General features: G+C 66.5%; 54 protein-coding genes and 1 pseudogene (1 of these 55 only partly in view). 12 read left to right on the top strand and 43 right to left on the bottom strand.

Going from position 1 to position 56,217, the window contains the following annotated elements; genetic code table 11:
• A protein-coding gene (locus RT282_RS16465; protein WP_313316027.1) for a CaiB/BaiF CoA-transferase family protein crosses the window boundary here: on the bottom strand, window positions 1-546 show its 5' end (the start). Its footprint begins 663 nt before the window's first position; the window shows 546 of its 1,209 coding nt (coding positions 1-546); the start codon lies at window positions 544-546; its stop codon lies beyond the left edge, outside the window.
• A gap of 105 nt (window positions 547-651) precedes the next feature.
• Here RT282_RS16465 and RT282_RS16460 point away from each other — a divergent pair, with 105 nt between their 5' ends.
• Window positions 652-2,235 (top strand): midcut-by-XrtH protein, encoded by a 1,584-nt coding sequence (locus RT282_RS16460; protein WP_313316025.1) that lies wholly within the window; start codon window positions 652-654, stop codon window positions 2,233-2,235.
• On the opposite strand, the gene RT282_RS16455 is transcribed toward RT282_RS16460, so the two are convergent.
• Window positions 2,225-2,380, bottom strand: a complete 156-nt coding sequence (locus RT282_RS16455) for a hypothetical protein (RefSeq protein ID WP_313316023.1) — start codon at window positions 2,378-2,380, stop codon at window positions 2,225-2,227. The genes RT282_RS16460 and RT282_RS16455 overlap by 11 nt on opposite strands.
• A 339-nt stretch (window positions 2,381-2,719) precedes the next feature.
• A complete protein-coding gene (locus tag RT282_RS16450; protein WP_313316021.1) occupies window positions 2,720-4,696 on the bottom strand; it encodes an IPTL-CTERM sorting domain-containing protein in 1,977 nt (658 codons plus the stop codon).
• Window positions 4,697-4,877: 181 nt separating this feature from the next.
• Here RT282_RS16450 and RT282_RS16445 point away from each other — a divergent pair, with 181 nt between their 5' ends.
• From RT282_RS16445 to RT282_RS16430, 4 genes are all read left to right on the top strand, one after another.
• Complete coding sequence (locus RT282_RS16445; protein WP_313316019.1) at window positions 4,878-5,564, top strand: response regulator transcription factor; 687 nt, start codon at window positions 4,878-4,880, stop codon at window positions 5,562-5,564.
• A gap of 35 nt (window positions 5,565-5,599) precedes the next feature.
• The gene (locus tag RT282_RS16440; protein WP_313316017.1) at window positions 5,600-7,525 is read left to right on the top strand and encodes an ATP-binding protein; all 1,926 of its coding nucleotides are present in this window, start codon (window positions 5,600-5,602) and stop codon (window positions 7,523-7,525) included.
• A 154-nt stretch (window positions 7,526-7,679) separates the two neighbouring features.
• Window positions 7,680-7,988 (top strand): winged helix-turn-helix transcriptional regulator, encoded by a 309-nt coding sequence (locus tag RT282_RS16435; protein WP_312304139.1) that lies wholly within the window; start codon window positions 7,680-7,682, stop codon window positions 7,986-7,988.
• 92 nt (window positions 7,989-8,080) lie between these two features.
• Window positions 8,081-8,440 (top strand): FKBP-type peptidyl-prolyl cis-trans isomerase, encoded by a 360-nt coding sequence (locus tag RT282_RS16430; protein WP_312304137.1) that lies wholly within the window; start codon window positions 8,081-8,083, stop codon window positions 8,438-8,440.
• A 91-nt stretch (window positions 8,441-8,531) separates the two neighbouring features.
• Here the strand turns inward: RT282_RS16430 and RT282_RS16425 are convergent, their stop codons facing one another.
• Window positions 8,532-8,729, bottom strand: coding sequence for a hypothetical protein (locus RT282_RS16425; protein WP_313316014.1), 198 nt, complete (start codon window positions 8,727-8,729; stop codon window positions 8,532-8,534).
• Between RT282_RS16425 and RT282_RS16420 the strand changes: the two genes are divergently transcribed.
• Window positions 8,728-9,690: an IS110 family transposase gene (locus RT282_RS16420; protein WP_409519504.1), complete on the top strand. Its 963-nt coding sequence runs from the start codon at window positions 8,728-8,730 to the stop codon at window positions 9,688-9,690. The genes RT282_RS16425 and RT282_RS16420 overlap by 2 nt on opposite strands.
• Before the next feature lie 16 nt (window positions 9,691-9,706).
• Here the strand turns inward: RT282_RS16420 and RT282_RS16415 are convergent, their stop codons facing one another.
• The 4 genes from RT282_RS16415 to ppsA all read right to left on the bottom strand — a co-directional run bounded on the left by RT282_RS16415 (window position 9,707) and on the right by ppsA (window position 15,116).
• A complete protein-coding gene (locus RT282_RS16415; RefSeq protein WP_313316013.1) occupies window positions 9,707-10,198 on the bottom strand; it encodes a hypothetical protein in 492 nt (163 codons plus the stop codon).
• Window positions 10,199-10,290: 92 nt separating this feature from the next.
• Window positions 10,291-12,378: a VC_2705 family sodium/solute symporter gene (locus RT282_RS16410; RefSeq protein ID WP_313316012.1), complete on the bottom strand. Its 2,088-nt coding sequence runs from the start codon at window positions 12,376-12,378 to the stop codon at window positions 10,291-10,293.
• A complete protein-coding gene (locus tag RT282_RS16405) occupies window positions 12,371-12,715 on the bottom strand; it encodes a sodium/substrate symporter small subunit (RefSeq protein ID WP_312304133.1) in 345 nt (114 codons plus the stop codon). The genes RT282_RS16410 and RT282_RS16405 overlap by 8 nt, the downstream gene beginning before the upstream one ends.
• A gap of 10 nt (window positions 12,716-12,725) precedes the next feature.
• Complete coding sequence (ppsA, locus tag RT282_RS16400; protein WP_313316010.1) at window positions 12,726-15,116, bottom strand: phosphoenolpyruvate synthase; 2,391 nt, start codon at window positions 15,114-15,116, stop codon at window positions 12,726-12,728.
• A gap of 227 nt (window positions 15,117-15,343) precedes the next feature.
• On the opposite strand from ppsA, the gene RT282_RS16395 reads away from it, so the two are divergent.
• The 3 genes from RT282_RS16395 to galU all read left to right on the top strand — a co-directional run bounded on the left by RT282_RS16395 (window position 15,344) and on the right by galU (window position 20,153).
• On the top strand, window positions 15,344-16,174 hold the full coding sequence (locus RT282_RS16395; RefSeq protein ID WP_313316008.1) for a pyruvate, water dikinase regulatory protein: 831 nt from the start codon (window positions 15,344-15,346) through the stop codon (window positions 16,172-16,174).
• A 130-nt stretch (window positions 16,175-16,304) separates the two neighbouring features.
• Window positions 16,305-19,187, top strand: coding sequence for a valine--tRNA ligase (locus tag RT282_RS16390; protein WP_409519503.1), 2,883 nt, complete (start codon window positions 16,305-16,307; stop codon window positions 19,185-19,187).
• Window positions 19,188-19,265: 78 nt separating this feature from the next.
• A complete protein-coding gene (gene galU / locus RT282_RS16385) occupies window positions 19,266-20,153 on the top strand; it encodes a UTP--glucose-1-phosphate uridylyltransferase GalU (RefSeq protein ID WP_313316004.1) in 888 nt (295 codons plus the stop codon).
• A 72-nt stretch (window positions 20,154-20,225) separates the two neighbouring features.
• Here galU and RT282_RS16380 read toward each other — a convergent pair whose 3' ends face one another.
• From RT282_RS16380 to RT282_RS16260, 25 genes are all read right to left on the bottom strand, one after another.
• Entirely contained in the window at window positions 20,226-20,624 is a 399-nt protein-coding gene (locus RT282_RS16380; protein WP_313316002.1) for a drug:proton antiporter, read from the bottom strand.
• 78 nt (window positions 20,625-20,702) lie between these two features.
• Complete coding sequence (locus RT282_RS16375) at window positions 20,703-21,482, bottom strand: YafY family protein (protein WP_313316000.1); 780 nt, start codon at window positions 21,480-21,482, stop codon at window positions 20,703-20,705.
• Between the two features lie 33 nt (window positions 21,483-21,515).
• Entirely contained in the window at window positions 21,516-21,743 is a 228-nt protein-coding gene (locus tag RT282_RS16370) for a sulfurtransferase TusA family protein (protein ID WP_313315997.1), read from the bottom strand.
• A gap of 9 nt (window positions 21,744-21,752) precedes the next feature.
• Window positions 21,753-22,325, bottom strand: a complete 573-nt coding sequence (locus RT282_RS16365) for an NUDIX domain-containing protein (RefSeq protein WP_313315995.1) — start codon at window positions 22,323-22,325, stop codon at window positions 21,753-21,755.
• Between the two features lie 71 nt (window positions 22,326-22,396).
• Complete coding sequence (cysM, locus tag RT282_RS16360) at window positions 22,397-23,302, bottom strand: cysteine synthase CysM (RefSeq protein ID WP_313315993.1); 906 nt, start codon at window positions 23,300-23,302, stop codon at window positions 22,397-22,399.
• Window positions 23,303-23,913: 611 nt separating this feature from the next.
• Window positions 23,914-24,156: a DUF2274 domain-containing protein gene (locus tag RT282_RS16355; RefSeq protein WP_011806053.1), complete on the bottom strand. Its 243-nt coding sequence runs from the start codon at window positions 24,154-24,156 to the stop codon at window positions 23,914-23,916.
• Window positions 24,153-25,415: a TrbI/VirB10 family protein gene (locus RT282_RS16350; RefSeq protein ID WP_011806054.1), complete on the bottom strand. Its 1,263-nt coding sequence runs from the start codon at window positions 25,413-25,415 to the stop codon at window positions 24,153-24,155. The genes RT282_RS16355 and RT282_RS16350 overlap by 4 nt, the downstream gene beginning before the upstream one ends.
• A gap of 1 nt (window position 25,416) precedes the next feature.
• On the bottom strand, window positions 25,417-26,397 hold the full coding sequence (gene trbG / locus RT282_RS16345; RefSeq protein ID WP_011806055.1) for a P-type conjugative transfer protein TrbG: 981 nt from the start codon (window positions 26,395-26,397) through the stop codon (window positions 25,417-25,419).
• Window positions 26,394-27,098, bottom strand: coding sequence for a conjugal transfer protein TrbF (gene trbF / locus RT282_RS16340; RefSeq protein WP_313315989.1), 705 nt, complete (start codon window positions 27,096-27,098; stop codon window positions 26,394-26,396). The genes trbG and trbF overlap by 4 nt, the downstream gene beginning before the upstream one ends.
• A gap of 18 nt (window positions 27,099-27,116) precedes the next feature.
• Window positions 27,117-28,451, bottom strand: a complete 1,335-nt coding sequence (gene trbL, locus RT282_RS16335; protein ID WP_313315987.1) for a P-type conjugative transfer protein TrbL — start codon at window positions 28,449-28,451, stop codon at window positions 27,117-27,119.
• Entirely contained in the window at window positions 28,448-28,771 is a 324-nt protein-coding gene (locus RT282_RS16330; protein WP_313315986.1) for a hypothetical protein, read from the bottom strand. The genes trbL and RT282_RS16330 overlap by 4 nt, the downstream gene beginning before the upstream one ends.
• An 11-nt stretch (window positions 28,772-28,782) precedes the next feature.
• The gene (gene trbJ / locus RT282_RS16325; RefSeq protein WP_313315984.1) at window positions 28,783-29,508 is read right to left on the bottom strand and encodes a P-type conjugative transfer protein TrbJ; all 726 of its coding nucleotides are present in this window, start codon (window positions 29,506-29,508) and stop codon (window positions 28,783-28,785) included.
• Window positions 29,505-31,958, bottom strand: a complete 2,454-nt coding sequence (trbE, locus tag RT282_RS16320) for a conjugal transfer protein TrbE (RefSeq protein WP_313315982.1) — start codon at window positions 31,956-31,958, stop codon at window positions 29,505-29,507. The genes trbJ and trbE overlap by 4 nt, the downstream gene beginning before the upstream one ends.
• Window positions 31,959-31,967: 9 nt before the next feature.
• Complete coding sequence (locus RT282_RS16315; protein ID WP_313315980.1) at window positions 31,968-32,240, bottom strand: VirB3 family type IV secretion system protein; 273 nt, start codon at window positions 32,238-32,240, stop codon at window positions 31,968-31,970.
• On the bottom strand, window positions 32,237-32,614 hold the full coding sequence (locus RT282_RS16310) for a TrbC/VirB2 family protein (protein WP_313315978.1): 378 nt from the start codon (window positions 32,612-32,614) through the stop codon (window positions 32,237-32,239). The genes RT282_RS16315 and RT282_RS16310 overlap by 4 nt, the downstream gene beginning before the upstream one ends.
• Window positions 32,611-33,648, bottom strand: a complete 1,038-nt coding sequence (trbB, locus tag RT282_RS16305) for a P-type conjugative transfer ATPase TrbB (protein WP_313315977.1) — start codon at window positions 33,646-33,648, stop codon at window positions 32,611-32,613. The genes RT282_RS16310 and trbB overlap by 4 nt, the downstream gene beginning before the upstream one ends.
• Complete coding sequence (locus tag RT282_RS16300) at window positions 33,645-34,091, bottom strand: CopG family transcriptional regulator (RefSeq protein ID WP_313315975.1); 447 nt, start codon at window positions 34,089-34,091, stop codon at window positions 33,645-33,647. The genes trbB and RT282_RS16300 overlap by 4 nt, the downstream gene beginning before the upstream one ends.
• Window positions 34,088-36,082 carry a conjugal transfer protein TraG gene (locus tag RT282_RS16295; RefSeq protein WP_313315974.1) on the bottom strand — a complete coding sequence of 665 codons (1,995 nt, stop codon included), beginning with the start codon at window positions 36,080-36,082 and terminating at the stop codon, window positions 34,088-34,090. Before RT282_RS16295 ends, RT282_RS16300 begins: the two co-directional genes overlap by 4 nt.
• Window positions 36,083-36,300: 218 nt before the next feature.
• Window positions 36,301-36,573, bottom strand: coding sequence for an EexN family lipoprotein (locus tag RT282_RS16290; RefSeq protein ID WP_313315972.1), 273 nt, complete (start codon window positions 36,571-36,573; stop codon window positions 36,301-36,303).
• A 35-nt stretch (window positions 36,574-36,608) separates the two neighbouring features.
• Window positions 36,609-37,502 (bottom strand): LysR substrate-binding domain-containing protein, encoded by an 894-nt coding sequence (locus RT282_RS16285; RefSeq protein ID WP_313315971.1) that lies wholly within the window; start codon window positions 37,500-37,502, stop codon window positions 36,609-36,611.
• Between the two features lie 69 nt (window positions 37,503-37,571).
• Entirely contained in the window at window positions 37,572-40,760 is a 3,189-nt protein-coding gene (locus tag RT282_RS16280; protein ID WP_313315969.1) for a CusA/CzcA family heavy metal efflux RND transporter, read from the bottom strand.
• Window positions 40,761-40,776: 16 nt separating this feature from the next.
• A complete protein-coding gene (locus tag RT282_RS16275) occupies window positions 40,777-42,369 on the bottom strand; it encodes an efflux RND transporter periplasmic adaptor subunit (protein WP_313315967.1) in 1,593 nt (530 codons plus the stop codon).
• A 2-nt stretch (window positions 42,370-42,371) separates the two neighbouring features.
• Window positions 42,372-43,697 (bottom strand): TolC family protein, encoded by a 1,326-nt coding sequence (locus RT282_RS16270; RefSeq protein ID WP_409519505.1) that lies wholly within the window; start codon window positions 43,695-43,697, stop codon window positions 42,372-42,374.
• A gap of 165 nt (window positions 43,698-43,862) precedes the next feature.
• Window positions 43,863-44,216, bottom strand: coding sequence for a hypothetical protein (locus RT282_RS16265; RefSeq protein ID WP_313315963.1), 354 nt, complete (start codon window positions 44,214-44,216; stop codon window positions 43,863-43,865).
• A 204-nt stretch (window positions 44,217-44,420) separates the two neighbouring features.
• Window positions 44,421-44,558, bottom strand: a complete 138-nt coding sequence (locus RT282_RS16260; RefSeq protein WP_313315961.1) for a hypothetical protein — start codon at window positions 44,556-44,558, stop codon at window positions 44,421-44,423.
• Between the two features lie 342 nt (window positions 44,559-44,900).
• Between RT282_RS16260 and RT282_RS16250 the strand changes: the two genes are divergently transcribed.
• Complete coding sequence (locus RT282_RS16250; protein ID WP_313315959.1) at window positions 44,901-45,587, top strand: heavy metal response regulator transcription factor; 687 nt, start codon at window positions 44,901-44,903, stop codon at window positions 45,585-45,587.
• Window positions 45,584-46,906, top strand: coding sequence for a heavy metal sensor histidine kinase (locus tag RT282_RS16245; protein ID WP_313315957.1), 1,323 nt, complete (start codon window positions 45,584-45,586; stop codon window positions 46,904-46,906). The genes RT282_RS16250 and RT282_RS16245 overlap by 4 nt, the downstream gene beginning before the upstream one ends.
• 36 nt (window positions 46,907-46,942) lie before the next feature.
• On the opposite strand, the gene RT282_RS16240 is transcribed toward RT282_RS16245, so the two are convergent.
• From RT282_RS16240 to RT282_RS16230, 3 genes are read right to left on the bottom strand one after another with little or no spacing between them, the layout of a single operon-like run.
• Window positions 46,943-47,629: a transporter gene (locus RT282_RS16240; protein ID WP_313316053.1), complete on the bottom strand. Its 687-nt coding sequence runs from the start codon at window positions 47,627-47,629 to the stop codon at window positions 46,943-46,945.
• A gap of 9 nt (window positions 47,630-47,638) precedes the next feature.
• Window positions 47,639-47,923, bottom strand: coding sequence for a double zinc ribbon domain-containing protein (locus RT282_RS16235; RefSeq protein WP_313316048.1), 285 nt, complete (start codon window positions 47,921-47,923; stop codon window positions 47,639-47,641).
• Window positions 47,924-47,943: 20 nt separating this feature from the next.
• Window positions 47,944-50,391, bottom strand: coding sequence for a heavy metal translocating P-type ATPase (locus RT282_RS16230; protein WP_313315955.1), 2,448 nt, complete (start codon window positions 50,389-50,391; stop codon window positions 47,944-47,946).
• Window positions 50,392-50,494: 103 nt separating this feature from the next.
• Here RT282_RS16230 and cadR point away from each other — a divergent pair, with 103 nt between their 5' ends.
• Entirely contained in the window at window positions 50,495-50,950 is a 456-nt protein-coding gene (cadR, locus tag RT282_RS16225; protein WP_013517151.1) for a Cd(II)/Pb(II)-responsive transcriptional regulator, read from the top strand.
• Here the strand turns inward: cadR and RT282_RS16220 are convergent, their stop codons facing one another.
• From RT282_RS16220 to RT282_RS16190, 7 genes and pseudogenes are all read right to left on the bottom strand, one after another.
• Window positions 50,951-52,933, bottom strand: a complete 1,983-nt coding sequence (locus RT282_RS16220; RefSeq protein ID WP_038215338.1) for a relaxase/mobilization nuclease domain-containing protein — start codon at window positions 52,931-52,933, stop codon at window positions 50,951-50,953.
• 236 nt (window positions 52,934-53,169) lie between these two features.
• Entirely contained in the window at window positions 53,170-53,349 is a 180-nt protein-coding gene (locus RT282_RS16215) for a hypothetical protein (protein WP_313315951.1), read from the bottom strand.
• A complete protein-coding gene (locus RT282_RS16210; RefSeq protein ID WP_313315949.1) occupies window positions 53,346-53,945 on the bottom strand; it encodes a S26 family signal peptidase in 600 nt (199 codons plus the stop codon). Before RT282_RS16210 ends, RT282_RS16215 begins: the two co-directional genes overlap by 4 nt.
• Window positions 53,942-54,499, bottom strand: coding sequence for a DUF2840 domain-containing protein (locus RT282_RS16205; protein WP_313315947.1), 558 nt, complete (start codon window positions 54,497-54,499; stop codon window positions 53,942-53,944). Before RT282_RS16205 ends, RT282_RS16210 begins: the two co-directional genes overlap by 4 nt.
• Complete coding sequence (locus RT282_RS16200; RefSeq protein WP_313315945.1) at window positions 54,496-54,759, bottom strand: chromosome partitioning protein ParB; 264 nt, start codon at window positions 54,757-54,759, stop codon at window positions 54,496-54,498. Before RT282_RS16200 ends, RT282_RS16205 begins: the two co-directional genes overlap by 4 nt.
• The gene (gene parA / locus RT282_RS16195) at window positions 54,756-55,394 is read right to left on the bottom strand and encodes a ParA family partition ATPase (protein WP_313315943.1); all 639 of its coding nucleotides are present in this window, start codon (window positions 55,392-55,394) and stop codon (window positions 54,756-54,758) included. Before parA ends, RT282_RS16200 begins: the two co-directional genes overlap by 4 nt.
• 253 nt (window positions 55,395-55,647) lie before the next feature.
• Window positions 55,648-56,163: pseudogene (locus tag RT282_RS16190) on the bottom strand (replication initiator protein A); the annotation flags it as partial.
• Window positions 56,164-56,217: the final 54 nt, after the last annotated feature.

The raw sequence follows: 56,217 nt of genomic DNA, 5'->3' as shown, positions 1-56,217 counted from the left end.
CATGGCGCCGATGGCGCCGAACATGCCACCCATGATGTCGTTCACGCTGCTGCCCGCGCGCAGCGGGTCGCCCGGGCGGCCGGTCATGTAGGCCAGCCCGCCCATCATCTGCACCACCTCGTCCAGCGCCGTGCGGTGCTCGTATGGCCCGGGCAGAAAGCCAGTGTGATTCACATAGATGAGGCGCTCGTTCAGGCGCGACAGGGCCGCGTAGTCCAGCCCGTACTTGGCCATCACGCCGGGCTTGAAGTTCTGCGCAACCACGTCCGCCGACGACGCCAGGCGGATCGCCACCTCCAGGCCCTCGGGGCGGCGCAGGTCGATGGCGATGCTCTTCTTGTTGCGGTTGAACATGGGGAAGAAGCCGGCACCCGCGCCCAGCAGGTAGCGTGTGCGGTCGCCATCCACGGGCTCGACCTTGATGACCTCGGCGCCCAGGTCGGCCAGCACCATGCCGCAGCTGGGGCCCATGACCATGTGGGTGAATTCGACCACGCGGATGCCGGCCAGCGGCAGGGGGGCTGAAGAAGATGCGTTGGAATCCATGGGTGCGAGGGTACGGCAAGCCAGCCAGGCCTCCCGCGGCTGGTTTCCATCGGTAACACCGGCCGATATAGTGGCGCCTCCCCCTCGCCGCCCAAGGACCCACGCATGAAACGCCCGCCTGCCCGATACGCCTGCGCCGCCGCGCTGCTCGCCACGGCCTGCGCACCAGCGGCGGCGCAAACCATCACCACCACCGGCATCGCCGGCGTGCCCATGGGCGGCGCATTCGCGCTCGGTGCACTGGCCCTGCTGCTCACCGTTCTGGCAGCGCGCTCCCTGCCGCGCGGCGCGCGCATGGCGCTGCTGCTGGCGGCCGTGGCGCTGGCGGGTAGCCAATGGGGCGGCCAGCCGCTGCTCGCGCAGGTGCTGGCGCGGTTCACGCAGCCGGGCGGAGAGACGCTGCCCATCCCCGTCACGCCCGTTGCCAACGGTTTCGAGCCCGCCCACTTCGAGAACGCCAGCGGACGCGACCTGCACGTCGCCGCCATCGCCCCACCCGGCTTTGCTGCCTGCTTTCCTGGCGGAGTGGCGCCCGTGCTGCCTCCCCCTGTCAGCGGCGGCCCGGCCGATTGCGCGGCCGGGCAGCCCCTGGCGGCGGGCGCCACCTGCCAGGTCAACGTCGATGCCATTTGCAAGGCACTGGCCGCGCAGGCGGTGGCCAACATCAGCATGGTGACGCCGTCCACGCTGATCTTCTCCGTGAACGACAGCGCCAGCGTCGTCGTGACCAACGCCGCTGGATCGCCCGTGGCCGCGCAGAACGTGGCAGCTCAAATTCCCGGTGGCAGCAACCTCGTCGTGGCCACCACCACCTGCGGCGCGACGCTGGCGCCAGGCGCGTCGTGCACCTTCACCTTCACCGCCGCGACGCCCGAAGGCCCCACGGCGGTGATGATCAGCGGGGACAACTCGAACACCGTCGCCGTGAGCCTCACGGTAGCGCCCGCGCCCACCATCGCCATCACCGGGCCAGTGCAGCCAAGCCGCGTCATCGCGGTGGGCGACAGCACGCCGCTGGCGCTGGAGGTCACCAACAATGGCGCAGTCACCGCTACCGGCATCACGGTGTCCGACAAGAGTGCAGCCCCCGACGTGGTGGTGGACGCCAGCGGCTGCGCCAGCGTGGCACCGGGCACGAGCTGCACGCTGCTGCTTACCTCCAGCACACCCTACGCGCCCGCCACCGTCACCATCGCCGGCAGCAACACAGCGAACAGCCCGGGCACGCTGGTGGCGTTCTCGCACCTGGGCGGGCTGGTGTTCGAGGCCGGCGGCGGCGGGGGCAAGGTGGTCGGCACCACGGATCCGTCGCCGGGCTCCTGGATCGGCGCGTTCGCCGACATCCCGGGCGCGGACAGCGCCAGCGACGGAGCGGCCAATACCAGCGCCATCGTGGCCAATGCGTCGTGCACCGGGAACCCCGCCAGGTGCGCCGCCCAGCAATGCCGGGCCACCGGCGCCGACTGGTACCTTCCGGCCTCCGACGAGCTGGTGGCGGCCGTGGCCGCGCTGTGCTCCAACAGCGCCACGCCTTGCGATTTCGGCAATTTCCAGAATTCGTACTACTGGACTTCGCAGCAGCTCGGTATCGCTGACGCCAGGACAATTCAGGCCCCCTCGGGGGGACTGGGAGATGCCGCGAAAATCGAGTCCCGGCGATACCGATGCGTCAGGGCTTTCACGAACTGATCCAGCCCGAGCGCGCGCAGGCCAAGCTGCGCTGCGCCGGATGGCGCGCCCACACCACCCACAGCGTGGATTCCCCCGACGCCTCGGGCACGGCGCCAAAGAACCTGGTGGCCCGGAGGCACGCCTGCCCCAGGAGCGCGATCATGGCAATGCTCGTGCTGTCGCAGTTGAAGATGGGGGAAGCCAGCGCGCGCGCCGCAGGTGGCGCGTGCGGTCGCCGTCTATGGCGCGATCTTGATGACCTCGGCGGCCGGGTCGACCAGCACCATATCGCGCCTCGGACGCATGACCCTCTGCGTGAATTCAACCCCGCGCATGCCAGCCAGCGGCAGGGTGGGGGCAGAGGCAGATGCCGGGGGTCCATGGAGCGTGAGAGTCCGCCAAGCGAATCCCCCGAAGCCCGCGCCGACGGATCGCCAGCCCGCTCCTTTTTTCATAGCTGCCCACGCTTACCTGGCAAGCGTTACGGGCCAAAAAAGTACCTTTATTCAACCCTGCGACGCAGGGCGAACGCCCCCAGCAGAGCGGACAGCAGCAGCAGGCCCCAGGTCGAGAGCGTGGGAATGGCCTGCACGCCGCCGGGGCCCGGACCAGGGCCGGCCTGGGCCCGGCAGTCCACCTGCACACTGGTCACGTCGGCATTGGCAGTGCCGCTGCCGTTCGTCACGGTGCAGGTCTGGCCCGTGGGTTGCGCCAGCACGCCGACGGCGTAGGCGCCGCCCTGGGCTACAGGCGTGGCGAAGGTGAAGCTGCCGTTGGCGGACACCGACAGGTTGTCGCCGCCGTTGTTCTGCAGCACCAGACCGGCGTCTGTCAGGCCGCTGACGCTGCCGCCAATGGTGTAGGTGGCGATGGGGGGAGGCACGTCCAAAGGTGCCACGGTGGCGGTGATGGCGCCGCCACCGCCCGCCGCACTAGTGAACTGGTAGCGCAGCGTGTCGCCGCCGATGCTGCCCTGCTGCTGCCAGCCAGGGCCGTTCTGCACCCAGGCTTGCTTGCCGGTCAGCGCGCCTACGGGGTAGGTGATGTCGAGCTGCACCGTCTGACCTTCGCAGCCACTGAGGTTCAGTTGTAGCGCGCCCAACGGCGCGGTGCTGCCCGCAGGGGCGCCCGCGCCGGCCAGCGCGGTGGTGTCGGGCGTTTGCACGGCGGGCAGGCCGCCGACGGTGCAACCTGCGGGCAGGCCGCTGCCGCTGGAGAAGACGGGCATGGGCGAGGCGGCGCTGAGCAGCGTGGCTTGGCCGCTGCCGGGAAGGTTGACGGTGGAGAGCTGCACCAGGGCGTGCCGGCCCAGATCTACGGCGTGGCCGACGAAGCCCCATTGATGTTCGTCGGACACGTGCATGTTCAGTACATAGGCGGTGTCGGTCTGGTAGCCGGCCACGGTGCAGCTGGTGATGTCGTTGGTGCCAGGGGTGGGGTTGGGGCAGGTGGCAACCAGTGCGCCCATGGGATCTATAGGTAGGGGAACCAGGCTGATGTCGTATTGCCCGATGGGCAGCAGGGTGTCGGGCGGCGTCCAGCCGATGGTGACGTTGCCCGTGCCGTCTGGGGTAGCGGTAATGTCGGTGGGCGGCGGCATGTAGGGTACGAAGGTAGCCGTCAGCGTGCGCGGGCCTTGCACGTTGCCCATGGTGCAAAGGTCGTTGTTGGGGCCGAGCGTGTCGCTGGGCTGGTTGCAGCCGCCAATGCCTTGCGCGTGGTGGAAGGTGTAGCCGGGGTTGGGAAATGCGGTGCACGTGGCCGAACTGCCGGGCGCGGCACCGCTGGGGCAGCTCAGCACACCGCCCGAACCGTCGGTGGGCGTGACGGTGGCGGTGATGGGGTGTTCGTTGGCGGCAGGCACGCCCACCCAGACGCGCTGCACGGACAGCCAGAAGCCGTCGGTGTCGATGTTGCGGAAGGCGATGTGGCCGGTTTTGCCGGCCAGCGCGGTCAGGTCGATCTCACGCGTGGCCAGCCGCTCGCCGCGCTCGTCGGTGGGCACGCTCAGCAGCACGGTGGCGTCGGCATCGGCCAACATGGCGGCGGGGCTGGTGGCCACGCTGCTCCAGCGCACCTCGTAGCGGTCTACGCCTTTGGTGACGAAGCGCAGCTTCGCGCCTGCGGGCACAGTGACGGCGGGCGTGGCGAGCCAGCGGTCGGCGGCCTGCCCGGTGGGGTTCAGCCTCGCGCTGGACATCGGCGCGCAGCTCTCCGCGTATATGGGCCAGGTGGGCGACTGCTGATAGCCCATGGGCCAGTTGACCCAGCCAGGGTTGCCCGCAGGCCAGGGCCAGATGCCGACGACGGGTTCCGTGGCGTTGCCGTCGGCGTTGAACTGCGCCCAGCCGGTGGGCAGCAGCGGACAGGGCTGGGCGCTGGTGGTGTCCGGGCTACCGAACGATTCGTCGAGCACCACGGTTTGCGCCTGGGCGGCGGCAATGGACAAAACCAGGCTGACGGCCAGGATTGCGAACATTCTTAGTTGCTTCATATTTGATAGCTGTTTGCGCTTGTCCATCAAGCGCTGGAGGTCGAAAACACTTTGAAACGAACGGCAAGGTCTTGACGCAGGGCAAGACTACGCAGCGTCCCTACCCCTGTCTGTCCCCCTTTCGGGCGACATGGCGCACCTCGGGCGCTGTGGCAGCATCGGACGCATGACCCAAGAGACCATCCGCGTGGCCGTGGTGGAGGACGACGGCGCCTGTCGCACGGCGCTGGCGCATGCGCTGCAGGCCGCGCCCGACATGCGCGTGCAGTGGCTGGCTGCCAGCCGCTCCGAAGCACTGGAACGGCTGCAGGACGACCTCCCGCTGGACGTGCTGCTGCTCGACCTGGGCCTGCCCGACGGCAGCGGCCTGGACGTGCTGGCCGCGCTGCGCCGGCGCTGGCCGCAGGCGGCGGCGATGGTCAGCACCATCTTTGGCGATGAGGCACACGTGCTGGGCGCCATTGAGGCCGGCGCCATGGGCTACCTGCTGAAAGACCTGCCGCCCCAGGCCGTGCTGCAGGAGGTGCGCAGCCTGCACGCGGGCGGCAGTCCCATCAACCCGCTAGTGGCGCGCAAGCTGCTGCTGCGGGCGGTCAGCCCGGGCCAAGCCTCCGGAGCCGTGCCGCCGCCCGCCCAGCCCGCTGCTGCCGCGCCGGATGCCGCGCCCTCGGCCCGCGAGGCCGAGCTGCTGCGCATGGTGGCGCGCGGCCACACACTCGACGAAGTGGCCCAGGCCATGGGCGTGTCGCGCCACACGGTGCGCACTTTCGTGCGGCGTGTGTACGCCAAGCTGCAGGTCAGCACGCGGGCCGAGGCGGTCTCGGCCGCGCTGCGCCAGGGCTGGCTGGAGTGACGCAAAAATACAAGCCAAATCAGCTTTTAGCGCTTGTGTGGCAAGCGCTGGCAGCTATTTTTTCAATAGCGTATTGCATCTCCTCCCAGGCGACGGCTGTCCACCTGTCCGAGGCGCAGGCCTGGCAGTCGCCCAGCACGGCCTGGGCACCGCCGGCCTCGCTGGCCGCGGCGCACGACGGCGTGCTGGACCCCGCCACGCCCTGGCAGACCGTGGCGCTGCCGGCCGCGCGAGAGCGCCGCACCCCCTCGGCCACACCCGGCGACGGCACACCGCCCCAGGTCTGGTGGCTGCGCATGCAGGTGCCAGCCAGCGCGCTGGCCCCCACGCCGCAGGGGTCGCGCCTCTATATCCCTCGCTGGCACACGCTGGGCAACGCGGCGGTCTATGTGGACGGACGACTGGCCTGGCAGTCGCGCGGCAGCCGGGTGCTGGTCAGCTTCAACCAGCCCGTATGGCTGGACCTGGGCGGCGACGTGCGCCCAGGCCAGCCGCTCACGGTGCACGTGCGCATGGCCGGAGCGCGGGGCGCGGGCGGCGCGCTGTCGTCCCTGTGGGCCGGTCCGGCCGAGGAGCTGCGCACCAGCTGGCGCCTGCGCAGCCTGCTGCAAAGCGACCTGCTGGCCTATGTACGCGGCGCCAACCTGGTGCTGGGCGTGCTGGCGCTGGCCGTGTGGCTGGCACGCCGGCGCCAGGGCGAGACGGGCTACCTGCTGTTCTTTCTGATGTCGCTCTCGCACGTGTTCGGCACCAGCCTGTTCCTGGTCGATGCCGAGGGCTTCGGCCTGGACGACAGCTGGTTCACCTGGCTGACCATGGCCGGCTCGCTGAGCGCGTCGACCTGCGCCTTCCTGCTGCTGTGCCGCCTGCAGGGCCGGCGCTACCCGCGGCTGTCGCGCGCGCTGGTGGTGTATGTGGCCATCGCCGCGCTGGCGCTGCTGCCGCTGTGGAGCCCGCCCCTGGGCGCCTTCCTGCCGCTGGTGCGGCTGGCGCAGATCCCCGCCGCGCTGCCGCTGGTAGGCGCGGCCGTGGCGGGCGCCTGGCGCCTGCGCGCCTGGCCGCACGTGCTGATGGCGGCGCTGATGGTGCTGCTGTTCCCGCAGTGGCTGCACGACCTGGCCATGCAGAGCTTCCGGGTGAGCGTGGAGCACATCTATGCCACGCCCTACCTCTACGCAGGCGTGATCGCCATGTTCCTGGCAGCCGCCTTTCAGCGCTACCAGCGGGCGGCCAGCGAGGCCGAGCACGCCCGCGCCGTGCTGGCCGAGCGCCTGGCCGAGCAGGAGCGCGAGCTGGGTCGCACCCATGAACGCCTGCGCGCCGCCGAGCGCGAGCAGACGCTGATGCACGAGCGCCAGCGCCTGATGCGCGAGATGCACGACGGCGTGGGCTCGTCGCTGATGAGCGCGCTGCGGGTGGTGCAACACGGGCAGGCCGAGGTGGACGTGGCGCAGGTGCTCAAGGAGTGCATCGACGACCTGAAGATCTCCATCGACTCGCTCGAACCCGTGGACGCCGACCTGCTGGCCCTGCTGGCAGGCCTGCGCTTTCGCCTGGAACAGCGCCTGGGCGAGGCCGGCATCGCCCTGCACTGGCGCACCCGCGAAGTGCCCCCCCTGCCCTGGCTGGACGCGCAAAGCGCCCTGCACGTGCTGCGCATCCTGCAGGAGGTGCTCACGAACATCGTCAAGCACAGCGGGGCGACGGCCATCACCGTATCCACCGCCGAAGCCGCCTGCGGCGGCGCCCCCGGCGTGCATGTCTGCGTGCGCGACGACGGCCGCCCCTTCACGCCCCCCACCGCCCTGCCCCCCGGCCGCCGGGGCCTGGGCAACGTGCGCGCCCGCGCCCGCGCCCTGGACGCGCGCTGCGACTGGGCCCCTCAGGCGCACGGCACGGTGTTCACGCTGTGGCTGCCGCTGCAGCGCGGGCCGGCCCGTGGCACGCCGGCAACAGCCTGAAGCACTTTGCGCGCTTTTGGCAGGCAGACGCATACTCCCTGGCGCTTTCGAGCTATTAAACTTGTAGCAAAAGAATTTCCCGGCTATAGTCCAAAACCATCCGGGCCGGTGCTTCGCGGCCCCTTTTTTGCAACAGCGAATAGGAGAAGCGTTCATGAGCTCCAAGGAAAACGCCGCCGTCAACCAGCTCTTCGAGAAGCTCGAATGCCGCTACGCGCTGCGCGTGCTGTGGGCACTGCGCGACGGCCATCCGCAGACCTTCCGCCTGCTGCAAGACAGCGTGGGCGGCATCACGCCCAACACGCTGAACACCCGCATCAAGGAGCTGCGCGAAGCCGGCCTGCTGGACCACGGCAGTGACGGCTACACCGTGACGGCCGTCGGCCAGGACCTGCTCAAGCGCCTGTCGGACGTGCAGGCCTTCGCCACGCGCTGGTCCGCCGCGCGCACCCGCAAGGCCTGAGCCGTCCGGCATTTCAGGCATTTTCCGGCTCCAGCCCTTATCGGGTCAGCGTGGGCAGCTATAGTTTTTGAAGTATTGGAAGGATTTTCTCCATGGCAACCAACACCACCGCATCCGGCCTGCAGTATGAAGACACCGCCGTGGGCGAGGGCGCCGAAGCCCGCGCCGGCCAGTCGGTGCGCGTGCACTACACGGGCTGGCTCTACAACGACGGCCAGCAGGGCGCCAAGTTCGACTCCAGCCGCGACCGGGGCGACCCGTTCGAATTCCCCCTGGGCGCCGGCATGGTGATCAAGGGGTGGGACGAAGGCGTGCAGGGCATGAAGGTGGGCGGCCAGCGCACGCTGATCATTCCTGCGGCGCTGGGCTACGGCGCACGCGGTGCGGGCGGCGTGATCCCGCCCAACGCCACGCTGAAGTTCGACGTCGAGCTGCTGGGCGTGGGCGGCTGAGCGCCCTGCCCTTTCACAGCGAACAAGCGGCCTGCGGGCCGCTTTTTTGTTGGCTTGTCGTTGGTTTGTGCCGGACGCGCCGCTTGTATCTTTAGACCAGACCAGCGCGGTAGAGTCTGATCGCTGTTGAGGCGGCCAGACCGGCCCGTGCAGTTTGGTAGCCGCTGGGGTGATCGAGCCCGTGACTGAGTACAGAACGCACGGCCGCCGCGCTGGTCTTCCTGAAGCCCGAACGGTTACGCGCGCCGATCTCGAGCGCGCATGCACAAGCAAGGGATCTGAAGATCATGTCTGTTTCCTCAGTAACGGCAGGCATCGACGTGGCCAAGGCGCACGTGGATGTTTGTGTGCTGTGCTCCAAGAGCGATGCCCAGCGATTTGCCAACGATGCTGAAGGCCATTCGGCTCTGGCAGCGTTTTTGCAGCCCCTTGATGTGGGGCTGGTGGTGATGGAGTCCACCGGCGGCTACGAGGCGGCGCTGGCCTGCGCATTGCAAGCGGCAGGCTTGCCTGTGGCGGTGGTCAACCCGCGCCAGGCGCGCGACTTTGCCAAGTCCATGGGGCGGCTGGCCAAGACCGACGCGGTGGACGCGCGCGTGCTGGCCGAACTGGGTTCGGTGCTGGTGCGCCGTGAAGACCTCGCTCGCTTCGTGCGGCCTGTGGCCGACGAGCGTCAACAATGGCTGGCTGCGTTGGTCACGCGCAGGCGCCAATTGCTGACGATGCTGCATTCGGAGCGCCAGCGCCTGCAGATCACGCCCGCCAAGCTGCACGCGAGCATTGAGGCCATCGTGGCTTCCATCAAGGCCCAGCTCGACGACCTGGAGGTGCAGATGGTCGGCCATGTCCGGCAGCACTTTGGCGACCTGGACCGGCTGCTGCAGTCGGCGGCGGGCATCGGCCCGGTGGCCAGCGCCACGATGATTGCCGAGTTGCCCGAGCTCGGACGGCTGAACCGACGCGAGATTGCAGCCTTGGTCGGTGTAGCGCCCATGGCCAACGACTCGGGCAGCAGCAAGGGACGCCGACGAGTGCAGGGCGGACGCTTTGAAATCCGCCGCGTGCTGTACATGGCCACGCTGACGGCCACACGCTACAACCCGGCCATCAAGGCCTTCTACGAGCGTCTGAAGGCTGCAGGCAAGCTGCCCAAGGTCGCCCTGGTGGCCTGCATGCGAAAGCTGCTGACCACGCTGAACGCCATGGTCAGAACCGGCAAACCTTGGGATAAATCGCTTCACAGCGCTTGACTCGGAAGACGGTTACTCAGTCGAACAGGGCCCGGCTCAGGCGGACGTATTTCTCATCCCCCACCGCCTCGCGTAGCTTGGGCGCCAGCTGGACCAGCTGGTCGTAGCCGGTCGTGCCCTCTACCGCCAGGTTCAGTCGAAAGCCGCGCAGGCCCAGGCCAGCCGTCAGTTCGATGGCGATCGGATAGGCCGCCTGGTAGCGCTCCATGGCGTTGCGCGCGCCGGCCTGGCCGCTGGCGGTGGCTGGGTCGCTCGCAACGGCCGCCGCCGAGGCGCCGTTGACGTCGGCAGGCGTACCACCGGCCGCTGACGCGTGCAGCAGGCCCTGGTCCAGCATGGACTGCACATCGTCCATGGTGATGCCCATGGGGGCGGTGGCAGCCAGCACCTGCTCTACTGTTCGCTTGCCGTCGAACAGGATGAAGGCGGAGCGTTGACGAGGGCTCAGGGCAGTGCCGTGCCGTTCCTTGAGCGCCTGCTGGCCGGTCTCTGTCTTGACGAAAATCATGGGTTGAGCTCTCCCGGTCCGTATTTGAAACAGGGTCGCACGAATGTTCCCATTTGTGAATGGGGCCTGACCCGCCGCCGGACTGCGGGCGATTACAGCCCGTCGGGCACCACGCGCGGCGAGCGGCCCGGCCGGGTGGCCAGACTGACGGCCCAGGCCACCAGCAGGCCGGTGGGCACACCGAAGACGCCCGCAGAGATGGGATGGATGCCGAACCACAGGCCCTCCGGCAGCAGCACTTGCGGCGCCACCTCGCGCACCCATTCGACCTGGGCCAGCAGGTAGTACACCGTGACAGCCAGGCCCGACACCATGCCTGCCACCGCCCCCTGGCGCGTGGTGCCGCGCCAGAAGATGCCCAGCACCATGGCGGGCACGAAGGCCGACGCGGCGATGGAGAACGAGGCGGAGACGATGGGCAGGATCTCCGAGGGCTTGAGCGCCGCCACGAAAGCCGCCGACAGCGCCACCGACAGCAGCGTGAACTTGGTCAGTATCACCCGCTGCTCGGGCGAGGCGCGCCGGCGCGTCTCCTGGAAGTACAGGTCGCGCACCAGGGCGTTGCTGATGGTCAGCAGCAGCCCGTCGGCGGTGGACAACGCCGCTGCCAGCCCGCCCGCGGCCACCAGGCCGGCGACCACATAGGGCAGGCCGCCGATTTCCGGCGTGGCCAGCACGATCAGGTCGGCGCCGAAGCGGATCTCGCCGAACTGCACGATGCCGTCGCCGTTCATGTCCTCCACCGACACCAGCGACGCGTCCACCCGCGACCACTGCGCCAGCCAGTTGGGCAGTTCGCCGAAGCTGCTGCCCACCAGGTTGTTCATGACCTCGAACTTCACCAGCGCGGCCAGGGCCGGTGCGCTCAGGTACAGGAGTGCGATGAACACCAGTGACCAGGCCACCGAGGTGCGCGCCGCCGCCACCGAAGGCACGGTGTAGTAGCGCGTGAGCAGGTGCGGCAAGCCGGCGGTGCCCACCATCAGGCAGAACATCAGCGCCAGGAAGTTGCGCCGCGCGTGCTCGAAGGTCTGCTGCTGCGCAGGCGTGCCATCGGGCTCGCCGACGAAGGCCTGGCTGTGCCGGGGCAGGCCGCCCAGCAGCCGGGCGCGCTCGGCGTTGGCCTGCATCTCGCGCGTCCAGCGCTCGCGCGCCACGGCCTCGTCGCGCGGCATGTTGGCCAGCTCGCGGCTGGCGGACACGATCAGGCCCACGTCGGCGTTCTGCGCGCGCAGGCGCTGGATGCGCTCGCTCGTGGCTTGGCGCTCGCGCGCCAGCGCGGCGGGCACGTCAGCCAGGCGAGCCTCGAACTCGCGCGCGCGCTGCAGGTACGCGGCAACCACTTCGTGCTCGGCACTGTCTTCCAGCAGCACCTCCTCCAGGCTGGCGATCTTGCCGATCTGCGCGCTGGCGACCAGTGGGGCCAACGGGTTACCCAGCTGCTTGTAGGCCAGCCAGGACACGGGGATCAGAAAGGCCAGCAGGATGACCATGTACTGCGCCACCTGCGTCCAGGTGATGGCCCGCATGCCGCCCAGGAAGGAGCACAGCAGCACCCCGCCGAGGCCCAGCATGATGCCGATCTCGAACTGCACGCCCGTCAGGCGCGAGGCAATCAGGCCCACGGCGTAGATCTGCGCGACCACGTAGGTGAACGAGCACAACACCGCCGAGAGCGCCGCGATGATGCGCGGCCAGCGCCCACCAAAGCGCACCTGGAAGAAGTCGGGCACGGTGTACAGGTTCATCGCCCGCAGGTGCGGCGCGATCAGCATGGCCACCAGGCAAAAGCCCCCCGTCCAGCCCAGCAGGTAGGCCAGGCCGCCCGGCTGCTCGGGCGTGCCGGAAAAGCCCTGCAGGTACAGCGCCCCCGACAGGCTGATGAAGGAGGCCGCGCTCATCCAGTCGGCCGCAGCGGCCATGCCGTTGTAGATGGGCGGGATGCGTCGCCCGGCGACGTAGTACTCGTCCGGGTCGGTGGTGCGGCCATAGACGCCGATGACGGCGTAGGCCATTACGGTGAGAAACAGGAAGATGGGCCCGATCCACTGGCGCGACAGGCCGTTCTGCTCGGCCCAGGCCATCAGCGCCACGAAGCCCAGCAAACCGACGATGTAGAACGCCAGCGCCCGGTTCAGGCGCTGCACGTAGGAGCGTCGCAGGCGCCTTCTTTCAGCCATCGCCGGGTGCAGGCTGGGGTGCGGGAGGGGCGGCGGCGCTCGCGGCGGCCGCCTCCGCGTCCTGGCGCTCGAAGCGGTTCATAGCCAGGCAGTAGATCCAGACGATGGCGATGAAGATCAGCACCGCCCCTTGCGAGGCCAGCCAGTAGCTGAAGGACCAGCCCGCCACGCCGAACTGCAGCTCGCGCGCGAAGTAGCTGGCCCCGAAGGACACCAGCGCCCACACCAGCAGCAGCCCCAGCTTGAGCCACAGGTGCCGCACGTCGTGCAGGTCGGGCGCAAAGAGCGTCTCGCCGTGCTCCGGTTCGATGGCGAGCGTGCGGCGCTGGTGGGGCATGGCGCGGTGGCTAGCTGGCCAGCTGCTGCCAGGTGGCGATCACGCTGTCGGGGTTCAGCGAGATCGAGGAGATGCCCTCGTCGGCCAGCCACTGGGCGAAGTCCGGATGGTCGCTGGGGCCCTGGCCGCAGATGCCCACGTACTTGCCTTCGGCGCGGCAGGCGGCGATGGCCTTTTTCAGCAGCGCCAGCACGGCCGGATCACGCTCGTCGAAATCCTGGGCCAGCAGCTCCAGGCCGGAGTCGCGGTCCAGGCCCAGGGTCAGCTGGGTCAGATCGTTGGAGCCCACCGAGAAACCATCGAAGAACTGCAGGAAGTCCTCCGCCAGCACGGCGTTGCTGGGTACCTCGCACATCATGATGAGCTTCAGGCCGTTCTCGCCGCGCTTCAGGCCATGCTGGGCCAGCAGCTGCGTCACGCGGTCGGCCTGGCCCAGGGTGCGCACGAAGGGCACCATGACCTGCACGTTGGTCAGGCCCATCTCGCCGCGCACGCGCTTGAGGGCCTCGCACTCCATGGCGAAGGCTTCGCCGAAGTCCGCGCTGATGTAGCGCGCCGCGCCGCGAAAGCCCAGCATGGGGTTTTCTTCCTCGGGCTCGTAGCGGCTGCCGCCGATCAGCTTGCGGTATTCGTTGGACTTGAAATCCGACAGGCGCACGATGACCGGCTTGGGCCAGAAGGCGGCGGCGATGGTCGCCACGCCCTCGGCCACCTTGTCCACGTAGAACGCGCGGGGCGAGGCGTGGCCGCGCGCCACGCTCTCCACAGCCTTCTTCAGGTCCGCGTCGACGCTGGGGTAGTCCAGGATGGCCTTGGGGTGCACGCCGATGTTGTTGTTGATGATGAATTCCAGCCGCGCCAGGCCCACACCCTCGTTGGGCAGCTGGGCGAAGTCGAAGGCCAGCTGGGGGTTGCCCACGTTCATCATGATCTTCACGTCGATGGCCGGCATCTCGCCGCGCTGCACCTCGGTGACCTCGGTCTCCAGCAGGCCGTCGTAGATGCGGCCGGTGTCGCCCTCGGCGCAGCTGACGGTGACCAGCGTGCCGTCCTTGAGGAGGTCGGTGGCGTGGCCGCAGCCGACCACGGCCGGGATGCCCAGCTCGCGCGCGATGATGGCCGCGTGGCAGGTGCGCCCGCCGCGGTTGGTGACGATGGCGCTGGCGCGCTTCATCACCGGCTCCCAGTTCGGGTCGGTCATGTCGGTGACCAGCACGTCGCCGGGCTGCACCTTGTCCATCTCGGCGATGTCGGAGACCAGCCGCACCGGACCGGTGCCGATCTTCTGGCCGATAGCACGGCCCTCGGCCAGCACCGTGCCCGAGCCCTTGAGCTTGTAGCGCTGCTCGGCCTGGCCCTTGGCCTGACTCTTCACCGTCTCGGGGCGCGCCTGCAGGATGTAGAGCTGGCCGTCCGTGCCGTCCTTGCCCCACTCGATGTCCATGGGGCGGCCGTAGTGCTGCTCGATCACCAGGGCGTAGTGCGCCAGCTGTTGAACCTCGTCGTCGGTCAACGAGTAGCGGTTGCGCTGCTCGGTGGCCACGTCCACCGTCTTGACCAGCTTGCCCGACGCTGCCTTGTCTTCGGCCGAGGCAAAAACCATCTGGATCAGCTTGGACCCCAGATTGCGGCGGATCACCGCACGCTTGCCGGCCTGCAGCATGGGCTTGTGCACGTAGAACTCGTCGGGGTTCACGGCGCCCTGCACCACGGTCTCGCCCAGGCCGTAGCTGCTGGTGATGAAGACCACGTCCTCGAAGCCGCTCTCGGTGTCGATGGTGAACATGACGCCGGCCGCGCCCAGGTCGGAGCGCACCATGCGCTGCACGCCGGCCGACAGCGCCACCACGTCGTGCGCGAAGCCCTTGTGCACGCGGTAGCTGATGGCCCGGTCGTTGTAGAGGCTGGCGAAGACCTCCTTCATCTTGTGCAGCACGTCGTCGGCGCCAACGACGTTCAGGAAGGTCTCCTGCTGGCCGGCGAACGAAGCGTCGGGCAGGTCTTCGGCCGTGGCCGAAGAACGCACGGCAAAGCAGGCCTGGTCGTTGCCGTCGCACAGCGTGGCAAAGGCGCCGCGCACAGCGGCTTCCAGGTCAGCGGGGAAGGGCTGGGCCTCGACCCAGCCGCGGATCTCGCTGCCTGCCTGCGCCAGGGCGCGCACGTCGTCGGTGTCCAGCGTGGCCAGGCGCTGGCTGATGCGCTCGGCCAGTCCCTCGTGCTTCAGGAATTCGCGGAAGGCATGGGCCGTGGTCGCGAAGCCCGTGGGCACGCGCACGCCCTCGGGCAGCTGGGAGATCATTTCGCCGAGCGAGGCGTTCTTGCCGCCCACGACCTCGACGTCGTCCATCCTCAGGTTTTCAAACGGTACGACCAGGGCGGTCGCCTCAAAGCGTGCAGACATGGGAATGCTCCAGAAGTTGAAACTGGGTCTGCGCCTGCCAGGGCGGAGCGGCTTGGGTCTGGCAGGCATGCACCCATGCAGCGGCCACGGCTTATGTGTTGTGGTTGTGGGCCGGCGCGGTGCATGGGGACTTGGGAATAATGCGCGCCATTGTAGTGGCGGCCCCCGCGCCTGTGCAGGCGCCGCTGCCCTCCCCCGACCCTCCGCTCCACAGCCCCGCTCAACCCATGCAGCTTCCCCACACGCGCACCGTGTTCTATGTGTCCGACGGCACCGGCATCACCGCCGAGACCTTCGGCAACGCCATCCTGGCGCAGTTCGACATGCGCCCGCGCCACGTGCGCCTGCCCTTCACCGACACCGAGGACAAGGCCCACCAGGTGGTGCGCCAGATCAACCACACGGCCGAGCTGGAGGGCACCAAGCCCATCGTCTTCACCACGCTGGTGAACATGAGCGTGCTGCGCATCATCGAAGACGGCTGCAAGGGCATGCTGCTGGACATGTTCGGCACCTTCATCCGCCCGCTGGAGGCGGAGCTGGGCACCAAGTCGCACCACCGCGTGGGTCGCTTCTCGGACATCAGCATGTCCAAGGAGTACAGCGACCGCATCGAGGCCATCAACTTCAGCCTGGACCACGACGACGGCCAGAGCCATCGCGACCTGGAAGGCGCTGACGTGATCCTGGTGGGCGTTTCGCGCAGCGGCAAGACACCCACCAGCCTGTACCTGGCCATGCAGCACGGGCTGAAGGTGGCCAACTACCCGCTCATTCCCGAAGATTTCGAGCGCCGCCAGCTGCCTCCGGCCCTGGCGCCGCACCGCAAGAAGATCTTCGGCCTGACCATCGACCCGCAGCGGCTGGCGGAGATCCGCAACGAGCGCCGCCCGGGCTCGAAGTACGCCGACCTGGCCAACTGCCGCTACGAGATCAGCGAAGCCGAGGCCATGATGCGCCGCTCAGGCATACGCTGGCTGTCGTCCACCACCAAGAGCATCGAGGAGATCGCCACCACCATCCTGCAGGAGGTGCGGCCGGAGCGGCTGGCCTACTGAAATCAGGCATCAAAATGGGCTCCAGCCCTTGCCAGGAAAGCGCTGGCAGCTATTCAATCAGGAGCATGCGCGCAGCGAATAAAATGCCCCGCATCCTCCAATCCACTGCCCGCGAACGGCATCCCACGGGATGCCGTTCTTCATTGCCATGAGCGACGACACCCTCCTCTCCCAGCCCGGCCTGAACAGCCTGTCCAAGTCCTTCGAACCCGCGCCGCTGGAGGCGCACTGGGGGCCGCTGTGGGAGCAGCGCGGCTACGGCCGCGCCGGCGTGCGCGGCACCGGCCAGGCCGATGCCGGCCAGCCCTCTTTTGCCATCCAGCTGCCGCCGCCCAACGTGACGGGCACGCTGCACATGGGCCACGCGTTCAACCAGACCATCATGGACAGCCTGACGCGCTACCACCGCATGCTTGGCCACAACACCGTCTGGGTGCCGGGCACGGACCACGCCGGCATCGCCACGCAGATCGTGGTGGAGCGCCAACTGCAGGGCCAGGGCACCAGCCGTCACGACCTGGGGCGCGAGCAGTTCGTGCAGAAGGTCTGGGAGTGGAAGGACAAGAGCGGCGACACCATTACCACGCAGATGCGCCGCATGGGCGACAGCGTGGACTGGAGCCGCGAGTACTTCACTATGGACGACAAGCTGTCCAAGGTGGTGACCGAGACCTTCGTCCAGCTGTACCAGCAGGGCCTGATCTACCGCGGCAAGCGCCTGGTCAACTGGGACCCGGTGCTGCAGTCCGCCGTGTCCGACCTGGAGGTGGAAAACGAGGAGCGCGACGGCTCGCTGTGGCACATCGCCTATCCGTTGGCGGACGGCAGCGGCCAGCTGGTGGTGGCCACCACCCGTCCCGAAACCATGCTGGGGGACGTGGCTGTCATGGTCCACCCCGAGGATGAGCGCTACGCCCACCTGATCGGCCAGAGCGTCACGCTGCCGCTGGTGGGCCGGCAGATTCCCATCATTGCCGACGAGTACGTGGACCGCGAGTTCGGCACCGGCGTGGTCAAGGTCACCCCGGCGCACGACAACAACGACTACGCCGTGGGCCAGCGCCACGGCCTGCCCCTGGAGGTGGTGCTGACCCTGGCCGCCACCGTCAGCGACAACGCGCCCGAGAAGTACCGCGGCATGGACCGCTTCGCCGCTCGCAAGGCCATCGTGGCCGACCTGCAGGAGCAGGGCCTGCTGATCGAGACGAAAAAGCACAAGCTGATGGTGCCGGTGTGCACCCGCACCGGCCAGATCATCGAGCCCATGCTGACCGACCAGTGGTTCGTGGCCATGAGCAAGGTGGGCGAAGGCGACGCCACCGGCAAGAGCATCGCGCAAAAGGCCATCGACGCCGTGGCCTCGGGCCAGGTGCAGTTCGTGCCCGAGAACTGGGTCAACACCTACAACCAGTGGATGAACAACATCCAGGACTGGTGCATCAGCCGCCAACTGTGGTGGGGCCACCAGATTCCCGCCTGGTACGACGAGGACGGCAACGTGTACGTGGCCCGCAGCGAGGCCGAGGCGCAGGCCCAGGCACCGGGCAAGCGGCTGCGCCGCGACGAGGACGTGCTGGACACTTGGTACTCATCCGCCCTGGTGCCCTTCAGCACCATGGGCTGGCCCGAGCAGACCGACGCCGCCGCCGACGACTACAACCTGTACCTGCCCAGCAGCGTGCTGGTCACCGGCTACGACATCATCTTCTTCTGGGTTGCCCGGATGATCATGATGACCACGCACTTCACCGGCCGCGTGCCGTTCAAGCACGTGTACATCCACGGCCTGGTGCGCGACGCCCAGGGCAAGAAGATGAGCAAGTCCGAGGGCAACGTGCTGGACCCGGTGGACCTGATCGACGGCATCGCCCTGGAGCCTTTGCTGGACAAGCGCACTACCGGCCTGCGCCGGCCCGAAACGGCCCCGCAGGTGAAGAAGAACACGCAAAAGGAATTCCCCGAGGGCATTCCCGCCTACGGGGCGGACGCGTTGCGCTTCACCTTCGCGGCGCTGGCGTCCCTGGGCCGCTCCATCAACTTCGACAGCAAGCGCTGCGAGGGCTACCGCAACTTCTGCAACAAGCTCTGGAACGCCAGCCGCTTCGTGCTGATGAACTGCGAGGGCTACGACTGCGGGCTGGACGGCTCGCAGGGCTGCACCGAGTCGTACCTGCATTTCAGCCAGGCCGACCGCTGGATCGTATCGGCGCTGCAGCAGGCCGAGGCCGAGGTCGCCCGGGGTTTTGCCGACTACCGCCTGGACAACGTGGCCAACGCCGTCTACGACTTCGTCTGGAACGAGTTCTGCGACTGGTACCTGGAGATCGCCAAGGTGCAGATCCAGACCGGCACCGCGGCCCAGCAGCGCGCCACGCGCCGCACGCTGATCCGCGTGCTGGAGGCCATCCTGCGCCTGGCCCACCCCATCATTCCCTTCGTGACCGAGGCGCTGTGGCAGAAGGTGGCGCCGGTGGCCGGTATCGCCGGCGAATCCGTCTCCGTCGCGCCCTATCCACAGGCTCAGCCCGAGAAGGTCGACCCGGCCGCCATCGCCCACGTGCAGCGCATCAAGCAGATGGTGGACGCCTGCCGCCAGCTGCGCGGCGAGATGGGCGTGTCGCCCGCGCAGCGCCTGCCGCTGCTGGTCACAGGCGACTCCGCCTTCATGCGCGACATCGCGCCGGTGCTGCAAAACCTGGCCAAGCTGAGTGAAGTGCAGGTGTTCGACGACGAGGCTGCCTGGAGCCAAGCCACCCAGTCCGCCCCCGTGGCCGTGGTGGGCGATGCGCGCCTGGCCCTGTTCGTGGAGATCGACGTGGTCGCCGAGCGCAGCCGCCTGGGCAAGGAGGCCGCGCGGCTGGAGGGCGAGATCGCCAAGGCCGGCGCCAAGCTGTCCAACGAGGCCTTCGTGGCCAAGGCGCCGCCGGCGGTGATCGAGCAGGAGAAAAAGCGCGTGTCAGACTTTGGCGCGACCTTGGCGCGCATCCGCGAACAGCTGGCACGCCTGGGCTAACATCCTCGGCTGCCCTGGCCGGGCGCCCGTGCCATGCACGCGGCGCCCCTTCCAGCCCCTTTTCGCGAGGTATCCGATTTGAGCGCTCCCACCCGCATCCGCAAGGCCGTTTTCCCCGTCGCCGGACTCGGCACGCGCTTTCTGCCCGCCACCAAGGCCTCTCCCAAGGAGATGCTGCCCGTGGTGGACAAGCCGCTGATCCAGTACGCGGTGGAGGAGGCCTACGAGGCCGGCATCCGCGACATGGTGTTCGTCACCGGCCGCAGCAAGCGCGCCATCGAGGACCATTTCGACACCTCCTACGAACTGGAGAACGAGCTGGAGAACGCGGGCAAGCAGGAAATGCTGGAGCTGGTGCGCAGCGTGAGCCCGGCCGACATGAACTGCCTGTTCGTGCGCCAGCCGCGCTCGCTGGGCCTGGGACACGCCGTGCTGTGCGCCGAGCCGCTGGTGGGCGACGAGGCGTTCGCCGTCATCCTGGCCGACGACCTGATGGTGGGCGTGAACGGCAGCCCCGGCGTGATGGCGCAGATGACCGCCGCCTTCGAGAAGCAGGGCCGCTCGCTCATCGCCGTGCAGGAAGTGCCGGCCGAGCACACGCGCCGCTACGGCATCGTCAAGGGCGAGAACGCCGGCGGCGCGCTGCTGCGCGTGGACGAGATCGTGGAAAAGCCCGCGCCCGAGAAGGCCCCCTCGCGCATGGGCGTGGCCGGCCGCTACGTGCTGACGCCGCGCATCTTCGAGGAGATCCGCAACCAGCCGCGCGGCGTGGGCGGCGAGATCCAGCTCACCGACGCCATCGCCCGCCTGATGCAGCACGAGACCGTGTACGCCTACCAGTACGCCGGCAAGCGCTACGACTGCGGCAGCAAAGAGGGCTTCCTGGAAGCCACCGTGGAGCTGGCGCTGCAGCACCCCCAGGTCGGGGCGCATTTCCGCGAATACCTCAAGACGCTGGCCCTGTAGGCCGGCGCACCGGCCGGCCGCCGCCCAGGGCAGCGCGCGCCGGCGGTCCGGGCGCTGGAGACGGCCGCCCGCTCAGGGCTGGCTGGGCGCGAAGACCCGCAGCCGGTGGCCGTCGCGGTCGGCGGCCACGAAGTTGTAGCCGAAGTCCAGGTGCACGGGCGGCTGCAGCAGCGTCAGGCCCAGGGCCGGCGCCAGCGCGCACCAGCGGGCGTGCCAGGCGTCCACCTCGGCGTTGTCGGCCAGCGCCACGCACAGCTCGGTGTGCGCCCCGGCCCCGCTGGCGCCGGCCGGCGCTGCAGGCGGCTGCACGCCGCTGCGCCCCCACAGGCCCAGCTTGAAGCCGCTGTCGAGCACGAACAGGGCGAACGTCTCGCTGCGCTCCACCGGCGTGCAGCCGAACAGGCGGGCGTACACATCGGCGCTGGCGGTGGGCTGGTCGACGTACAGAAGGACATAGCTGGGTTGCGTCACGGACGGCTCCTAAGGCAGGGGTGGGGTCCGGGCCGCACCGTTGCGGCGCCGGTGCCGGCATGGTGCGGGGCGCGCGTGTCAGTTCCTGTCAGCAGCGGCACCACCCACGGCGTCGGCAGCGGCAGTGGCAGCGGCAGCGGCAGCGGTGTCGATACCGCCCGCGCGCCCGGCCGCGGTCGCTGCCTGGTGCGCGCGCCACTGTGCCTGCAGCGCGTGGCGGCGCTGCGGGTAGCGCTCGGCCAGCGGCTGCGCGCTCACGATGCGGTCGGTGCGGAAGTGGCGGAACTGCTGGCGCAGCTCGCACCAGGCCACCAGCACGTTGGTCTGCTCGAAGAACCCCAGGGCGCAGGGCCACACGGTGCGGGCGGTCTGGGCCTCGCGCAGGTCGCGGTAGACCAGTTGCAGCTTGTGCTCGGCGCGCAGGGCGGCCCGCAGCGCGGCCAGCACCGGGTCGGCGCCGCGGCGCGTCGCGGCGGCGGGCCCGACCAGCAGCGGGCTGCTGTCCAGCGCCTCGCGCAGCGGCGCGGGCACCACGTGGGCGATCTTGTCGAGGGCGCTGCGCGCGGCCTGCGCCAGCGCCTCGTCGGCATGCCGCGCCACCCAGCGCGAGCCCAGCACCAGCGCCTCGATCTCCTCGGGCGAGAACATCAGCGGCGGCAGCGTGAAGCCCGGGCGCAGCACGTAGCCCAGGCCGGGCGCACCGTCGATACACGCGCCCTGCGCCTGCAGCGCGGCGATGTCGCGGTACAGCGTGCGCAGGCTGATGCCCAGCTCCTGCGCCAGCACGCTGCCCTGCACCGGGTGGCGCCGGCTGCGCAGTGCCTGCATCAGCTGCAGCAGCCGTTCGGCACGCGACATGGGAGAAAAAGTCCGGGGCCCGGCCGTGGCCGGTCAGCGCCGGCGCAGGACGTGGATGAACTCCCCGCCCTCGGTGCGCTGCTCCACCAGCTCGTTGCCCGTTTGCTTGGCGAAGGCCTGGAAGTCGCGCAGCGAGCCCGTGTCGGTGGCCACCACGCGCAGCAGCTGGCCGCTGGCCATGCCGGCCAGGGCCTTCTTGGCGCGCAGGATGGGCAGCGGGCAATTCAGCCCGCGCGCGTCCACTTCCTGGTCGATCTGCATATCGTCGTCTCAATGCTTCGGTGATGCCGGCGCGTCCAGCCCGCGGCGGCGCTCGGCGTTTTCTTCGTCGGTGAAAAACACGGGCTCGTGCCCGCGCGAGCGCAGCCAGTCGGCCAGCGCGTAGCCGGTGCCCGCAGGCCAGCACTTGAGCTCGTGCAGGTCGTAGAAGCGGTGGTCGATCAGCTCGGGCGACAACCGCACCTGGCCCGTGGCCTGCACGTGGTAGGCGATGATGAGCTGGTTCATGCGCAGGAACTCGTAAGCCCCCACCAGGGTGACGGACTGGGCGTCCAGGTTGGTCTCTTCCTTCACCTCGCGCGCCACGCCCTCCTGGGGCGACTCGCCGGCCTCCATGAAGCCGGTGATCAGCGCGAACATCTTGGGCGGCCACAGCGCGTTGCGCGCCAGCAGCACGCGTCCGTCCACCTCGACGATAGCGGCCAGCACCGGTGTGGGGTTGTTCCAGTGCGTGAAGCCGCAGGCCGGGCAGCGCAGGCGCTCCTTGGGCCCGCCGTCCTCCATCTGCACGATGGGCGCCAGCGCCGTGGCGCAGTGCGGGCAGAAGCGGTATTCGTATTGCATGCTTTGTTATTGGTAGCTGCTCACGCTTGCCTGGAGCGGGTTTCAGGCACTCTTGGCATCCAAAACCGGACTCAGGCCGGGAACACGCCGGTGGACAGGTAGCGGTCGCCCCGGTCGCACACCACGAAGACGATGGTCGCGTTCTGCTCGCGCTCGGCGATCTGCTGCGCCACCCAGCAGGCGCCGGCGGCGGAGATGCCGCCGAACAACCCTTCCTCGCGCGCCATGCGCCGGGCCATGTCCTCGGCATCGTCCTGGCCGACCAGCACCAGCTCGTCCACCATCTGCGGCTCATAGATCTTGGGCTGGTATTCCTCGGGCCACTTGCGGATGCCGGGGATGCGCGCGCCCTCGGCCGGCTGCGCGCCGATGATGCGCACGCCCGGGTTCTTCTCGCGCAGGTAGCGCGACACGCCGGTGATGGTGCCCGTGGTGCCCATGGCGCTGACGAAGTGGGTGACGCGCCCGCCGGTCTGCTCCCAGATCTCGGGGCCGGTGGTCTCGTAGTGGATGCGCGGGTTGTCCGGGTTGGCGAACTGGTCCAGCACCACGCCCTTGCCCTGGCCCACCATCTGCTCGGCCAGGTCGCGGGCGTATTCCATGCCGCCGCTCTTGGGCGTCAGGATCAGCTCGGCGCCATAGGCCTTCATGGTCTGCGCACGCTCCACCGACAGGTCCTCGGGCATGATCAGCAGCATGCGGTAGCCCTTCACGGCCGCCACCATCGCCAGGGCGATGCCGGTGTTGCCCGACGTCGCCTCGATCAGCGTGTCGCCCGGACGGATGGCGCCGCGCTCCTCCGCCCCACGGATCATGGACAGCGCCGCCCGGTCCTTGACCGAGCCGGCGGGATTGTTGCCCTCCAGCTTGCCCAGCACCACGTTGCCGCGCGCCGCGTTGGACTCGGCGCCGATGCGCTGCAAAGCCACGAGCGGCGTGCGCCCGATGGCGTCTTCAATCGTCTGGTAGGTCGTCATACGGTACTACTGTGCCATAATTTGCGACTTCGTTTTTGCGCCTGCCCGGGTGGTGGAATTGGTAGACGCAGGGGACTCAAAAATAGGGACTTCTACGTAGTTCTTGCTTGAGGCCACTGCCTGCCAAGCCGCATGGGACAAGGGATTGAGTGATAAATCGCCTCTTGATCGAGATGCCTGCATTTCGAGCCAGGAGTCAGCTAGGAGCCAGGACGATGCAAGCTGGCTCCCAGTGAGGAGTAGATAGTTGAAGTAGCATCGCGCGTCATGCCCGAGTGGTGAAATTGGTAGACGCAGGGGACTCAGACCAAATTTGAGCCCTCGGAGGGAAACCCCCGAGGTGAAGCCCGTCAAACTCGGCGAAGGCCCTGGACGATCAGTCCGAGCTAATACCGAGCCAAGCCCTGGAGCCGAAAGGTTCCTCGGAAGGTGTAGAGAGCAGACGGCGGGCACCTAAAGCCGAAAGGCTATGGTGAAGGCGTGCTCCAGCCCACGAACGTCGTTTCTTCGGAGACGGCGGCGGCGAAAGCCGAAGTGGGATGAAAATCCCCCGCCGCAAGGCGTGCCGGTTCGATTCCGGCCTCGGGCACCAATTCGAAAGCCGCCCCTGTTCACGCAGGGGCGGCTTTTTCGTTCTTGGCCTGCCTGCGCCTGAACGCCCTATCCCCCGCCATGAAGGCTTCCAGCATGTGCGGGATCAGCGTCATAACATCGACCGTCTCGCCATACGCCTGCGCGTGCAGCGCGGCGTAGCGATCGAGGTCAGCTTTCAGGCTAACCGGGCACGCAAAGGTCAGCTTGACGCTCTCGGTCTTGGGCAGCGGCCCGAGCCGCAGCTTCTTGGTCGTGCTCATTGCATCGCTCCCCGCTGGAAGAACATCGGCTGGTACGGCCGCAACACCAAGTCGCGGTTGACGATGATCCGCACCGGCAGGCCGGGCCGTTCAGTCAGCGTCGGCTGGATGTTCATGTTGCGCCGGGTCATCTCCTGGCCGACCTGATTGATGCTGTCCTGCGCGCTGTCGCGGCCGGCGATGATGATGCGATTACCGTCCTGCCGGTTCTCCGGCGCGGCCAGCTCGGCGCCCACGCCCAGCAGCGTCGTCAGCGCGGCACCGGCGACGATGCGGCTCCAGTGGTAGTCCACCCCGTCTTCCAGGCCGGAATAGCCGGCCGGATCGGTGCCCACGAGGTTGTCTAGCGTCAGCGAGGACGTGTCGGGCAGGATGATGCGGTTCCAAACCACCTGAACCCGGCTTTGCCCATAGCTCACCTGGCTGTTGTACTTGCCCAGGATGCGCGAGCCCTGCGGAATCAGCAGGAACTTGCCCGTGGCCGTGTCATAGACCGGCTCCGTCACCGTGGCGATCACGTCGCCCGGCAAGTCCGACTTGATGCCCGTCACCAGCGCGCCGGCGATCACCGTCCCGGCCATCACCTGATACGGCGAGGACGGCATTTTCAGATTCCCGGAATTGCGGGTCTCCGTAGAGCCGCCCTTCAGGAACGCCTCTTTTTGGTCTTGCCGGTTTTGCACAGCGGTCGGGTCGGCAGGCTGAGCCGCCGTCGAGGCTGGCCCGGCGGCCAGCGGGTCGAAGCCCGCCAAGGCCGATGCTTGGCCAGCCGCACCGACTTGCGCAGTCGCTGGCGCGGCGGTCTTGCCAGGCGTGCCCGAGCGGAAGAACACCGAGGAAGCTGCTGCCGCTTCAGCTTCCTTGCGCCGTGCATCCTCCGGGTCGTGGCCCGGCGGCGCGTAGGTGGGCGCCACGGGCTGCTGCGACTTCACGATGGCCGGGCCAAGGTCGCCCGGCAGCGGCGGCCCCAGTTCCGGCACCTTCGGCAGCTTGGAGTAATCCGAAGGCAAGCCATCCAGCCCTTCGGACTTCGACACGCGATCGACGTTGTACAGCTCGGTCTGCTCACCCGCGCGCCGGTGCGGCTGCAATGACCAGATCGTAGCCCCGAGCACGGCGACCGACAGGCCGCCGGTGAGCATGACTAGCGTGCGCCGGTTCAGGCGTGTGACCGGGCGCGGCTGGGCGCGCAGCGCCACCGCCTCGGGCACGACCTTGCCCGCCTGCGGTGCAAGGTCAGGGGAATCGTCCTGGCTCATGTCAATTCTTCCTTGTGCCGTCCGTGCGCTCAATCCGCACCACGTCGCCCTTGTCCCCGCCCAGGCGCAGTTCGGCCGCGCCGAACAGGCGATCCACGATGTAGTACGGCGAGCGGAAACGGTAGTTCATCAGTTGCCCGTCACCTTGCGCGCCGATGACGAACAGCGGTGGCAACTCGCCCTGGGCGATGCCCGGCGGGAACTGGATATAGACCTTCTCGCCATCATCGAAGGCGCGCAGCGGTTTCCACGGCGGGTTGCTGCCACTGACCGCGTAGCGGAAACGGATCTTCTCCAGCAATAGCCCGCTATCGACCGGCGCGGCGGCGCTGGCCGCCTGCGCCTGGCGCTGCAAGGCCAGCATCTTGTCCTTCGGATACTCCCAGGACACCGACGCCATCCACGTCTTCTCGGTCGAAGTCAGCTCAATCAGGTACGTGCGCCGGCTGGTCGTGATGACCAGATTGGTCTTGAGGCCCGAGCGGATCGGCTTGACCATCACATTGACGCGCAGCGCATCGCCGCTGCCGCTCGATGTGTCGCCCACGATCCAGCGCACCGTGTCGCCAGCAGCCACCGTCACCAGTTCCTCGCCTGGCTGAAGCACGATCACGGTCACGCGGCCCACGGCCGCATAGACCTGATACAGCGCGCCATCAGTGAAGGGCCACACCTGAATCGCGTTGACGTAGCCCTCGCGCGTGGGCGCGATACGCGCCTCGGCGTTGGCGCGGGACACCCGCACGGTTTCATCGGCGGATTCTGCGGCGGGCTTGGCATCCGGCACAGGCTTCATCTGAGCCGGCATCGGCAGCACTTGCGGCATGGCCACCACCTCCACCGGCGCAGGCGGCTCCGGTAGCGGCTGGGCCTGCACCGGCTCGTCGAGCGAAATGGACGGCGGCGGCTTGCCCTGCGTGGCGCAGCCCGCGAGGGCAAGCAACATGATCGGCAAGGCGAATTTACGGAAAAGATCATTCATGGCTTTGCTCCTTCGTTTCCTTCCAGTTCACGGCTCCACGACAGCCCGTTGACGTAGATGCCCAAGGGGTTCTTGCGCACACGCTGCTCGGTGCGCGGCGTCTGCTGCACGATGGAAACCACGGCGTTCCAGCGTTCGGTGCGATCCAGCGCTCCGTTCACGAAGCGCGTCTCCGTCCAGCGCACGTTGAAAGACGTGTCGCTGGCGCGGGTCACGCTGGTGATCTGCACCGTTACCGACTCCTTGCCGATGCGCGCGAACGGATCGTTCACGCGGGCGTACTCGTTGAGCACCACGGCGCCCTTGTCGGTGGTGTAGTCATAGGCATCGAGCCAGTTCTGCCGCACCACGATGGGGTCGATAGACAGCGAGCGCACCAGGCCGATGAAGCGGCCGAGGTGGTAGGCAATCTGCGCATCGCTAGGCCGGTACGGCGTGGCGGCCTCGCCGACGGCGCGCACCTGGCCTGCGTTGTCCACCTCGATCACGTAGGGCGTCACGATGGACTGCGCCGAGCGCCAGACCAGGCCGCCCGCCATCAGCACGGCCAAGGTGAGGCAGCCGAAGGCCATGAAACGCCAGTTCTTCGCCTGCACGCGGGCCGAGCCGATGCGCTCGTCCCAGACCTGTGCGGCGGATTGGTACGGGGTGGCAGGCTGCGGCGTGTCCGCGTAGCGCACCTGCGGTCGTTTGAATCGCATGGGGGTTCTCCTTGAGGATCAGGAATCGGAATCGCGCAGGCTCGGCCCCTGGCTGGAGCTGCCACCATCGCCGCCGCGCAGCGTGTGGGCGGCGGTGGTTGCGGCATGGGTAAGCTGCTGCTTGCGATGCAGGCGCTCGGCCCAGGCGGGTTGCTCGGCGGACGGAGATGAGCCGGCAGCGTCAGGCCCGGCGGGTGCGGCGCCGGATGCCGGCGTGTCGTCAGGCCGAAAAGCCGCCGCCATGCGCTCTTTCATCGAGCGCGCCCCGTCGGCCACCTTCTGCCCGGCCGCCTGCGCACCGGTCTTGGCCACATTGCCCACACCAGCGGCGGCGCCCTTGAGGCCACCACCGGCCGAGGCGGAGCCCGCCTGGTACGCCGACCTGGCGCTGCTGGCCGTCGATGCCATCGAGCGGGCGACGGCGGGTGCCATGCGTGCCCCAGCCGCCACAGCACTGCCGACGCCCGTAGCCGCGGCACCGACTGCCACGGCGGTTCCGGCTGCGCCGATAGCAGCACCAGCCATCGCGCCCGCGCCGAGCTGCGGGCCACCGGACACCAGCCCAGTCGCAATGCCCGGCCCGAAGATGCCCAGGGCCAGCATGGCGAGCGAGGCCAGCATGATGACCAACGCCCGGTCGATCGAAGGCTCCGAACCGGCCGGTATGTTGAACTCGGAGAACAGCCCCGAGCCGATGCCAACGATGACGGCCAGCACCAGAACCTTGATGCCCGAGGACACCACGTTGCCCAACACCTTCTCGGCCAGGAACGCCGTCTTGTTCCAGAGGGCGAACGGCACCAGCACGAAGCCCGCCAGCGTGGTCAGCTTGAACTCGATCAGCGTCACGAAGAGCTGCACCGCCAGCACGAAGAAGCTGACGATGACCACCATCCATGCGAAGAACAGCACGACGATGGGCATGATGTGAATGAACACCTCGGGGAAGCCCGCCATCTCCTTGATCTGCTCAAGAATGGGCGCCCCGGCGTCGATGCCCACTTTGGCGAGCCGTCCCGGCTGCAAGAAGTTACCCATGCTCAGGGTCGAGCCGCTGGCCGTCAGGCCCAGCCCGGCGAACGAGCGGAACACGATGCTCGCCAAGGTGTTGAAGTTGCCGATGATGTAGGCGAAGGCACCGACATAAAGCACCTTGCGGATCAGCTTGGCGATCACGTCCTCGCCCTGGCCGCTGGCATGACTCATGGCCCAGAACAGCCCGGCGAGCGTCATGTCGATGACGATCAGCGTGGCCGTAAGGAACGCCACCTCCCCGTGCAGCAGCCCGAAGCCCGAGTCGATGTAGCGCGAGAACACATCAAGGAAGCGATCAATGATCGAAATGTCATTCATGGCGAGTCCTCCTGCCACGGCAAGGCCGCTGCCACCGCCCCGCCGTCTTCGGTGGGTTCATCGAAGCTGGCCGGAATCGGCGGCAATTCGGCCAGCGTCCGGTACTCATCAGGCCCGGCCTTGCCGGAGAAAAAGCGGCGTAGGTCGGCCTTGACCACCTGCGCGCATAACGCGCCGCCGAGCTGACCCGCGCGGCATTGCTCCTTGAGCAAGCGCAGCCGCGCCGGATGGGCCGCGAGCGCATCAACCGAAGGCACCTCCTGCTGGCCGCAGCCGGCCAGCAGGAGCACAAAACCGCAGAGAGCAGGCGCGCGTGTCATGGCAGCACTCGTCAATGGCCGTAGAAATCGACGGACTGCGGCGTGTACGGCGTGCCTTCACCCAGGAAGCGCCGGTTCACCTCGCGGCCCCGCTCCACGGCGGCGGCCTGCCGCGCCAGCTCCAACGAAGCGGCGCGATCCTGGGTGATGCTCAGGCGCTGCGTCTGGATGGACTGCTTGGCTTGCAGGGCCAGCAACTGGTTCATGGCCTGCATTGCCTGTAAGGCCCCAACTGCCGACTGGCTCTTGCCCACGAGGTCAGCCAGCACGCCTTCGTCATCATTCAGGTTCTGCGACGCCTGGGCCTGCATCTGCATGGTGGTTTGCAGGCCGTTGAGCGTGTTCTTCCAGCGCTCCTGCGCGTCGCGGTACATCTGGTTGCCGCTGACGGTGGCGGCGTATTGCTCGGGATACAGGCGCTGGAACTCCCGATCCAGATTCGTCACGTCGTAGGCCAGTCCTCTGGCTTGGGCGATCAGCCGCTGCGTGGTCGCCAGATTGGCGCGCAACTGGCCGACCACGCTGGATGGCAGGCTGGCGAGGTTGCGCGCTTGGTTCATCAGCATCTGCGCTTCGTTCTGGAGTTGCTGGATCTGGTTGTTGATCTGTTCCAGCGTGCGGATCGCGGTCAGCGTGTTCTGCACGAGGTTCGTGGGGTCGATCACGACCCATTGCGCATGGGCGGTGGCGGTGCAAAGCATGGCCGCGACGGCAGCGGCAAGAAGGCGCTTCTTCATGGCAGGTTCTCCAGGGGTTGGTTGGCGAGGGAACCCGGCACGTGGCCGGGGAACGAGGGCAGCAGATCGGCCGCCCAATCGAGGCCGCGATGGCGCAGCCAGGCGCCCGCGAAGCCGGGTGCGCCGGCGTCGGCTAGCATCGCGTCCATGTCGCGCTGGTCTTGCGGCGTGGACGCGCCCGCGAAGGCGAGCGCCGCCGGCCCCAGGTCGAGGTCGAACAGGCGGTTGCCGAGGCGGGATTGGTAGTAGTAGTCGCGCTTGGGCTGTGCGGTGGCGACGATTTCGATCTGCCGCCTGTTGAGGCCGAAGCCCTCGTAGATCGTGCGAATCTGCGGCTCGGTCGCCTGCGGGTTGGGCAAGAAAATCCGACTCGCGCAGCTCTCGATGATCGCGGGCGCGATGCTCGAATCCTTGATGTCGGCGAGGCTCTGCGTTGCGAAGATGACGCTGACGTTCTTCTTGCGCAGTGTCTTGAGCCACTGGCGGATGCGGGCCGCGAATACCGGGTCATCGAGGAACAGCCACGCCTCATCAAGGATCAGCAGCGTGGGCGCACCGTCGAAACGCTCGTCGAAGCGCGCAAAGAGGTAATGCAGCACGGCCATGACGGCGGCCTTGCTGTGCATCAGCTCCTCCATCTCGAAGCACTGCACGTCGGCCATGCCGAGACGGTCATGGTCGGCGTCCAGCAGCTTGCCGTGCGCGCCACCCAGAACGTAAGGCGCAAGCGCCTGGCGCAGCGTGTTTGATTGCAGGAGCACGGAAAGCCCCGTCATCGTGCGCTGCTCCACCGGCGCACCGGCCAGGCTTCCCAGCGCCGACCAGATGGCGGCCTTCTCGTCGGGGCCAACTGCCACGCCTTCGTGCAGCAAGCGACCCTCGATCCATTCGGCGGCCCAGGTGCGGTAGCCCTCACGGTCGATACGCGCCAGCGGCTGGAAGGCGATCTCTCCATCCGTGCCCAAGTCGTAGTGCTCGCCGCCTAGGCCGAGGATGGTGGCCCGCACGGAGCGGCCCATGTCGAAGGCGAAGATGCGCGAGCCGCGATAGCGGCGGAACTGCATCGCCAACGTGGCGAGCAGCACCGACTTGCCCATGCCGGTCGGGCCGGCCACCAAGGTATGGCCCACGTCGCCGATGTGCGTGACCAGCCGGAACGGCGTCGCGCCCTCGGTGCGGGTCACGATCAGCGGTGGGCCATCAAGATGCGCGTTCTTCGCCGGGCCGGCCCATACCGCCGACACCGGCATCATGTGCGCCAGATTCAGCGTTGAGACGATGGGTTGGCGCACGTTCGCGTAGGCGTGGCTGGGAATCGACGACAGCCACGCCTCCACCGCGTTCAAGGTTTCGGGGATCGTCACGAAGCCGCGCCCTTGAATCACCCGCTCCACCATGCGCAGCTTCTCGTCGGCCTTCGCCGGGTCGGCGTCGAGCACCGTCACCGTGGTGGTGACATAGCCGAAGGCCACCTGGTCGCTGCCCAGTTCCTGTAACGCGGCATCGGCATCGGCTGATTTGTTGCTGGCGTCGGTATCAACCAGCGGGGTTTCCTGCTGGAAGATGGTTTCGCGCAGCAGCGCGACGACGTTCTTGCGCTTGGCGAACCATTGGCGGCGCAGGCGGGAAAGTTCCTTTTCCGCATCGGCTTTGTCCATGCAGAGGAACCGGGTTGACCAGCGATAGCCAAAGCCGAGGCGGTTGAGGTCGTCCAGAATCCCCGGCCAGGTCGAGGTCGGGAAGCCCCGCACCGACACCACGCGCAGGTGCTGATCGCCCAGCATGGGCGCCAGGCCGCCAACCAGTGCGGAATCCGTCAGCAGCGCGTCGATGTGGAATGGCACTTCGGGCACGCTGACGCGGTAGTGCCGCGTGGAGATGGTCGAGTGCAGATAGGTCAGCGTCTGGCCGTCATCGAGCCAGGCGATTTCCGGCATCACGCCATCGAGGAGGTCGAAGACGCGATCGGTTTCCGCCACGAAGGCCGTCAGGCGCTCGCGCCAGTCCACGCCTTCGGTGGGCCGGTTCTCGTACAGCATCCCGGCGGCGCGGGCGCGTGATTCCTCGGGCGGCAGGTACACCAGCGTCAGGTGGTAGCCGCTCTCGAAGTGGTTGCCCGAGTCCTCGAACGTAGCGCGGCGTTCCTCGTCCACCAGCCACGACAGCGGCTCGGAAAACTCCGAGTGCGGATAGTCGGCTGCGGGCCGGCGCTCGGCTTCGATGAACAGCGCCCAGCCCGAACCCATGCGACGCAGTGCGTTGTTCAAGCGCGCCGTCGTGGCAATCAGTTCGCCTTGCGTTGCGCTATCGAGGTCAGGCCCGCGAAACCGGGCCGTGCGCTGGAAACTGCCGTCCTTGTTCAAGACGACGCCCGGTGCGATCAGCCCGGCCCAGGGCAACCAGTCGGCGAGCAAGGCCGGGCGCTGGCGATATTCGGCAAGGTTCAGCATGGCATCACCTCACACGTCCAGCAGCGGCCGGTGCTTGATGTGCCGCGCGAACACGGCCATGAACTGCGGATCGACACGCGCACCCCAGACCGCCAGCGAATAGCCGACGATCCAGAGCACCACGCCTGGAATCCACATCTGCAAGCCCAGGCCCACGGCAGCGGCCAAGGTGCCGTTGGTGATGGCCACGGTGCGCGGAGCGCCGCCCATCAGGATCGGTTCGGTCAGAGACCGATGCAGCGGCACCTCGAAGCCGGGCATTCCATCGTGTGAGCCGTTCATACGACGGCCCCACCGGAGAAGCTGAAGAACGACAGGAAGAAGCTCGAAGCGGCGAACGCGATGGACAGGCCAAACACGATCTGGATCAACTTGCGGAACCCGCCCGAGGTATCGCCGAAGGCAAGCGCCAAGCCCGTGGCGATGATGATGATGACCGCAACGATGCGCGCCACCGGCCCCTGGATGGATTCAAGGATGGATTGCAGCGGCCCTTCCCAGGGCATCGAGGAACCCGCGGCCTGCGCGGTGCCTGCGAGCAGCAACATCAGCGCCGCGAGCATCAAGCCCGGCATGGCCGGGCAAGCCAGGCCATCCAGCCGTGCGGGCCGAGGAAACGGATTTGCGGAAATACGGAAAGCATCAGCGTGCGTCATGGAAGTTCTCCAGAGTGGTCAGGGGACAGGGAGGAAAGGTCGGACTGCGGCAGCAGCTCCGGGAATGGAGCCTCCAGCGCATCCGCCAGGTGATACCCAGCGCCATCGAAGCCGACGACGCGGGCGATGCTCTCGATGCGGCGCTTGCGCCCGCGCCCAGCGATGTGGATGACCACGTTGACCGCTTCCGCGATCAGCGCACGGGGCGGGTTCACCGCCACTTCGAGAATCAGTTGCTCCAGGCGCAGCAATGCGCCCAATGCGGAGCCGGCGTGGATGGTGGCGATGCCGCCTGGATGACCTGTACCCCACACCTTGATGAGATCCAGCGCCTCGGCGCCGCGAACCTCGCCGACGACGACGCGATCGGGGCGCAGGCGCATGGACGAACGCACCAGCTCGGTCATCGACACCACGCCCGCGCGCGTGCGCAGCGGCACATGGTCACGCGCAGCGCATTGCAGCTCCACCGTGTCTTCGAGCACCAGCACGCGGTCGCCGGTGGCGGCGATCTCGGCGAGCAAGGCATTGGCGAGCGTGGTCTTGCCCGTGCTGGTGCCACCGGCGATCAGGATGTTCTGGCGCTCGCGCACGGCGCGCACCAGCAAGCCCGCCTGCGCGGCGGTCATCATTCCGTTCTCGATGTGGCGCGATAGAGGAATGACGCCGATGGCCCGTTTGCGCAGCGCGAAGGCCGGCCCCGGCGCTGCTGGCGGCAAGATGCCCTCGAAGCGTTCGCCGGTTTCGGGCAATTCGGCGGACAGCAGCGGCTGGCCGCGATGGACTTCCGCGCCGACGTGGGCGGCCACGAGGCGGATGATCCGCTCGCCATCGGCCTCGGACAGTTCCACGCCCATCGGCGTGCGGCCCGACGAAAGCCGGTCAATCCACAAGGTGCGATCCGGGTTGAGCATGATTTCCACCACGTCCGGGTCTTCCAGCGCGGCGGCGATCAGCGGCCCCATCGCCGTGCGCAGCATCTGGATGCGGCGATCCAGCGACGTGGCCGCAAAGGAGGAAGGAGCGGCACTCATGACGTGCGCTCCTTCGCGGTATTCATACGCGAGAGGTCTGGATGCAACTCCTCCACAACGTCGCGTACCAAGCTGCGCCCGCGTAGCAGATGGCGGCCCAACTGCTCCACGAACTGCTCGAAGCGCGCCTTGCCCTGGGCGCGCGCTGCGTCCTGATGCGCTTCGGGCACGGGCGTGCTCACCGTGAGGAAGTAGCGGATGAACAGTGCCAGCGTCTCGATCTGGATGTTCTGGTCGCGCTCCAGGCGCTCGGCGTGGCGTGCCAGGCGATCCAGGCGCTTGGCAATCGCTGCTTCGCGCTGGTCGGCGGCATCGGGCGACAGCCACGATGCCAAGGCAGCAGCGACGATGCTGGACTTGGATACGCCTTTCTTGGCGGCCAGCTCGTCGAGCCGCTTGCCATGCTCAGGCTGGATGAACACGTTGAGGCGGTGTTGGGTCATAGCTCGATTCCGTCGTCAGGGTCGAGGGAAGCCAGCCGTGCCGTGCGCTGCATGATTGGATCGAGCTGGCGAGAAAGGGGAAGCGGGTCGTCGTCATCGAGTAGGTCGAGATCGGCCATAGGAGCGGCCTGTTCGGGGTCGTAGGCGACGGTTTCGGAGAGTTCGGGCTGGCGACGCGGGCCGCCGTCATCGGCGCTGCCAAGGTCGCCAACGGTCTCCGCGACGAGAGGTGCGGGCACCGCAGGAATCGCCAGCCCGCTCCAGTCATCGGCGCGGGCCGGCGGCGCGTCGGCGTGCTGCCCGTCTGCCAGCGTGGGCGGCGGCAGCACGCGATGCTTGAAATTGCTGTCCGCGTAGTAGCGCAGCTTCTTGGCCTTGATCGGCGCCACGCTGGACACCATGACCACCGCCTCATCAGGCGGAAGCTGCATGACTTCGCCCGGCGTCAGCAGCGGGCGCGCGGTTTCCTGGCGCGACACCATCAGGTGGCCCAGCCACGGCGCGAGCCGGTGGCCCGCGTAGTTGCGCTGGGCGCGCAGTTCGGTGGCTGTGCCGAGCGTTTCGGAAATACGTTTGGCCGTGCGTTCGTCGTTCGTGGCGAACGTCACCCGAACGTGGCAGTTGTCCAGGATCGAATGGTTCTGGCCGTAGGCTTTGTCGATCTGGTTGAGCGACTGCGCGATGAGGAAGCTGCGGATGCCGTAGCCCGCCATGAAGGCCAGCGCCGTCTCGAAAAAGTCCAGGCGTCCCAGCGCCGGGAACTCATCGAGCATCAGCAGCAGCTTGTGGCGGCGCTCGATGCCGTCGGAGCCATCGAGCGATTCGGTGAGGCGCCGGCCGATCTGGTTGAGGATCAGGCGGATGAGCGGCTTCGTCCGCGAAATGTCCGAAGGCGGCACGACCAGATACAGCGACAGCGGATGCTCTGCCGCGATCAGGTCGGCAATGCGCCAGTCGCAGCGCGACGTGACTTTGGCCACCGTAGGGTCGCGGTACAGGCCGAGGAACGACATGGCCGTGCTCAACACGCCGGAACGCTCGTTGTCCGACTTGTTGAGTACCTCGCGCGCCGCCGATGCGACGACCGGATGCGGCCCAGCGCCGAGGTGCGGCATGGTCATCATCCGGTGCAAGGTCAGCTCGAACGGGCTGGCCGGGTCGGACAGAAAGTTGGCGACGCCGCGCAGCGTCTTGTCTTCGCCTGCGTAGAGGACATGCAGAATGGCCCCGACCAGCAGCGCATGACTGGTCTTTTCCCAATGGTTGCGCTTCTCCAGCGCACCTTCGGGATCGACCAGAATGTCCGCGATGTTCTGAACGTCGCGCACCTCATGCGCGCCGCGCCGAACCTCCAGCAGCGGGTTGTAGGCCGCCGACTTCGCATCGGTCGGGTTGAACAGCAGGCAATGCGAGAAACGCGAGCGCCAGCCTGCGGTGATCTGCCAGTTCTCGCCCTTGATGTCGTGGACGACGGCGGACGCGGGCCAGGAAAGCAGCGTCGGCACCACGAGGCCGACGCCCTTGCCCGAGCGCGTAGGCGCGAAGGTCAGGACGTGTTCCGGGCCTTCATGCCGCAGGTACTGGCGGTCGTGCTGGCCGAGGAACACGCCGGCCGGTTGCGTGAGGCCCGCTTTGAGAATGTCCTGCGCCTTAGCCCAGCGCGCAGAGCCGTAGGTGGTGACGAGGCGAGCTTGGCGCGAGCGCCAGACCGACATGGCGATGGCAACGCCCACGGCGACCATGCCGCTGGCGCCGGCGATGGCGCCGCCGGTGTCGAATACTTCCGTTGCATAGGCCCCGAAGAAGAACCACCACTCAAACAGTTTCCAGGGGTGGTAGATCGACGTGCCAAGGAAGTCGAACCAGGGCGAGCCAAGGCGTACTTGATAGCCAAGGGCGGCTGCGGTCCATTGTGTGGCGCCCCACACGCCGGCGATCACGATGCCGAACACCACGGCAATCTGACCGAACAGCACGTTCGTTCCCTGCATCGTCCAGCCTCCGATCGCGGCACAGGCATGTGCCGCCCTCGTGAGGATCAGTGCCGCTGGGCGTGCCGGTCAAAGACCGTTATCGGCAGGTTGATGCCACAAAAAGCATGGTTTCCGGCAGGGAAGAACTGGGGCGAAAGACCGCCACAACGGGCGCGCTGCTGCGCAGCGCGCAAAAAGGCGCAGGCACGCGCAGGTGCGTTGCGGCAAACCGACCATCAGAACTTCGGCGGTTCCTTCGGCGGCGTATAAGGCACCTTGCCGTCACCCAGGAAACGCCGGTTCGTCGCCTCGGCCACTCGGTTGCACAGCACGTCGCCCATCGTCGGACGATCCGTCTTGCACTGCTGGCGCAGTTCTCGCAAACGTACGGGGTCAGCAGCCAGTTCCTCCACGCTGGGCACGGCGGCGGGCTTGGACGGCTCAGACTTGCCGCAGGCGACCAGCAGAACTGCTAGCGACGACATAGCGATGATCTCGGATAGGTTCATGGCTTGAATCCTCCGAAGTGAAGCGGGGCCAACGGCTAAGCGTCTCCCGGCCCCAGGGATTCGACCCGCTCGATGAAGCGGGCCAGCGCCTGCGACGGCTCGGCGTCGCGGCGCAGCAGATAGGTAGTAAGCATAGGCGACTTTCCCGCGAGCGGTCGGCCCACCACACCCGGCTCGCGGCTGGAAGCGATGTGCGCAGCGCCTGCGAGCCCCAGTGCCAGGCCGGCCGATACGAAAGTCATCATCACGTCGAACGTGGCGACGTACTGTTCGATCAAGGGCTCCCGGTCCTGCTTGCGCAGGATCCGGTCGATCTGCTTGGCATGGCCTTCGCAAACTGCCGGGTCGCCCAGCACCAGGGGATGTTGCAGCACTTCATCCAGCGGTACCCGCCTGTGGGCCAGTAGTTCATGGCGCGCGGGCATGGCCACCATCAGCTCATCCTCCCAGGCGGGTTCGATGATGATGCCGTCGCCCACCTCGTCGGCCATCGAGAAGCCCGCGTCGTATAGATCGTCACGCAGGCCGCTAAGCTGCTGGGCCAGCGGAACCTCGAACAGGCGGATCTCGATCTCCGGGTCTTCCTCGCGGCAGCGCGCCAGCAGCGCCGGCAGGCGCGAGGGGGTGATGCCGTCGGACAGCGCCACGCGCAACCGGCCGTGAAAGCCATTGGCCGCCGCCTTCACGCTCTCACGCGCCTGGTCCAGCGCCAGCAGCACGCGAGGCGCGTTCTCCATCAGCAGCTTGCCCGCAAGCGTCAGGCGTGTGCTGCGGCTGGTACGCACGAACAGTTGTGCGCCCAATTCTTCTTCCAATTCCCTGATGGCGCGCGACAGTGGTGACTGTTCGATATGCAGCCGCTCCGCAGCGCGGGCGAAGTGAAGTTCCTCGGCAACGGCCAGAAAATACCGGAGGTGACGCAATTCCATGAGTCGATGTCCCTGTAAAGCTTGAAGGAGTCTGTCGGGGTGCCGTAACGGCGTTCATCGTTGTTCCTTTCAAGCGGTTACGCCCTCATGTACTGGCTCTGCCGTGACATCCTCTTCCTGCTCGTCCGGGCGATGGGCCAGCCGATACAGAATCGGTAGAACCAGCAGCGTCAGCACGGTGGAAGACAAGATGCCTCCGATCACCACGGTAGCCAGGGGGCGCTGCACTTCCGCGCCTGTTCCCGTGGCAATAGCCATCGGAATGAAGCCCAGTGATGCCACCAAGGCCGTCATCAGCACCGGCCGCAAGCGTGTCAGCGCGCCCTCGCGGATGGCTTCATCCAGCGGCGTTCCAGCCTCTCGCAGGCTGCGGATGTAGGAGAGCATCACCAGACCGTTGAGTACGGCAACGCCTGAAAGCGCAATGAAGCCCACGGCAGCGGAAATCGACAGAGGAATGTCGCGCAGCCACAGCGCCAAGATGCCACCGGTCAGCGCGAACGGAATGCCAGTGAAGACCAGCAAGCCATCTTTGACGTTGCCGAACATGGCGAACAACAGCAGGAAGACCAGCAGCAGCGACACCGGCACGACGATCTGCAAACGCTGCGTGGCTGATTGCAGGTTCTCGAAAGTGCCGCCCCAACTCGTCCAGTAGCCCGCGGGAATCTTGACCTGTGCCAGCGCCGCCTCGGCGTCAGCCACGAACGAGCCCACATCACGGCCGCGCACGTTGGCGCTCACCACGATGCGGCGCTTGCCGTTTTCGCGGCTGACCTGGTTGGGGCCAGGTGCCAGTTCGAAGCTCGCCACCTCGGCCAGTTGGATGAAGTTCGTCTGTCCTTCGGCGCTACCGGTGCCACCCGTTCCGCGCGGTAGCGGAATCGGCAGGCGCTTCATGCTTTCCAAGTCGTTGCGCAAGGACTCTGGCAGGCGAACCAGGATGTCGAAGCGGCGGTCACCCTCGAACAGCGTGCCAGCCTCACGCCCGCCGATGGCGGTGGCCACGGTATCTTGGATGTCAGCCACGTTCAGCCCATAGCGCGAAGCTTTTTGGCGGTCGATATTCACGGTCAGCATGGGCAAGCCGGTGGTCTGCTCCACCTTGACCTCGGACGCGCCGGGAATCTTCTGCAACATGGACGAGATTTCTTCACCTGTCTTATTCAGGACATCCATGTCGTCGCCAAAAATCTTCACCGCCACATCGCTACGAACCCCTGAGATGAGTTCGTTGAAGCGCAACTGGATCGGCTGCGAGAACTCGTAGTTGTTGCCCGGCACCTTGCCCACGACCTCCTGAATGGCCGCCAGCAATTCGTCGCGCGACTTGCGCGGCTCCGGCCACTCAGACACGGGCTTGAGCATGATGTAGCCGTCGGAAATGTTCGGCGGCATGGGGTCGGACGCGATTTCCGCCGTGCCGGTGCGCGCGAAAACGCGGTCGATCTCAGGGAACTTAGCCTTCAGCGTCGCTTCCAGGCGCTGCTGCATCGCGACAGATTGCGACAGGCTGGTGCCGGGAATGCGCAGGGCCTGGATGGCGAAGTCGCCTTCGTTCAGGCTGGGCACGAACTCGCTGCCCATGCGGGTGGCGATCAGGCCGCACAGCACCACTGCCACGGCGGCTGCCGCCAGCACCACCGCTTTGGCCGCCATCACGCGATCCAGCAGCGGGCCATACCAGCGCTTGGCCTGCACGACCAGGAAGTTCTCCGTCTCGCTGACCCGATGGCCGATGAACAGGGCGACCGCTGCCGGAATGAAAGTCACCGACAGGATCATGGCCCCCACGAGCGCAGCCACCACCGTGAACGCCATCGGGTGGAACATCTTCCCTTCCACGCCCGTCAGGGCGAAGATTGGCAAGTACACCACCATGATGATGAGCTGTCCGAACAGCAGCGCGCGGCGCGATTCCTTGGATGCCAGGAACACCTCATGAAAGCGTTCCGCCCGTGTCAAGGGCCTGCCGTAGTGCGCCTGCGCATGGGCCAGGCGGCGCACGCAGTTCTCGACGATCACCACCGCTCCGTCGATGATGATGCCGAAGTCCAGCGCCCCGAGGCTCATCAGGTTGGCGCTCACCTTGTAATGCACCATGCCAGTGAAGGTGAACAGCATCGACAAGGGAATCACCGTCGCCGTGATGATGGCCGCGCGGATGTTGCCCAGGAACAGGAACAGGATCACGATCACCAGGATCGCGCCTTCCAGCAGATTTTTCTTCACCGTGGCGATGGCCTTGTCCACCAGCACGGTGCGGTCGTAGACCGTCACTGCATGCACGCCCTCGGGCAAGCTGCGGTTGATCTCCACCATCTTCTTGTCCACGGCCTGCGAAACCGTACGGCTGTTCTGGCCGATGAGCATGAACACAGTGCCCAGCACCACTTCGCGTCCGTTGTCCGTGGCCGCGCCGGTACGCAGTTCGCGCCCCAGCCCCACGTCCGCCACGTCACGCACCCGGATCGGCACGCCGCCCGCGCTGCTGAGGATAACGTTGCCAATGTCCTCCAGGGTCTTGACTTGTCCTGGTGCACGGATCAGGTACTGTTCGCCGCGCTTCTCGATATAGCCCGCACCCACGTTGCCGTTGTTGCGATCCAGCGCCGTCACGATGTCTTGCAGGGTGACGCCGAGTGAAGCCAGGCGAGCAGGTATAGGTGCGATCTGATATTCCTTGGCATAACCGCCAATCGAGTTGATTTCAGTCACACCGGGCACGTTGCGCAACTGCGGCTTGATGATCCAATCCTGAATCTCGCGCAGGTCTGTCGCCGTGTAGGGCATGCCGTCGGGCTTCTTCGCGCCGTCCTTCGCCTCGACTGTCCACAGGTAAATCTCCCCCAGGCCGGTGGAGATTGGCCCCAGCGCAGGTGTGATGCCGACCGGCAACTTATCCCGTGCCTCCTGGATGCGTTCATTGACCAACTGGCGCGCAAAGTAGATGTCGGTGCCGTCCTTGAAGATCACGGTCACTTGCGAGAGGCCATAGCGCGACAGAGAGCGGGTTTGCTCCAAGTTGGGCAGACCCGCCATCACGGTTTCAATGGGATAAGTCACCCGTTGCTCGGTCTCCAACGGTGAATAGCCCGGCGCCTGGGTATTGATCTGCACTTGGACGTTGGTGATGTCCGGCACGGCGTCGATGGGCAATTTCTGGTAGCTGAACACGCCGACGGCGGCCATGCCAATGGCGGCTAACAGCACTAGCCATCGGTGCTCGATGGCCGCGCGAATAAGTTTTTCAAACATGGGCGTAGCTCCGGTATCAATGGGTGTGCTCGGCAGAGGCTTTGCCGAGTTCAGACTTGACGACGAAACTGCCTGCGGCCGCATATGCCGCCCCTGCTTGAAGACCTTGCAGTACCTCGACCCGCTTGCCATCGCTGCGACCCAACTGCACAGGCTGGGCCACAAAGCCGTCCTTCACCTTGACGAAAACGACCGGCTTGTCCCCCAGGCTCTGAATAGCGTCGCTAGCCACGCTGACTGGCACGGCGGTTTCGGACGCGATCACTTCCACATTGACGAACAGACCGGGACGCCACGCGCCCTGGGGATTGGCCAAGACCACACGAGCCTTGGCCATGCGGGTTTGTTCGCCGATCAGTGCACCCACGAAAGTGATGATCCCTTGTGCGCTGGCATCAAATGCCGTGGCTTTGATGCTGACCTTTTCACCCACTCTGACCAGCGGCAAATCCTTGGCGGGCACGTTGATCTCTGCCCAGACCTGGCCCAGTTCGGACACCGTGAACACGGCGGCGTCTTCCTTGACGGCCTCGCCCAGGCTGAGGTGCTTTTCAATCACCACGCCATCGAAGGGCGCACGCAACTCGAAGCGGTTCAGCCCGCCCGAGGAACCTGGGGCCAAGCCCACGGCCGACAGCTTCTGCTGCGCGTTGGCCATGGCGACCCGCGCCTCGTTCAGCGCCTGGCCGGCTTGCAGGTAGTCCTGCTCGGCGGAAATCTTCTGTTCCCACAGCCGCTTCTCGCGTTCAAAAGTTGTCTGGGCCAAGGCCAGCCGCTTTTGTGCCGTCTGCAACTCGCTGCGCTGTTCGGATGCGGCAGGGCTGGCGATAACGGCAAGCACCTGTCCCTTCTTGACCGTTTGCCCCAAACTGGCCTGCACACTTTCGACAACACCCGCAATGCGCGGAACAACGTGCGAGGTGCGGTCTTCATTCAGCCTAATCTCACCCGGCAATTGCAGGGCAGACTTGATGCTTGCAGCCCCTGCGGTGTCAATGCCGATGGATGCAGCCTTGATTTGCGCATCGCTGAGTTCGACTTTTCCTTCCTCCTGGCTGAAGCTGAACGTGAAAAGCGCGTTGGCTGTCTGAGCCACGATGCTGATCTCGAACGCATGAGGTTCCGGGACAATCTCTCGACTCAACAGGCTGTCCTTGTCGGGCGTGAAGTTGAGCACCTGCTTCTCCCCAGTCAGGCGTGTAACGGTAGCGCTGACCTTGGCGGCGCTGCTGGCTAGCGCCTTTTCCTTTTCGTAGAGCCAGATTCGCAGGCGTGGTTCGCCGCCGTCCTCAGCGAGTAAGGCTTCCAATCCGAAGTCCCCTTCTTTGAACAGCTTGCCGCCATGCGGCCCCTTGCTTGACCCCTCGTGGTGCTCGCCGTCCGCATGGCCTTTGTCGTCCTCGTGGGAGTCTGCGCCCGTCTTGCCATGATTCTCACCATCACTGTGGGCCTTGGCTTCCACGTGGCTGCCGTGGCCCTCGCCCTCAGCGCTCTTATCCGTCTTGCCGCCGAGAATGGCGCTGCCCAGTCCTATGCCCACTGCGGCGATCACGGCGATGGCGAACCACTGCTTCTTGCCGACGTTCAGTTTGTTCGTTTCAGGTTTCATGTTCATTCCTTGTTTGCAGGCAGGGTGGTCGTGGATTCGGACGCGCCGATCACGCGATCCATGTCCGCCGCCGCGCGGTGCGCATCGGCGAGCGCCTTGAGGTATTGGGACTTGGCGGCAAAGTAGGTGCGTTGCGCGTCCAGCACTTCCAGATAGTTGAACTTGCCGTAACCAAAGCCCACGGTGGCCGCGTCATAGGCGCTCTTGGCCCCTGGCAGCACCTCTCGCTGCAATATGTCAATCTCGCCGCGAACCGACGCCAGCCGCTCGCGGGCTTGCAACACCTCTGTGCTGAGGCGCAGATTCAACGCCTGGAGTTCATCCCTCGCCTTGTCTTCACGCTTCAACGCTTCCTGCAGATTGCCCTGATTGCGGTCGAACAAAGGCAGCGGCACGGAAATTCCGAGCATCAACTGATTGCGCGCTAACTCGTTCGGACGCTTCACGCCCAAGCTGACCGTGACATCGGGCGTCTGCTTGCTGCGCTCCACGTCGGCCAGCGACCGGCGGCGTTCGATCTCCAACTGCGCCCGGCGCAGTGCCGAAGAGGCCGACAGGCGCTGCTGGATGTCATCCAGCGAAGGGAGGTTGGGAAGATCGTCCACACTGCCCGCTACCTGGGTGAAACGCGGCGGGTTGGCCCCAAGCAAACTGGCCAGCCGCGCGCGGGCACTGCGCTGTTCGCTCTGCGCTTGCGCCAGTTCGACCCGCACGCCGGCTTCGGCCACCCGAGCCTTGGTTTCTTCGACCGGGGACACTTTGCCCGCAGTCACGCGCTTGGCAACGGCATCCGTCGCTTGCTTAGCCAGGTCAACGCTGTCCTGGGCCAAGGCCGTGCGATCCTGGGCGGCCAGCGCCTCAAAGAAGGCGGCAACCACAGCGGCGCGAATTTCGACGCGCCGCGTGTTCAGTTCTTCAACTGCGACGTCACGCCCTCGCTCTGCCGCGGCAATGCGGGCAGCGCGCTTGCCCCCCAGTTCTATAGGCAGATTGATCTGGACGCTTTGCGTGCGGGTTGGCGTGCGTTGGTCTTCGAGCGAGTACGCCAGCTCGGGATTGGGACGTACTCGTCCCTGAATTACCTGGCCCTCCACGGCCTCGATTTCCCGTTGGGCGACGGTCAGGTCAAGATTCGCCTCCAAAGCCAGCGCGACGGCCTTTTGCAGGGTCAGGGGCGCTGCTGCTTCAATCTGCTCTACGCCGTTGGCGCTCTGCCCAAGAGCTGATGCCGTCGGCAATAACTGAGCGAAAGCCGTCCCCGTCATGAGCGCAAGGAGCAAGCCTGCCGCAACCGCCCTCGCGTTGTAATTGTGAATATCCTTCAGCATCCGATTCTCCAGTGATTTGAAATACACAAGGGAATCGGCGGGGGCGATCCAGATGATCGCCAGCAACGTCATCACATCAGCCGCGCGAAGCCGGCTGGATACCGTAGCGCGCCATGCGCGACGGCAGGGGTGAGGACGAAGGGAGAGGAACGCGCTCCCCGCCGATCAGGCGAGGACACGCCACTGAGGGCGCTCTAAACGTTCGGGTGGAGGCGCAGCGAGGTGTTCCGGGCGGTACCCCGTATCCAGGGACGGGCTGACCGGCGACGCCAGCTTGACATCCCTTGACAAGACCGAGAAGTACCCGGCATGACAGGACGCGCAATCAGGATCGCCGCCCAGGGTCTTGGCCGAATCAGGGCTGGCGTCCTTGCCGTCGGCCGCCTTGTGCTGGTGCGCATGGTGGCCGAAGTGCTTGGCCGCAGCCCCGGTTTCATGCTGGCAATAACTGGCCACAGCCGCCCCACTGAATTGGAGCGGCAAGAACACCAGCAAGACGATGGCCAGCCATTTGCACATAGGGGTAACAGTGTAGCAGCTACAGGCTTCAATCCGCCATTCCTCGCTGCTTGGGTTTGTTTCAGAGTCCTCTCCGCGTAGCGTGCCTCCTCGCGGGTTCATCCAGAATGAAATAAGGACCGCTTCTATATTCGAATAGCTGTGGTCGCTTGACGCAACGAAGCGACACGAGGGGCACGGCAGCGCAGGGCATTGGCAGCAGTGTCAACCGCCGGAATACATTTCGAGCCGCGCACGCCGCGCTTCTGGTGATTCGCTGCGCATCTCATCGACAACCTGTTGGCGCGTCTTCGGTGCTGCGGAACTCTTGATGGGCACCGGCAGTCCACGTTGCATCAGCATGAGCGTGCCGTCCTTGCGGGCTGCCTCGACCTCGGCCAGTACCTGGGCACGGGTCTTGGGACTCTTGAAATGATCGGGGTGATACGTGAAGCCCTTCTCATTGGACGCGGGGTGCCAGAGCGAATCGGCCTAGGACGCCATGGGCAGTGCCGTGGCCAGGATAATGGCTTTCATGGCGACAAGATGGGTCAGTTTCATTACATGGTCCTTTCCAGTGTGATTTGCAGAAAATCGATATGCCCGAAGGCATGAGCACAATGTAAGAACCGGCACCGAACGGGAGTAAAACGTGCAGATGACAATTTGGACATGTTGCGAGAGACCGCAGCAGGAACGCTGCGCATGAAGCTGCTGATCGTGGAAGACGAAGCCAAGCTCGCGGACTATCTTCGCAAGGGACTCTCTGAAGAAGGCTATGTGATCGATGTGGCTGCCAACGGCATCGATGGCCTCCACATGGCCTCTGACGGCCACCACGACCTGATCGTTCTCGACACCATGCTGCCGGGCATCGATGGCTTCGGCTTGCTGGCTGCACTGCGGCAGAGCAAGCAGACGCCGGTGATCATGTTGACTGCCCGCCATCGCATCGAGGATCGCGTACGCGGGCTGAAGGCAGGAGCGGACGACTACCTCGTTAAGCCGTTCGCCTTTTCCGAACTGGTGGCACGCATCGAGGTGCTGCTGCGCCGCACCGCTGGTACTGCGCCCGCGCCTGATGCGCTGGTACTGTGCCTGGGGGACTTGCAAATGGACCTGGTGAGGCGGCGCGCTACTCGGGCCGGCCAGCGCATCGATCTGTCCGCAAAGGAATTCCAACTGCTGACGCTGCTCTTGCGCCGCAAGGGCGAGGTTCTGTCACGTACCGAAATCGCGGAACAAGTATGGGACGTGAACTTCGATCACGGCACCAACGTGATCGACGTCGCTGTGCGTCGCCTTCGGAGCAAGCTCGACCTGCCCTTCGAGCACCCGCTGCTGCACACCGTCCGTGGCATGGGCTACGTACTCGAAGATCGTCAGCCGTGAGACCCAGGCGTGCCGGATCGCTGGGACGGCGGCTCGCACGCTGGCTCGCACTTCTCACACTGGTCGGTCTGGCCTTGACCTGCCTGGGCATTTACACCGTCACCGCACTGAGCTTCAAGGAGCGGCAGAGGGACGCGCTGCGGCAACAACAGGCCCAAGTAAACCATCTCATTGCCGAGGCAGCAGAGTTGGGAGGCGGCACGCTCGCACACAAGCTCGACGATGGCATGGTCGGCCGACAGGACATGAAATTGATCCTGACCCGTGCCGACGGCAGCGTCATCTATGCCAGCGCCGGCATTCCAGTGCATCACCGCACCATAAGCATGCGATTCGAGGCCACGACCGGCACCACCCCTATCCAGGCGGTGCTGAGTCTTGATGTCAGCGAGGACGATCGTGTGCTGGAACGTCTGGCCCGCACGCTGATCGCCGCCGCCCTCGCGGGCGCAGTAGTGATTGCTGCTGGCGGATTTGCGCTAGTGCAGATCGGGCTGCGTCCCGTGCGTGACCTCTCGGCTCAGATCCAGGCACTGGAGGCCGATACTCTGCACCGGCTTCTGGATGGCTCCGCTCAACCTGACGAACTGGCTCCGCTGGTGGCCCACGTCAACGAATTGCTGAAGCGCCTGCACAAAGCCTACGAGCAACTGGAAGCCTTTAATGCCGACGTTGCGCATGAACTGTTCACGCCGTTGGCGACGCTGATGGGGGGCACCGAGGTCGCTTTGCGCAAGGCACGCGATGCCGATACGCTGCGGGATGTGTTGGGCTCGCACCTCGAAGATCTCCAGCGCATGTCGATGATCGTGCAGGACATGCTCTTCTTGTCGCAAGCCGACCGAGGAGCTGAAGCCCGCCGCGAGCATGTCGCCAGTCTGGCTGGGGTTGCGCGCACGGTGGTGGAATTACACGAGGCGGCCATTGAAGAGGCCGGGCTGAAGGTTCGTATCGACGGCGATGCCACCGGCTTGGCCGACGTGCGCCTGTTGCAGCGCGCGCTATCCAACCTGATCGGCAACGCAACCCGGCACGCGCATCCGCACAGCACCGTATTCGTGCAGATCGACCGGCTGGACGGCGAGATCGCCCTGCGGGTGGTGAACGAGGGGCAGACGATCTCAGCCGAGCATTTACCCTATCTGTTCAATCGCTTCTACAGGGCAGATGCAGCACGGTCGGATGCCGCCCGCAATCATGGGCTGGGCTTGGCCATCGTGGCCGCCATCGCCCGCATGCACGGAGGGCGGACTATGGTCGATTCGAGCGACGGCGTCACGTCTATCGGGCTCGCGGTGCCTACTCCGAACACACAATAGTTCAACGGGTCGAGCACCACCAACAGGCTGGCCCCACTAGCCAATTACTTCTTCCAGCAGGAGAAGCGCCAGAAAGCCGACAAAGAACATCGCCGTCACCCAGGGACGATCTGGCGTTTCGTGCGCTTCGACCAACAGCTCTTCGGTCACGAGGTAGAGCAATGCAACCAGACCAAACGCGAAGAAGCCGGTTAGAAGAGGGCTGGGCAGCAGCGCCACCGGCGCTCCGAGCAAGGCTCCGATCGGCAGCAGGAGTACGAGCGCGGACGTGATCGAAATGACCTTGGCACGGGAACGGACGCTCTCGCCGAGTTCCGTCGCCACCGTCAATCCCAGGAACAGAACCTCGATGGTCAGGGCAATGGTCAGAAGCAAGCCGACCTTTGGGCCAGCCGCAAACCCGATACCCAGCACCAAGCCATCAATCAGGATGTCAATGCCGATCACAGTCAGGAGGCCGGCTGGCCCCTTCGCCAACGCTTCCAGATGCTTCACCAGCAGCATGGTGGCGACGCCGATTCCGCCGCCGATCATCGTCGCCCAAGGCGAGGCCCGGTGCATGATGTCGGGCAAGATTTCGCCGGCCGCCGCCGCGAACACGACGCCAGCGGCGAAATGCTGAATCGCGCTGACCAGTGTCGGCCCCGGCCGCACGTTCACCGCGACCGTAGCTCCGATGATGGCGGCCGCTGCCGGGATCAAGGTGTAGATCCAAGCCGAGATCACCATGACTCAAGTTACCGGGTTGCCGCACTGAGCGCAGAATTTCGCGCCGATCTGAATGACGCTACTGCACTTCGTGCACGATGCTGGCACCAGCGATGTCCCACACTGGCCGCAAAAGCGAGCGCCTTGCGGATTGATCGCTTTGCATTGCGGGCAGGTGATGCCGCTGGCCGAAGGCGCTGGATTGCGCCCCCAATCATGACCGCTGGAGCTGCCGTGGCTATTGCCATACCCGTGGGAACTGCCATGGCCTCCGCCGTGTCTGCTAAAAATTCGATCAAAAATTCCCATTTTCAAACTCCACATTTGGTTTATCGACCCGCCCGCTGCCTGAGCAACCTCAGCCCGTTAAAGACCACCAGCAAGCTCGCCCCCATGTCGGCGAACACGGCCATCCACATGGAGGCGTCGTCGAAGATCGCCAGCAGCAGAAACACCAGCTTGATGCCCAGCGCGAGCGCGATGTTCTGCCATAGCACGGCGTGGGTGCGCCTGGACAGCCGGATAGTTTCGGGCAGGCGGCGCAGGTCGTCATTCATGACCACCACGTCGGCGGCCTCCATCGCGGTGTGGGTGCCCGCGCCGCCCATAGCGAAGCCGATGTCAGCCTTCGCCAGCGCGGGGGCGTCGTTGATGCCGTCGCCAGTCATCGCCGTGACGCCCAGGCGCTGCTGAAGCTCGCCGATGGCCTGCAACTTGTCTTCGGGCAGCAGGTTGCCGCGCACCTCGGCGATGCCCGCCTGGGTGCCGACGGTCTGCGCCGTCGCCAGGTTGTCCCCCGTCAGCATCACCGGCGTCACGCCCAGCACCTTCAGGTCGGCTACGGCCTGCGCGGATGAGGGTTTGATGGTGTCGGCCACCGCACAGATGGCGATGACCCGTTCGCTACTCGCCAACAATGTGACGGTGCGGCCAGATTGCTCATGCACCGCGAGGCGGGCTTCGAGTTCGGCAGAACACTGCCCGCGCTCTTCAATCCAGCGGTGGTTGGCCAGCACGTAGGTATGGCCGTCGATCACCCCCTCCACGCCGCGCCCGGCAACAGCCTGAAACTCGTCTACTTCTTGCGCGGCGGACGACACGCCGTCCGCGATGGCCTTGGACACCGGGTGATCCGACCGCGCCGCGAGGCTTCTGGCCAGTTTCTCCAGCCCCTCCAGGGCTTGCTGGCCGAGTCTCGCGTCCACGGGCTCGAAAGCCACCAGCTTGGGCTTGCCTTCGGTGATGGTGCCGGTCTTGTCCAGCGCCACGGCCTTGATCTTGCGCGCCTCTTCCAGGTACACGCCGCCTTTGATCAGGATGCCTCGCCGCGCCCCGGCGGCCAAACCGCTAACTACGGTGACGGGCGTGGAAATCACCAAGGCGCAGGGGCAGGCGATGACCAGAAGCACCAGGGCCTTGTAGGCGGCCTGCATCCAGGTCAATCCCATGAGCCACGGCGCCAACACCGCAACAGCAACGGCCAGGACGAACACCGCAGGCGTATAGATGGCCGCAAAGCGATCCACGAATCGCTGAGTGGGCGCACGGGAAGACTGGGCCTGCTCGACGGCATGGATGATGCGCGCCAGCGTGCTGTCGGAGGCGGGGGCCGTGACTCGGATTTCCAGCGCCGCAGCTTGATTGATGGTGCCGGCGAAGACTTCATCGCCAGGGCTCTTGTCCACCGGCAAGCTTTCGCCGGTCACGGGGGACTGATCAATGGCGCTCTGGCCCAAGGTCACGATGCCATCCAACGGAACGCGCTCGCCGGGGCGAATGCGCACGGTCGCGTCCACAGTGACTTCCTTGACGCCGATGCGCACCCAATTGCCATCACCTTGATGCACTTCAGCTTGCTCCGGCGCGAGCGCCAGCAGGCTCTTGATGGCGCCGCGCGCCCGATCCACGGCGCGGGCCTCAATGGCTTCCGCAATCGCATACAGGGCCATCACCATCGCCGCTTCGGGCCACTGGCCGATCAGGAAAGCGCCGGTCACGGCCACGGTCATCAGGGCATTGATGTTCAAGCGGCCCTGCCGCAGTGCAGCCAGCCCTTTGCCGTAAACCGAGAAACCCGACAGCGCGATGGCCGCCGCGGCCAGCGCCATTCCCAGCGCCTTGACAGGTACGCTGTCTGGAAAGGCGAATGCCAAGCCCTCGGCCGCCACAGCCAACCCAAGGGCGCCCAGCGATTTGCCCCATCTCGTCCAGAAGCCCGTTGGCGAGGCAACCGCAGCAGCCGACGAGCCTGTGTCGCCAAGAGGTTCCGGCTTGAAGCCTGCCTTGCGGATTGCGTCCAGCGCCTGCTGCAAGACAGGATCATCGGCGGCAATGGCCAACTCGCGTTCGCCCAGATTGAATTGCAGGCTACGAATTCCCGCCATGCCGTCCAACGCCCGGCGGATTTCCGACTCCTCCGAGGCACAGTCCATATTCGCAATGCGGAAGCGCTGGACATTCTTCGCGCCGAGGGGTTCTGGCTTGAAACCCGCTTTGCGGATCGCTTCCAGGGCCTGGGGCAGCGCGTGGTCATCGGCGGCAATGGCAAGCTCTCGATCCCCCAGGTTGAATCGCAGGCTGCGAATCCCCGCCATGCCTTCCAGCGCCCGGCGGATTTCCGACTCCTCCGAGGCACAGTCCATGTTCGCTATGCGAAAGCGTTGCGGCTCGATAGTCGTTCCATCAGACGCTGTTGGCTCGGGCACCGCAGGCACTGTTGCACAGCCACTCCCGCAGCAGGCAGGGTCAGCGTGTTGGCGTTGGCGGGCAGAGTTCATGAAATTCTCCTTTTCAGGCAAATTGGAAACCCTGTACCCACTACAGAGTCAAGCGCCTACAATGAGCCTTGGAGAAAAACCCGCGACCGCTCAAGATGAAGCTATGAAAATCGGCGAACTGGCTAAGGCCGCACATACCCAGGTAGAGACGATCCGGTACTACGAGCGTGAAGGCTTGCTACCAGAAACGGCCCGTACAGATGGCAACTACCGCATGTACGCAGAAGAACACGTTGACCGACTGTCCTTCATCCGGCACTGCCGGGGTTTGGACATGACACTGGATGAAATCCGGGTTCTATTGCGCTTCAAGGATGCTCCGCACGAGAACTGCGCCCAGGTGAATGACCTGCTCGACGAGCACATAGACCATGTGGCTACTCGCATCAAGGAATTGAAAGCGCTGGAACGACAACTCAAGACCTTGCGGGAAAGCTGCCGGGAATCCCAGCAGGCCAGTCAGTGCGGCATCTTGACCGAACTGTCCTCAGCATCGCGCCAGGTGCACGAGCCAGCAACGCGCAGGGGTCATGTTCATGGGGCGCATAGCCTCAAGTGACTAGCTCAAAGAAACTCCAAGCCGACGCCCGATTTCCCATGAGGCCGCTCCGCCACGCACCGTCGCCGCAAGCTGCTGCCCCAGTCGCTGCTCGATCACTGGCTTCCACGGCACCAAGCTGAACCCCATGCCGTCGTCCAGCATCGCGTACCGTCCGCTGGCGAGCATCACGCTCCGGCGGTAGATGCCAGCCACGCGCTGCCCGTCCGCCGTCGGGCGGTGTTCCAAGCCAGTTTCCGCAGCGATGTCCTTGGCGACCTGCGCCAGTTCTCGATTGCGCAGCGTGCCCAGCAGGTTGCGCGCCAGGATCACGCGCTGCCCGCGCCGCTCGGCCAGTCCCTGTTCGGCCAGGAAGTCGGCGCGCTGCTGCATCGCCTGTTTGGTCTCGCTGCCAAAACCCAGGTCACCCAGCCCCGAGCCGCCGCCGATCAACTGCTGGTCGAGCCAGGTGGCCCCGATCACGCGGGCCTGCCGCTCGATGGGCAAGTGCGATTTCAGTTCTACCGCCACGCCGCCCAGGCGCTGCGCGTCGTACTGGCGGCCACGCTCGGGCAGGTCGTCCGGCACCTTCCATAGCCCCTCGGCCACACGTTCCACGATGCCTGCCCGGCGCAAGGCTTCCAGTCGGCGGACGTGGGTGGCTACCACCTCTTGCGGATCACGGCCCGGTACGGCCTGACCCTGGGCGATCGCAAGGTGATGGTCGGTGCGGTACAGGCCATCGCTCGCCAGCGCGGCGATGTTCTTGTCGGCCGCGCGCACATCGGCCGATCCCTTCACCCCCACCACCGCGCCGGCCGGATAGTTCGCCAGTTCGTCGCGGGCATTGAGCGCGACGTAATGGGCCTTGCCGTCCACGCCGTCGATGACCAGATAGCCCCGGTCGCGCAGCTCGTCGGCCAGCCCCTTCGCGGCCACGCGGCCGAGGATGGTTCGGCCATCGTCTCCCGGCTCGAACACCGCCAGCTCGCGCGGCTCGCCGCGCATGGCCCGCCGCATGGTGCGGATGATGTCGCCACGCTCACCCAGGGCGCGCAGGGTCTTTTCGGCGTCGGCATGGACGGCCCAGGTGCCCGGCTGCATCTCGTCGGCCAGGCCCAGGCGCTGCAAGCGTTGCAGGCGGCCGACCAGCAGCAGGCGCTGGCGTTGCAGCCGCGGTTCGTTGAACTGTTCGATCTGTACCCGGCCGTCCTCGCCGGCCTCACGTTGCAGCGTGCGGTCGAGGCTTGTCCACCGTTCTTGCTCCACCTCGCGCTGCAAGGTCTGCTGGATCTCCAGCTCGGTGCGTGGCCCCAGCCATTCGGTCGCCAGTTCGGCGGCGCGATGGCGGAAGCCATCGGCGATGTAGTCGCCCGCGATGATGAGGTCTTTGCCGGTGTCGTCGCACCCGCGCACGATCAAGTGAGTGTGCGGGTTGTCGGTGTTCCAGTGATCGACGGCCACCCATTCCAGCCGCGTGCCCAGGTCGGCTTCCATGCGGCCCATGAGGTGCCGGGTATAGGTACGCAGGTCTTCCAGCTCCGCGCCATCCTCCGGCGAGAGGATGAAGCGGAAATGGTGCCGGTCATCGGCGCAGCGTTCCTTGAAGGCGTCGAGGTCGGCGGCATCGGTCTGCGGCCCGTAGGCTTGGCCTGGTTCGCCATCGCGGCCCACACCGTCGCGCTCGATGTAGCGCAGGTGCTTGGCGAGCGACTGCGGGCTGGCCCGCTGCTGATTGACCAGCAGCGTCTTGATGGTCACGCGCCGCGACATGGGCGTGAGCTTCGCCCCCGCGAAGCGCGCCGCCGTGTGGCCGCGCCCCAGGCGCGAGCCGGGCCGCTGGCCGGCGTGCTGCCCGTTGCCGCTGGCGCCAGGACGGCGCACCGCCGACTTGCCGCTGCTGGCCTTGCCTGCCTGCTTGAGCACCTTGGAGACGAAGCCCTGGCCCCGGTTCTTCGGGGCACTGGGGCGGATGCGGAAATCATCGTCGCGGCGGTCGGTCATGGCTGCGCTCCCTGCAAGCTCTGGCGTGTCCGGTCGTGCGAAGCACGCGGACATGCCTGCATTGGCGCGGGCTTCGCGCCCCAAGCGGCACGGCGGCGAAGCCGCGCCGTGCCGCGCCACCCCCACGTGCAGACTGGCTTTGCGGGCCGACAGGTGCCGCACCCTTTTGTCTTGCCTTCCGCATTTGCCTCCCCCTGCACCCCTGCGAACACGGCGATGGCCGCAGGCCCGCCGCGTTAGAGGCAAGACGCCTGCACGTAGGAAGGCTGCGCCGGAGGCAGCGCGAAGTGCGGTGCCCAATGCGCAGGATTGGCACCCGCACTGCACGCGCGACGACGCGGCGACAGCAGCCGGAACGACACGCCCGATAGCACGATGAAATGCACGGCAACGTGCAGTGAATCGGCGGCCATCATGGGCGTGACTCCAGCCAGATCGGACGCGCAACGCCGATCACGGCAACTACGCTGACCGGCCCGAAATACCGGCTGTCGAACGACGCCGGGTTGGTGCTACTCAGCAGGAACAGCTCGCCAGGCCGAAGGCGGCGGCACTGCTGCCAGGATGGCAGCGGCCGGCCCCAGCGATCAGCGTGCAGCACGGCGGCCGAAGGCACGCCGTCGATGCGGACGCTGCCGTTAGCAATGCACACCTCCTGCGGTGCGATCGCGCCCACGCGCTTGAGCAGCGGGATGCGCGTCGGTAGGTAGCCGCGCTGCGCAGCGAGCGCGGCAGCCTCGGTGGGCAGCGGAACCAGCACGATGCTGCCCACGGACAGCGGACGTGGCGGCGAGCTGGCGCGATGGTCGAGCGGATCGACGCGATACCAGCCCACCGCCACACTGTCGGACGGGTTGTACGTCAGACGCGGCAGCGGACGCACGAAGGACGCCCAGGCCAGCGCACCGAGGCCGCAGGCGGACAGCCCCGCCAGCACGAGGCGAGCACGCAGCCCTGAACGGGTGTGCGGGCGAGGACACGGCGCGGTGCCGGCAATGGAAACAGCGGTCATGACAACGCTCTCCCGGTCAGCCAGGCGGCGTGCCGCTCGGCGCTGTATTCGGGCAGCGGCAAGCGCGCCGCGAGCCGGTTGCCCAGCGTGCGCCAGTACGCGGGCGAGGCGCCATCAGGCGTGATGCCCTGCGCCTCGATGGCGTCGATGCGTGCCAGCACGGCGCGCACCGATTGCTCGCCCTCGGCGTGCAGCAGCAGGCGCGCGCCCGGTCGCACACCGGGGATGCGCTGAGCGTCATCCATCGGCGTACACGCCTGCATCACCATGAGTTGCCAGCGGATCGTGCCGTAGTCGTTGGCCTGCCAGCGAATGCGGCAGAACACGGCGCTCGGCGTGAACACAGCCACGCTGCGCCAGCGGTCAAGCCGCAGCGTGCGCGCCGGTTCGCCGAAGCGCAGGTAGAGCTTGAAACGGTGCTCCAGGAAGGCCAGCGAAACGCGCGTCAGCGGCGTTGAGGGAGGCCGCGCCGCGTGCGCTGGGAGTGGCTGCGACGGTGCAGCCGTGGCCGCGATGGCAACAGGTGGGATGGCAGGCAAAGCGGATGCAGTCATGGTTTGCTCTCCGGGAATTCACGCTCCAGCAGCGCGCGCAGCAGGTCGGCCACCGTCACGCCCTGCGTGAAGGCCGACACCTTGATGCGCGAGCGCATGGCGGGCGTGATGTCGAGGGTCAGGCGAGCCGTGTAGAGGTCGCCCTTCTGAAGGTCGTCGGCGCTGCCCTGGCGAATCCACGCCTCGGCGTGTGGATTCGCGGGCGGGCGTGCGCCGATGCCGACGCGCTTGCTCGTGCGTTTGCTGGCAGAACTGCTCATGACGGCCACCGCAGTAGTTCGTCCACCAGCGCGGTGATTTCGCGCGCGGCGGCGCTGTCGGGTGCCGTCTCGCGTGCAAGCCGGCCAGCTGCCACGCTGTCGGCGAACACGATGCGTTGATGCACTTCCGAGCGCAGCGCAGGAAGCGGCTGCTCGGCCAGCGCGCCGCGTGCTTCGCGCCCAATCACAGTGGCACTGACTCGCCGATTGATGACGAAGGCCGCGCGCAGCGCAGACCGGAAGACCTGCGCCTCGCGAATCAGTGCCACCATCTCGGCACTGGCCCACAAGTCGTAAGGGCTGGGCTGCACTGGGATCAGCACGCGCTCGGCCGCCAGCAGTGCGGAGCGCGCCAAGGCGGCAATGCGCGGCGGCCCGTCGATGACGACGTGATCGGCCCGCCTGGCGAGTTCTGGCGCCTCCTGGTGCAGCGTTTCGCGTGCAAGGCCCACGGCGCTGAACAGCCTCGGCAAACCTTGCTGGCTGCGGCGCTGTGTCCAATCCAGCGCGGAGCCCTGCGGGTCGGCATCCAGCAGGATGACCGACTGCCCGCGCATCGCCAACTCGCCCGCGATGTGGGTGGCGAGCGTGGTCTTGCCCACGCCGCCTTTCTGGTTGAGCATGGCAACGATCATGGCCTGGCCCTCCGTGTCGGAAAGCCTGGCTGTTGCTGCTGCTTTTCGGGCCGCGTGGTGGTTGTCCACCGAGGCGCGGCGCTTCTACTAAAAGTTAGAGAATTTAAGTTAGGGAAGTTAGGAGAGGCCGAAACCCGCGCCAGCATTGGCTTTGCGGCCGATTTTGTTGCCTGATAGCACGAGGATTCGTTGCCTGATAGCACGATACCTCTGTTGCCTGATAGCACGAGTCCGTCCACAGGCTGCGCAACAGTTATCCCCGTGCCGTGGACGGCACGGGTCGGAACGTCAGCAGCGGCGAGGAAATACCCGAGACGTACTCGATGCCCAACTGGTAGCCAGGCAAGGCTTGCCGCGCTACCAGCGCCCGCAGGTCGGCGGCGAAGTCGTAGTACCGCGCCACGCTGCCCGATTTGCGGTACAGATGCTGGAAGTCGAATTGCCAGCCGCCCGGCTGTCGCCCGCCATGCTTGCGCACCAGCCGATACAGCCACCGCTCGATGCCGCCAGTCAGCCGGAAATACGCCGGGTCGATGGTCAGCACCAGAGCGGCATCGAGCACGCCCGCATAGAACCAGTCCGGCAGGATCAATTCGAGACCCAGCGGCGTGCCCTTGGCATCCGCCAGTTCCTTCCACTCGTTGATCCACGAGAAGCGGTGCAGTCGTCGCCCGCTCGTCTCGCGGATCGACGTGGCCACGGTCGTGGATTGCAGACGATCCAGCGCGGCTTTGAGGCGCTGGTAGTCGCGTAGCGACGTACCGCGCCCTGAATCGCCCCGGATTCCCTAGACACTTTTGAGCCGTTGGGAATGGCGTCTCTC

It is taken from the genome of Pulveribacter sp., from assembly GCF_032079985.1.
GTDB lineage: Bacteria > Pseudomonadota > Gammaproteobacteria > Burkholderiales > Burkholderiaceae_C > Melaminivora.
The sequence above is the reverse complement of the archived record's forward strand: the minus strand, read 5'-3'. Positions and strand labels throughout refer to the sequence as shown.

Bases quoted from the DNA above. Each gene is read 5' to 3' on its own strand.
- RT282_RS16460 (WP_313316025.1), top strand. From the start codon at position 652: ATGAAACGCCCGCCTGCCCGATACGCCTGCGCCGCCGCGCTGCTCGCC.
- RT282_RS16455 (WP_313316023.1), bottom strand. From the start codon at position 2,380: ATGATCGCGCTCCTGGGGCAGGCGTGCCTCCGGGCCACCAGGTTCTTT.
- RT282_RS16450 (WP_313316021.1), bottom strand. From the start codon at position 4,696: ATGTTCGCAATCCTGGCCGTCAGCCTGGTTTTGTCCATTGCCGCCGCC.
- RT282_RS16445 (WP_313316019.1), top strand. From the start codon at position 4,878: ATGACCCAAGAGACCATCCGCGTGGCCGTGGTGGAGGACGACGGCGCC.
- RT282_RS16435 (WP_312304139.1), top strand. From the start codon at position 7,680: ATGAGCTCCAAGGAAAACGCCGCCGTCAACCAGCTCTTCGAGAAGCTC.
- RT282_RS16430 (WP_312304137.1), top strand. From the start codon at position 8,081: ATGGCAACCAACACCACCGCATCCGGCCTGCAGTATGAAGACACCGCC.
- RT282_RS16420 (WP_409519504.1), top strand. From the start codon at position 8,728: ATGTCTGTTTCCTCAGTAACGGCAGGCATCGACGTGGCCAAGGCGCAC.
- RT282_RS16425 (WP_313316014.1), bottom strand. From the start codon at position 8,729: ATGATCTTCAGATCCCTTGCTTGTGCATGCGCGCTCGAGATCGGCGCG.
- RT282_RS16415 (WP_313316013.1), bottom strand. From the start codon at position 10,198: ATGATTTTCGTCAAGACAGAGACCGGCCAGCAGGCGCTCAAGGAACGG.
- RT282_RS16410 (WP_313316012.1), bottom strand. From the start codon at position 12,378: ATGGCTGAAAGAAGGCGCCTGCGACGCTCCTACGTGCAGCGCCTGAAC.
- RT282_RS16405 (WP_312304133.1), bottom strand. From the start codon at position 12,715: ATGCCCCACCAGCGCCGCACGCTCGCCATCGAACCGGAGCACGGCGAG.
- ppsA (WP_313316010.1), bottom strand. From the start codon at position 15,116: ATGTCTGCACGCTTTGAGGCGACCGCCCTGGTCGTACCGTTTGAAAAC.
- RT282_RS16395 (WP_313316008.1), top strand. From the start codon at position 15,344: ATGCAGCTTCCCCACACGCGCACCGTGTTCTATGTGTCCGACGGCACC.
- RT282_RS16390 (WP_409519503.1), top strand. From the start codon at position 16,305: ATGCCGTTCTTCATTGCCATGAGCGACGACACCCTCCTCTCCCAGCCC.
- RT282_RS16375 (WP_313316000.1), bottom strand. From the start codon at position 21,482: ATGTCGCGTGCCGAACGGCTGCTGCAGCTGATGCAGGCACTGCGCAGC.
- RT282_RS16370 (WP_313315997.1), bottom strand. From the start codon at position 21,743: ATGCAGATCGACCAGGAAGTGGACGCGCGCGGGCTGAATTGCCCGCTG.
- RT282_RS16365 (WP_313315995.1), bottom strand. From the start codon at position 22,325: ATGCAATACGAATACCGCTTCTGCCCGCACTGCGCCACGGCGCTGGCG.
- cysM (WP_313315993.1), bottom strand. From the start codon at position 23,302: ATGACGACCTACCAGACGATTGAAGACGCCATCGGGCGCACGCCGCTC.
- RT282_RS16355 (WP_011806053.1), bottom strand. From the start codon at position 24,156: ATGAGCACGACCAAGAAGCTGCGGCTCGGGCCGCTGCCCAAGACCGAG.
- RT282_RS16350 (WP_011806054.1), bottom strand. From the start codon at position 25,415: ATGAGCCAGGACGATTCCCCTGACCTTGCACCGCAGGCGGGCAAGGTC.
- trbG (WP_011806055.1), bottom strand. From the start codon at position 26,397: ATGAATGATCTTTTCCGTAAATTCGCCTTGCCGATCATGTTGCTTGCC.
- trbF (WP_313315989.1), bottom strand. From the start codon at position 27,098: ATGCGATTCAAACGACCGCAGGTGCGCTACGCGGACACGCCGCAGCCT.
- trbL (WP_313315987.1), bottom strand. From the start codon at position 28,451: ATGAATGACATTTCGATCATTGATCGCTTCCTTGATGTGTTCTCGCGC.
- RT282_RS16330 (WP_313315986.1), bottom strand. From the start codon at position 28,771: ATGACACGCGCGCCTGCTCTCTGCGGTTTTGTGCTCCTGCTGGCCGGC.
- trbJ (WP_313315984.1), bottom strand. From the start codon at position 29,508: ATGAAGAAGCGCCTTCTTGCCGCTGCCGTCGCGGCCATGCTTTGCACC.
- trbE (WP_313315982.1), bottom strand. From the start codon at position 31,958: ATGCTGAACCTTGCCGAATATCGCCAGCGCCCGGCCTTGCTCGCCGAC.
- RT282_RS16315 (WP_313315980.1), bottom strand. From the start codon at position 32,240: ATGAACGGCTCACACGATGGAATGCCCGGCTTCGAGGTGCCGCTGCAT.
- RT282_RS16310 (WP_313315978.1), bottom strand. From the start codon at position 32,614: ATGACGCACGCTGATGCTTTCCGTATTTCCGCAAATCCGTTTCCTCGG.
- trbB (WP_313315977.1), bottom strand. From the start codon at position 33,648: ATGAGTGCCGCTCCTTCCTCCTTTGCGGCCACGTCGCTGGATCGCCGC.
- RT282_RS16300 (WP_313315975.1), bottom strand. From the start codon at position 34,091: ATGACCCAACACCGCCTCAACGTGTTCATCCAGCCTGAGCATGGCAAG.
- RT282_RS16295 (WP_313315974.1), bottom strand. From the start codon at position 36,082: ATGCAGGGAACGAACGTGCTGTTCGGTCAGATTGCCGTGGTGTTCGGC.
- RT282_RS16290 (WP_313315972.1), bottom strand. From the start codon at position 36,573: ATGAACCTATCCGAGATCATCGCTATGTCGTCGCTAGCAGTTCTGCTG.
- RT282_RS16285 (WP_313315971.1), bottom strand. From the start codon at position 37,502: ATGGAATTGCGTCACCTCCGGTATTTTCTGGCCGTTGCCGAGGAACTT.
- RT282_RS16280 (WP_313315969.1), bottom strand. From the start codon at position 40,760: ATGTTTGAAAAACTTATTCGCGCGGCCATCGAGCACCGATGGCTAGTG.
- RT282_RS16275 (WP_313315967.1), bottom strand. From the start codon at position 42,369: ATGAAACCTGAAACGAACAAACTGAACGTCGGCAAGAAGCAGTGGTTC.
- RT282_RS16270 (WP_409519505.1), bottom strand. From the start codon at position 43,697: ATGCTGAAGGATATTCACAATTACAACGCGAGGGCGGTTGCGGCAGGC.
- RT282_RS16265 (WP_313315963.1), bottom strand. From the start codon at position 44,216: ATGTGCAAATGGCTGGCCATCGTCTTGCTGGTGTTCTTGCCGCTCCAA.
- RT282_RS16260 (WP_313315961.1), bottom strand. From the start codon at position 44,558: ATGCTGATGCAACGTGGACTGCCGGTGCCCATCAAGAGTTCCGCAGCA.
- RT282_RS16250 (WP_313315959.1), top strand. From the start codon at position 44,901: ATGAAGCTGCTGATCGTGGAAGACGAAGCCAAGCTCGCGGACTATCTT.
- RT282_RS16235 (WP_313316048.1), bottom strand. From the start codon at position 47,923: ATGGGAATTTTTGATCGAATTTTTAGCAGACACGGCGGAGGCCATGGC.
- RT282_RS16230 (WP_313315955.1), bottom strand. From the start codon at position 50,391: ATGAACTCTGCCCGCCAACGCCAACACGCTGACCCTGCCTGCTGCGGG.
- cadR (WP_013517151.1), top strand. From the start codon at position 50,495: ATGAAAATCGGCGAACTGGCTAAGGCCGCACATACCCAGGTAGAGACG.
- RT282_RS16220 (WP_038215338.1), bottom strand. From the start codon at position 52,933: ATGACCGACCGCCGCGACGATGATTTCCGCATCCGCCCCAGTGCCCCG.
- RT282_RS16215 (WP_313315951.1), bottom strand. From the start codon at position 53,349: ATGATGGCCGCCGATTCACTGCACGTTGCCGTGCATTTCATCGTGCTA.
- RT282_RS16210 (WP_313315949.1), bottom strand. From the start codon at position 53,945: ATGACCGCTGTTTCCATTGCCGGCACCGCGCCGTGTCCTCGCCCGCAC.
- RT282_RS16205 (WP_313315947.1), bottom strand. From the start codon at position 54,499: ATGACTGCATCCGCTTTGCCTGCCATCCCACCTGTTGCCATCGCGGCC.
- RT282_RS16200 (WP_313315945.1), bottom strand. From the start codon at position 54,759: ATGAGCAGTTCTGCCAGCAAACGCACGAGCAAGCGCGTCGGCATCGGC.
- parA (WP_313315943.1), bottom strand. From the start codon at position 55,394: ATGATCGTTGCCATGCTCAACCAGAAAGGCGGCGTGGGCAAGACCACG.